Annotated in this window: 52 protein-coding genes and 1 tRNA gene (2 of these 53 cut by a window edge); 24 read left to right on the plus strand and 29 right to left on the minus strand. The window is 66.4% G+C overall.

Annotation, left to right across the window (positions count from 1 at the left end):
* Positions 1-425: the 3' portion of a YqgE/AlgH family protein gene (locus tag E0E05_RS04890; protein ID WP_244597938.1), read on the plus strand. 184 nt of this gene lie to the left of the window's left edge; 425 of the gene's 609 nt are visible here — the last part of the coding sequence; the start codon falls outside the window, past its left edge; it ends in the stop codon at positions 423-425.
* Positions 426-443: 18 nt separating this feature from the next.
* Here E0E05_RS04890 and E0E05_RS04895 read toward each other — a convergent pair whose 3' ends face one another.
* From E0E05_RS04895 to thrC, 4 genes are all read right to left on the minus strand, one after another.
* Positions 444-3,326 carry a putative bifunctional diguanylate cyclase/phosphodiesterase gene (locus E0E05_RS04895; protein WP_131615702.1) on the minus strand — a complete coding sequence of 961 codons (2,883 nt, stop codon included), beginning with the start codon at positions 3,324-3,326 and terminating at the stop codon, positions 444-446.
* 67 nt (positions 3,327-3,393) lie between these two features.
* Complete coding sequence (locus E0E05_RS04900) at positions 3,394-3,999, minus strand: GNAT family N-acetyltransferase (RefSeq protein WP_131615703.1); 606 nt, start codon at positions 3,997-3,999, stop codon at positions 3,394-3,396.
* A 31-nt stretch (positions 4,000-4,030) separates the two neighbouring features.
* Complete coding sequence (locus tag E0E05_RS04905) at positions 4,031-5,344, minus strand: M16 family metallopeptidase (protein ID WP_131615704.1); 1,314 nt, start codon at positions 5,342-5,344, stop codon at positions 4,031-4,033.
* Positions 5,345-5,374: 30 nt separating this feature from the next.
* Positions 5,375-6,790, minus strand: coding sequence for a threonine synthase (gene thrC / locus E0E05_RS04910; RefSeq protein ID WP_131615705.1), 1,416 nt, complete (start codon positions 6,788-6,790; stop codon positions 5,375-5,377).
* A 222-nt stretch (positions 6,791-7,012) separates the two neighbouring features.
* On the opposite strand from thrC, the gene E0E05_RS04915 reads away from it, so the two are divergent.
* Both E0E05_RS04915 and E0E05_RS04920 read left to right on the plus strand, forming a co-directional pair.
* Positions 7,013-7,600 (plus strand): hypothetical protein, encoded by a 588-nt coding sequence (locus tag E0E05_RS04915; protein WP_192900441.1) that lies wholly within the window; start codon positions 7,013-7,015, stop codon positions 7,598-7,600.
* Between the two features lie 108 nt (positions 7,601-7,708).
* Positions 7,709-8,851 carry a site-specific DNA-methyltransferase gene (locus tag E0E05_RS04920; RefSeq protein WP_131615706.1) on the plus strand — a complete coding sequence of 381 codons (1,143 nt, stop codon included), beginning with the start codon at positions 7,709-7,711 and terminating at the stop codon, positions 8,849-8,851.
* 27 nt (positions 8,852-8,878) lie between these two features.
* On the opposite strand, the gene E0E05_RS04925 is transcribed toward E0E05_RS04920, so the two are convergent.
* Both E0E05_RS04925 and mutY read right to left on the minus strand, forming a co-directional pair.
* Positions 8,879-9,490 (minus strand): HAD family hydrolase, encoded by a 612-nt coding sequence (locus E0E05_RS04925; protein WP_131615707.1) that lies wholly within the window; start codon positions 9,488-9,490, stop codon positions 8,879-8,881.
* 12 nt (positions 9,491-9,502) lie between these two features.
* Positions 9,503-10,588 (minus strand): A/G-specific adenine glycosylase, encoded by a 1,086-nt coding sequence (mutY, locus tag E0E05_RS04930; protein WP_131615708.1) that lies wholly within the window; start codon positions 10,586-10,588, stop codon positions 9,503-9,505.
* A 45-nt stretch (positions 10,589-10,633) separates the two neighbouring features.
* Here mutY and E0E05_RS04935 point away from each other — a divergent pair, with 45 nt between their 5' ends.
* The 6 genes from E0E05_RS04935 (at position 10,634) to E0E05_RS04960 (ending at position 13,801) form a co-directional block, all read left to right on the plus strand.
* Complete coding sequence (locus E0E05_RS04935; RefSeq protein WP_244597940.1) at positions 10,634-11,152, plus strand: DUF721 domain-containing protein; 519 nt, start codon at positions 10,634-10,636, stop codon at positions 11,150-11,152.
* Complete coding sequence (locus tag E0E05_RS04940; RefSeq protein ID WP_131615709.1) at positions 11,085-11,636, plus strand: thiol-disulfide oxidoreductase DCC family protein; 552 nt, start codon at positions 11,085-11,087, stop codon at positions 11,634-11,636. Before E0E05_RS04935 ends, E0E05_RS04940 begins: the two co-directional genes overlap by 68 nt.
* A gap of 7 nt (positions 11,637-11,643) precedes the next feature.
* The gene (locus E0E05_RS04945; protein ID WP_131615710.1) at positions 11,644-12,108 is read left to right on the plus strand and encodes a YcgN family cysteine cluster protein; all 465 of its coding nucleotides are present in this window, start codon (positions 11,644-11,646) and stop codon (positions 12,106-12,108) included.
* A gap of 66 nt (positions 12,109-12,174) precedes the next feature.
* Entirely contained in the window at positions 12,175-12,582 is a 408-nt protein-coding gene (locus E0E05_RS04950) for a ketosteroid isomerase-related protein (protein WP_131615711.1), read from the plus strand.
* A 5-nt stretch (positions 12,583-12,587) separates the two neighbouring features.
* Positions 12,588-13,193, plus strand: a complete 606-nt coding sequence (locus E0E05_RS04955; RefSeq protein ID WP_131615712.1) for a GNAT family N-acetyltransferase — start codon at positions 12,588-12,590, stop codon at positions 13,191-13,193.
* A gap of 101 nt (positions 13,194-13,294) precedes the next feature.
* Positions 13,295-13,801, plus strand: a complete 507-nt coding sequence (locus tag E0E05_RS04960; RefSeq protein WP_131615713.1) for a YHS domain-containing (seleno)protein — start codon at positions 13,295-13,297, stop codon at positions 13,799-13,801.
* Positions 13,802-13,816: 15 nt separating this feature from the next.
* On the opposite strand, the gene E0E05_RS04965 is transcribed toward E0E05_RS04960, so the two are convergent.
* Positions 13,817-14,506 (minus strand): SIMPL domain-containing protein, encoded by a 690-nt coding sequence (locus tag E0E05_RS04965; protein WP_131617898.1) that lies wholly within the window; start codon positions 14,504-14,506, stop codon positions 13,817-13,819.
* A 179-nt stretch (positions 14,507-14,685) separates the two neighbouring features.
* Between E0E05_RS04965 and E0E05_RS04970 the strand changes: the two genes are divergently transcribed.
* A tRNA-Ile gene (locus E0E05_RS04970) sits at positions 14,686-14,762 on the plus strand.
* Between the two features lie 86 nt (positions 14,763-14,848).
* Here E0E05_RS04970 and E0E05_RS04975 read toward each other — a convergent pair.
* From E0E05_RS04975 to cysG, 7 genes are all read right to left on the minus strand, one after another.
* Entirely contained in the window at positions 14,849-16,069 is a 1,221-nt protein-coding gene (locus E0E05_RS04975) for an NAD(P)/FAD-dependent oxidoreductase (RefSeq protein ID WP_210215758.1), read from the minus strand.
* Positions 16,070-16,415: 346 nt separating this feature from the next.
* The gene (locus E0E05_RS04980) at positions 16,416-17,243 is read right to left on the minus strand and encodes a ferredoxin--NADP reductase (RefSeq protein ID WP_210215759.1); all 828 of its coding nucleotides are present in this window, start codon (positions 17,241-17,243) and stop codon (positions 16,416-16,418) included.
* A 16-nt stretch (positions 17,244-17,259) separates the two neighbouring features.
* Complete coding sequence (locus E0E05_RS04985) at positions 17,260-17,742, minus strand: DUF934 domain-containing protein (protein WP_210215760.1); 483 nt, start codon at positions 17,740-17,742, stop codon at positions 17,260-17,262.
* Positions 17,735-18,451 (minus strand): phosphoadenylyl-sulfate reductase, encoded by a 717-nt coding sequence (locus E0E05_RS04990; protein ID WP_131615716.1) that lies wholly within the window; start codon positions 18,449-18,451, stop codon positions 17,735-17,737. The genes E0E05_RS04985 and E0E05_RS04990 overlap by 8 nt, the downstream gene beginning before the upstream one ends.
* The gene (locus E0E05_RS04995) at positions 18,420-20,093 is read right to left on the minus strand and encodes a nitrite/sulfite reductase (RefSeq protein ID WP_131615717.1); all 1,674 of its coding nucleotides are present in this window, start codon (positions 20,091-20,093) and stop codon (positions 18,420-18,422) included. The genes E0E05_RS04990 and E0E05_RS04995 overlap by 32 nt, the downstream gene beginning before the upstream one ends.
* A gap of 3 nt (positions 20,094-20,096) precedes the next feature.
* A complete protein-coding gene (locus tag E0E05_RS05000; protein ID WP_131615718.1) occupies positions 20,097-20,399 on the minus strand; it encodes a DUF2849 domain-containing protein in 303 nt (100 codons plus the stop codon).
* Positions 20,399-21,799: a siroheme synthase CysG gene (gene cysG / locus E0E05_RS05005; protein WP_131615719.1), complete on the minus strand. Its 1,401-nt coding sequence runs from the start codon at positions 21,797-21,799 to the stop codon at positions 20,399-20,401. The genes E0E05_RS05000 and cysG overlap by 1 nt, the downstream gene beginning before the upstream one ends.
* 309 nt (positions 21,800-22,108) lie before the next feature.
* Here cysG and hemA point away from each other — a divergent pair, with 309 nt between their 5' ends.
* Positions 22,109-23,326 (plus strand): 5-aminolevulinate synthase, encoded by a 1,218-nt coding sequence (gene hemA / locus E0E05_RS05010; RefSeq protein WP_131617900.1) that lies wholly within the window; start codon positions 22,109-22,111, stop codon positions 23,324-23,326.
* A 190-nt stretch (positions 23,327-23,516) separates the two neighbouring features.
* Here the strand turns inward: hemA and E0E05_RS05015 are convergent, their stop codons facing one another.
* The 3 genes from E0E05_RS05015 to E0E05_RS05025 are packed head-to-tail and all read right to left on the minus strand — an operon-like array spanning position 23,517 to position 26,845.
* Positions 23,517-24,710, minus strand: a complete 1,194-nt coding sequence (locus E0E05_RS05015; protein ID WP_131615720.1) for a CaiB/BaiF CoA transferase family protein — start codon at positions 24,708-24,710, stop codon at positions 23,517-23,519.
* Positions 24,700-25,914 carry an MFS transporter gene (locus E0E05_RS05020; RefSeq protein ID WP_131615721.1) on the minus strand — a complete coding sequence of 405 codons (1,215 nt, stop codon included), beginning with the start codon at positions 25,912-25,914 and terminating at the stop codon, positions 24,700-24,702. The genes E0E05_RS05015 and E0E05_RS05020 overlap by 11 nt, the downstream gene beginning before the upstream one ends.
* The gene (locus E0E05_RS05025; RefSeq protein WP_131615722.1) at positions 25,901-26,845 is read right to left on the minus strand and encodes an alpha/beta fold hydrolase; all 945 of its coding nucleotides are present in this window, start codon (positions 26,843-26,845) and stop codon (positions 25,901-25,903) included. Before E0E05_RS05025 ends, E0E05_RS05020 begins: the two co-directional genes overlap by 14 nt.
* 121 nt (positions 26,846-26,966) lie before the next feature.
* Between E0E05_RS05025 and ettA the strand changes: the two genes are divergently transcribed.
* Positions 26,967-28,616, plus strand: coding sequence for an energy-dependent translational throttle protein EttA (gene ettA / locus E0E05_RS05030; RefSeq protein ID WP_131615723.1), 1,650 nt, complete (start codon positions 26,967-26,969; stop codon positions 28,614-28,616).
* Positions 28,617-28,625: 9 nt separating this feature from the next.
* Positions 28,626-29,465 carry a BglII/BstYI family type II restriction endonuclease gene (locus E0E05_RS05035; RefSeq protein ID WP_210215761.1) on the plus strand — a complete coding sequence of 280 codons (840 nt, stop codon included), beginning with the start codon at positions 28,626-28,628 and terminating at the stop codon, positions 29,463-29,465.
* Here the strand turns inward: E0E05_RS05035 and E0E05_RS05040 are convergent.
* The 4 genes from E0E05_RS05040 to greA all read right to left on the minus strand — a co-directional run bounded on the left by E0E05_RS05040 (position 29,435) and on the right by greA (position 33,180).
* Positions 29,435-30,079, minus strand: a complete 645-nt coding sequence (locus tag E0E05_RS05040; RefSeq protein WP_131615724.1) for an MT-A70 family methyltransferase — start codon at positions 30,077-30,079, stop codon at positions 29,435-29,437. The two genes, E0E05_RS05035 and E0E05_RS05040, sit on opposite strands and share 31 nt — an antisense overlap.
* A 518-nt stretch (positions 30,080-30,597) precedes the next feature.
* The gene (locus tag E0E05_RS05045; RefSeq protein WP_131615725.1) at positions 30,598-31,494 is read right to left on the minus strand and encodes a LysR family transcriptional regulator; all 897 of its coding nucleotides are present in this window, start codon (positions 31,492-31,494) and stop codon (positions 30,598-30,600) included.
* Between the two features lie 58 nt (positions 31,495-31,552).
* Positions 31,553-32,530, minus strand: a complete 978-nt coding sequence (gene trxB, locus E0E05_RS05050; protein ID WP_131615726.1) for a thioredoxin-disulfide reductase — start codon at positions 32,528-32,530, stop codon at positions 31,553-31,555.
* A gap of 176 nt (positions 32,531-32,706) precedes the next feature.
* Positions 32,707-33,180 (minus strand): transcription elongation factor GreA, encoded by a 474-nt coding sequence (gene greA / locus E0E05_RS05055; RefSeq protein ID WP_131615727.1) that lies wholly within the window; start codon positions 33,178-33,180, stop codon positions 32,707-32,709.
* A gap of 194 nt (positions 33,181-33,374) precedes the next feature.
* On the opposite strand from greA, the gene E0E05_RS05060 reads away from it, so the two are divergent.
* Complete coding sequence (locus E0E05_RS05060; RefSeq protein WP_158629275.1) at positions 33,375-34,445, plus strand: endonuclease/exonuclease/phosphatase family protein; 1,071 nt, start codon at positions 33,375-33,377, stop codon at positions 34,443-34,445.
* Here the strand turns inward: E0E05_RS05060 and carB are convergent.
* The 3 genes from carB to E0E05_RS05075 form a co-directional block, all read right to left on the minus strand.
* Positions 34,425-37,928, minus strand: a complete 3,504-nt coding sequence (gene carB, locus E0E05_RS05065) for a carbamoyl-phosphate synthase large subunit (protein ID WP_131615729.1) — start codon at positions 37,926-37,928, stop codon at positions 34,425-34,427. The two genes, E0E05_RS05060 and carB, sit on opposite strands and share 21 nt — an antisense overlap.
* Before the next feature lie 177 nt (positions 37,929-38,105).
* Complete coding sequence (locus E0E05_RS05070; RefSeq protein ID WP_131615730.1) at positions 38,106-38,576, minus strand: PilZ domain-containing protein; 471 nt, start codon at positions 38,574-38,576, stop codon at positions 38,106-38,108.
* A 107-nt stretch (positions 38,577-38,683) separates the two neighbouring features.
* Positions 38,684-39,478 carry a helix-turn-helix domain-containing protein gene (locus tag E0E05_RS05075; RefSeq protein ID WP_210215762.1) on the minus strand — a complete coding sequence of 265 codons (795 nt, stop codon included), beginning with the start codon at positions 39,476-39,478 and terminating at the stop codon, positions 38,684-38,686.
* 130 nt (positions 39,479-39,608) lie between these two features.
* Between E0E05_RS05075 and E0E05_RS05080 the strand changes: the two genes are divergently transcribed.
* Positions 39,609-40,031: a hypothetical protein gene (locus tag E0E05_RS05080; RefSeq protein ID WP_131615732.1), complete on the plus strand. Its 423-nt coding sequence runs from the start codon at positions 39,609-39,611 to the stop codon at positions 40,029-40,031.
* A gap of 49 nt (positions 40,032-40,080) precedes the next feature.
* On the opposite strand, the gene carA is transcribed toward E0E05_RS05080, so the two are convergent.
* Entirely contained in the window at positions 40,081-41,301 is a 1,221-nt protein-coding gene (gene carA / locus E0E05_RS05085; protein WP_244597946.1) for a glutamine-hydrolyzing carbamoyl-phosphate synthase small subunit, read from the minus strand.
* Between the two features lie 290 nt (positions 41,302-41,591).
* Between carA and E0E05_RS05090 the strand changes: the two genes are divergently transcribed.
* The 4 genes from E0E05_RS05090 (at position 41,592) to E0E05_RS05105 (ending at position 47,054) form a co-directional block, all read left to right on the plus strand.
* Positions 41,592-42,041: a GatB/YqeY domain-containing protein gene (locus E0E05_RS05090; protein WP_131615733.1), complete on the plus strand. Its 450-nt coding sequence runs from the start codon at positions 41,592-41,594 to the stop codon at positions 42,039-42,041.
* Positions 42,042-42,167: 126 nt separating this feature from the next.
* Positions 42,168-44,087 carry a DNA primase gene (dnaG, locus tag E0E05_RS05095; RefSeq protein WP_131615734.1) on the plus strand — a complete coding sequence of 640 codons (1,920 nt, stop codon included), beginning with the start codon at positions 42,168-42,170 and terminating at the stop codon, positions 44,085-44,087.
* A 306-nt stretch (positions 44,088-44,393) separates the two neighbouring features.
* Positions 44,394-46,415, plus strand: a complete 2,022-nt coding sequence (gene rpoD / locus E0E05_RS05100) for an RNA polymerase sigma factor RpoD (protein ID WP_131615735.1) — start codon at positions 44,394-44,396, stop codon at positions 46,413-46,415.
* 63 nt (positions 46,416-46,478) lie between these two features.
* Positions 46,479-47,054: a Uma2 family endonuclease gene (locus E0E05_RS05105; RefSeq protein WP_131615736.1), complete on the plus strand. Its 576-nt coding sequence runs from the start codon at positions 46,479-46,481 to the stop codon at positions 47,052-47,054.
* On the opposite strand, the gene E0E05_RS05110 is transcribed toward E0E05_RS05105, so the two are convergent.
* The 3 genes from E0E05_RS05110 to ung are packed head-to-tail and all read right to left on the minus strand — an operon-like array spanning position 47,051 to position 48,351.
* Positions 47,051-47,416 carry a type II toxin-antitoxin system PemK/MazF family toxin gene (locus E0E05_RS05110; RefSeq protein WP_131615737.1) on the minus strand — a complete coding sequence of 122 codons (366 nt, stop codon included), beginning with the start codon at positions 47,414-47,416 and terminating at the stop codon, positions 47,051-47,053. The genes E0E05_RS05105 and E0E05_RS05110 overlap by 4 nt on opposite strands.
* Positions 47,403-47,621 carry an AbrB/MazE/SpoVT family DNA-binding domain-containing protein gene (locus tag E0E05_RS05115; RefSeq protein WP_131615738.1) on the minus strand — a complete coding sequence of 73 codons (219 nt, stop codon included), beginning with the start codon at positions 47,619-47,621 and terminating at the stop codon, positions 47,403-47,405. Before E0E05_RS05115 ends, E0E05_RS05110 begins: the two co-directional genes overlap by 14 nt.
* A gap of 31 nt (positions 47,622-47,652) precedes the next feature.
* Positions 47,653-48,351 carry a uracil-DNA glycosylase gene (gene ung, locus E0E05_RS05120; RefSeq protein WP_131615739.1) on the minus strand — a complete coding sequence of 233 codons (699 nt, stop codon included), beginning with the start codon at positions 48,349-48,351 and terminating at the stop codon, positions 47,653-47,655.
* 94 nt (positions 48,352-48,445) lie between these two features.
* On the opposite strand from ung, the gene E0E05_RS05125 reads away from it, so the two are divergent.
* Both E0E05_RS05125 and E0E05_RS05130 read left to right on the plus strand, forming a co-directional pair.
* Positions 48,446-48,877, plus strand: coding sequence for a secondary thiamine-phosphate synthase enzyme YjbQ (locus E0E05_RS05125; protein ID WP_131615740.1), 432 nt, complete (start codon positions 48,446-48,448; stop codon positions 48,875-48,877).
* A 34-nt stretch (positions 48,878-48,911) separates the two neighbouring features.
* Complete coding sequence (locus E0E05_RS05130; protein WP_210215763.1) at positions 48,912-49,469, plus strand: Uma2 family endonuclease; 558 nt, start codon at positions 48,912-48,914, stop codon at positions 49,467-49,469.
* Here E0E05_RS05130 and E0E05_RS05135 read toward each other — a convergent pair whose 3' ends face one another.
* Positions 49,470-50,402 (minus strand): DUF5996 family protein, encoded by a 933-nt coding sequence (locus E0E05_RS05135; RefSeq protein ID WP_131615742.1) that lies wholly within the window; start codon positions 50,400-50,402, stop codon positions 49,470-49,472. It lies immediately after the preceding gene.
* A gap of 173 nt (positions 50,403-50,575) precedes the next feature.
* Between E0E05_RS05135 and E0E05_RS05140 the strand changes: the two genes are divergently transcribed.
* From E0E05_RS05140 to ppdK, 3 genes are all read left to right on the plus strand, one after another.
* Positions 50,576-51,241, plus strand: a complete 666-nt coding sequence (locus E0E05_RS05140) for a DsbA family protein (protein ID WP_131617903.1) — start codon at positions 50,576-50,578, stop codon at positions 51,239-51,241.
* Between the two features lie 44 nt (positions 51,242-51,285).
* Positions 51,286-54,747: a chromosome segregation protein SMC gene (gene smc, locus E0E05_RS05145; protein ID WP_131615743.1), complete on the plus strand. Its 3,462-nt coding sequence runs from the start codon at positions 51,286-51,288 to the stop codon at positions 54,745-54,747.
* A 119-nt stretch (positions 54,748-54,866) separates the two neighbouring features.
* Positions 54,867-56,790 carry the 5' portion of a pyruvate, phosphate dikinase gene (ppdK, locus tag E0E05_RS05150; protein WP_131617904.1) on the plus strand. Its footprint extends 710 nt past the window's final position, so the window shows 1,924 of its 2,634 coding nt (coding positions 1-1,924); it begins with the start codon at positions 54,867-54,869; its stop codon lies off the right edge, out of view.

Raw genomic sequence — 56,790 nt, forward strand, 5'->3', positions numbered from 1 at the left:
AGCTGATCGGCCACACCGAGTTCGGCAAGGCGATGGCGCTCGACACGGCAACCGTCGACCGGGCGGCGGGGCCGGTGCGCATCGGCGGACCGGTCGACGAGCATCGCGGGTTCGTGCTGCATTCGGGCGACTATTCGATCGACACCACGATCCCGGTCTCCGACACGATCTTCCTGACGTCCACCGTCGAGATCCTCAAGTCGATCGTCGCCGGACACGGGCCGCATCAGGCGGCCGTGGCGCTGGGTTATGCCGGCTGGGGCGCCGGGCAGCTCGAACGCGAGATTCGCGACAATGCCTGGCTGACGATGGATGCCGACCCGGAGATCGTCTTCGCCCACAATCATGACGACAAATATCCGGCCCTGATCGATCGTCTGGGGATCGGCGCGGCCAACTTCATCGCAGAGGGCGGCCGGGCCTGAAAAGGGCGGTGACGGGGGCTACTCGGCCGCCTGATCGTTGCCGCTGACGGCCGGTACCTGCCGGGCGACGAGCGCGGCGGCGGCCTCCGGATCGAGCGGCTGGCCGGTGATGAAGCCCTGCAGATAGTCCGCGCCCATCTCGGCGAGCAGGGCCCTGTCGTCCTCGTCTTCGACGCCCTCGGCGACGACGGTCAGGGAAAGGGCATGGGCCATGTCGACGATCGACTTGAGCAGAGCGTCCCGTCCGGTCGAGACCGGCTGCATGAAGGACCGGTCGATCTTCAGCACGTCGAACGGAAACCGCGACAGGTAGGACAGCGACGAATAGCCGGTGCCGAAATCGTCGAGCGCCAGATCGACGCCAAGCGCCTTGACCCGCTCGAGAACGCGCACGTTCTGTTCGGGGTTCTGCATCAGCGAGGTCTCGGTGATCTCGATGCGCAGCGTGTGCGTGCGCTGCGGATGCCGCGCCAGGATGCCGGCGACCTGATTGGTGAAGTCGCGCCGCACGAGCTGGTGGCTTGAGACGTTGACCGACACGAAGACCGGCGCGTCGGGCAGCGCCGTCTCCCATTCCATCAGTTGCATCGCCGCCATCTCCAGCGCATGCGCGCCCAGATCGCCGATCAGGTCCGACCGTTCGGCGATCGTGATGAATTCCGAGGGCGGCACGTCGCCGCGCCGTGGGTGGTTCCAGCGCATCAGCGCCTCGAACCCGGCGACATCGCCGGTGTCGGCACGGATGATCGGCTGGTAGACGAGCGAAATCTGCCCCCGCTCGATCGCCCGGTGCAGGTCCGCCTCCATCTGCACGACATTGGCGCTGCCGTCGCGGAAGGCGGGACGGAACGGCTCGACGCGGTCGCCGCCGAAGCGCTTGGCCTGGTGAAGGGCCAGTTCGGTGTCCTTGAACAGTTCCTCGCCGCGCCGGCACTCGGGCGACCATGTCGCAAGCCCGACCGAGGGCGTGAGCACGATCTCGCGCTCGGCGAAGCTGATCGGCGTCTTCACCGTCTTCTTGACCGCTTCGGCGAACGAGGCGATCTCCGACGGTTCGGTTTCCGAGACGAGCACGATGCCGAACTGGTCGCCGCCGATCCGCGCCAGCGTGTCCTCGTTGCGCAACTGGCGCTTCAGGCGCCGTGCGACGGTGATCAGCAGCGTGTCACCGGCATTCATGCCGACGCTCTCGTTGACCTCCTTGAACCGGTCGATATCGACGATGAACACGGTCGGGCGCACGCCGCTGCCGGCGGCCGCCAGCGACACGGCCGTGCGGATGCGGTCGAAGAACAGCTCCCGGTTCGGCAGGCCCGTCAGATTGTCGTGCACCGCATCGTGCAGCAGTCTCTCCTCGGCCCGCTTCTGCGCGCTGACGTCGGTCGCCGTGCCGATGCAGCGGATCACCGAACCGTCCGCACCGATCACCGGGCGCGCCGAAATGCGGTACCAGGCATGCTGGGTTTCGCCGGTGCGCATGCGCAGGACCAGATCGATCTTGCCGCGCCGTTTTTCGACCACCGCATCGAGCGCGGCGCGGAAGTTCTCGCGATCGTCGGCGTGCACGTGTCGCAGCCAGTTCTTGGCCGGCCCCTGAAGCGCTGTAGGGCCCAGGCCGAGCTGGACGCCCAGATTGGGCGTTGTCGTCAGCCGGTCGCGGCCCACGTCCCAGTCCCAGACGATGCCGCCCGAGCCGGTCACGGCCAGCGCCTGCAACTCGACGTTCGAGAACAGGTTCTCGTGGAAGGCGCCGCCCGAAAAGGCGCTCTGCAGGATCGTGAAGCCGATCAGCAGCATGACGAGGACGAGCCCGCCGGCGAGCGCGGGCTGGATGATGTCATTGTCGACCTGTCCGGTGATCGTCATCCAGCCGGCGGCGACCCAGGCCAGCAGCAGCGACCATGCCGGTATCAGCATGATCGCCTTGTCGAAGCCGCGAAGGCTCAGAACGATGATCAGCGCAAGACCGAACGCCGCCGTCGCGGCAAGCGCCAGCCGGGCGATGCCCGCGGCGACGGCAGGGTCGTAGCCGACGAGCGCAGCGAGGGCGCCGATGCCAAGCAGCCAGATCAGCGCGCCCCAGCGCATCCGGTCGCTCCACCGGTCGAGGCTCAGGTGCGTGAACAGGAACAGGCCGAGCGTGGCGACCACGGCGACCTCGGCCATGGCGCGCCAGGTCCGGATCGCGTCGGTGGCGAGCACACCGAACTGGCTGACGAAGCCGAAATCGATCGACACATAGGCGAGGATCGCCCAGGCCAGCGCGGCCGCCGCCGGGAAGGTGGCGGTGCCGCGTACGACGAACAGGATCGTCAGGAACAGCGCCAAAAGGCCGGCGATCCCCAGCACGATGCCGTGGTAGAGCGAATAGGAATTGACGATGTCGCGATAGGCATCCTCTTCCCACAGATAGAGCTGCGGCAGGCTGGGCGAGGCCAGTTCGGCGACCAGCGTGATCACCGCGCCCGGGTCGAGCGTGATCGCGAAGATGTCGGCGTGCGGGTCCTCGATACGGTCGAGCGAGAAGCCGGCACTGGGGGTGAACGAGACGATTCGCTGGGCGCCAAGATCGGGCCAGAACAGGCCCGAATCGACGAGCCTGAAGCGGGGCGCGACCAGCAGCCGGTCGATCTGGACGTCCGAGGTGTTGGTCAGGACGAGCACCGCCCAGTCGCCGGCGGTTTCCTCGTTGACGGCCTGCACCTCGATCGTGCGGACGATGCCTTCGGCGTCGGGCGCGGTCGAAACGCGGAACGCGCCGCCCCGGTCGCGGTAGATCGTCACCGCCTCGGTCAGGTCGAGCGCCGTGTCGTCGCGGTCGATCGAGATCGGTTCGTTTGCCTGGGCAAGGGCGGGCGTACCTGCCAGCACGAGAAGCGCGGCGGCGCAGAATGCCAGCATGGACGCGGTCAGAAGACGCGTCCATGAACGGACATCGAAATGGAAGCGGTCGCGCCGGGGCAATGCGTCAATCCGTGTGGGCTCGGCGGGCGTTGTCTTCGTGCATCGGGTTGATGCGCGCGTAAAGGACATGGTCGCGCCACTGGCCGTTGATCTTCAGATAGGCGCGCAGCACGCCTTCGCGTTCAAATCCGTTCTTCTCCAGGAGCCGGATCGACCTGCCATTGTCCGGAATGCAGGCAGCTTCAAGGCGGTGCAGACCCGATCGCGCGAAGGCGAACTCGCACACCAGCCCGACCGCTTCGCTCATGTAGCCGTTGCCGGAGAACCGTTCGCCGATCCAGTAGCCGATCTGTCCGTTCTGGGCGACCCCGCGCCTGATGTTGCCCAGCGTGATCCCGCCCAGCAGCGCCTCGTCGGAATTGCGCACGATGAAGAAGGGATAGCCCGTGCCGGCTCGGATTTCGGCGCCATAGCGCCGCAGGCGCGCTCGAAAGGCCGGCCGCGTCAGGTCGTCGCGGGGCCAGACCGGCTCCCACGGACGCAGGAACTGAGCGCTCGCCGCGCGCAGACGCGACCATTGCTCGTGGTCCGACAGTTCGGGGTGGCGCAGGTGAACGGCCCCGCCCTCGATGACCGCGCCGGCATTTCCGCGACTGGAAAATGCGAACATCGCCGTCCTCCGCCCTTCCGCCGGCCGCGCCTCAGCCAACGGCGGCACGGCGATGATGCATCGGTCCCTGATTGGGCGCATGGGCGACCAGCCGCGCCCGGATGTCGTCGATTTCCATGAGGCTGTCGACCGGGCCGACCGCCGAGACGGTCGGCGGCGACTCCACGAAGATGCGCCCGGCGAGGTCGCGCAATCGCCCGACGGTCAGATTGTCGAGCCGCAGCAGCAGCTCCTCGTTCGGGATCGGCCGGCCGAACAGCAGGATCTGCCGCGCGATCTGGCCGGCGCGGCTGGGCGCGCTCTCCCCGGACATCAGAAGGCTGGCGCGGAACTGGGCCCGGGCGCGGTCGAGTTCGCTCTGCTCGATGTCGTAGGCGGCCCGCGACAGTTCGCCCAGCACCAAGTCCATCAGCTGCGGCAGATCGCCCGGCTCGGTGGCCGCGTGCACGCCGAAGATGCCGGTGTCAGAAAAGCCCCAGTGAAAGGCATAGATCGAATAGCACAGCCCGTGCTTTTCGCGCACTTCCTGGAACAGGCGCGAGGACATGGCGCCGCCAAGCAGCATCGCCAGCACCTGGCTGCAATAATAGTCGCGCACGTGATAGGCGCGGCCCTCGAAGCCGAGAACGACCTGCGTGTCCTGCAGCGGGCGATGCTCGCGATAATCACCGCCGACATAGTGGGCAAGCCGCAGATCGCCGCCCTTCGCCGAGGTCTTCATCGTCGAAAAGCGCGCTTCGACCAGCTTGACGATCTCGTCATGGTCGACCGCGCCGGTCGCCGCGAACACCATCCGCTCGCCGCAATATTCGCGCTCGACATAGGCGCGGATCATGTCCGAGGTGAACTCGCAGATCGTCTGACGCGTGCCCAGGATCGACCGGCCGACCGGCTGGTGCCGGAACGCGGTCTCGGCGAAATGGTCGAACACCACGTCGTCGGGCGTATCGACGACCGCGCCCAGTTCCTGGAGCACGACGTGCTTCTCGCGCTCCAACTCGTCGGCATCGAAACGCGAATTCTGAAGGATGTCCGCCAGGACGTCGACGGCCAGCGCGATGTCCTGCTTGAGCACGCGGACGAAGAAGGAGGTGGTCTCGACGCTCGTCGCCGCATTGATGTCGCCGCCGACATTCTCCACCGCCTCGGCCAGTTCGCGCGCATTGCGATTGGCGGTGCCCTTGAAGGCCATGTGCTCGAGCATGTGGGCGATGCCGTGCTCGTGATCGAGTTCGTTGCGCGTTCCGGCCTTGAACCAGGCTCCCAGCGAGACGCTCTCGACATTGTCGAAGCGTTGGGTCGCTACGGTTATTCCGTTCTTCAAGACGGTGGTCTGAACTGCCATCGTTACGCGAACTCCCCGGGGCGGTGGTGGTCAACCGGCCCTTTCGTTTCCTCCTGCGGCCCGTGTCCGGGCCGATATATGAGTTTCCACCATTTTCAGGTCAGATGGAAGGGTCGCGAAGTGCTCCTCGCGCTCCATCAGGTCGCCGAGCCATTCGGGCAGGGCGGGCCGCTCGCCCGTGGCCTGCTCGACCGCGTCGGGGAACTTGGCCGGATGCGCCGTCGCCAGAACCACCATCGGAACGGCGGTCTCGGCCCGCTGGCGCGCGACATGGATCGCGACCGCCGTGTGCGGGTCGGCGCGATAGCCCGACGCCGATACAAGATGTGCCATCATCCGCGCCGCTTCCTCGGTATCGGCGCGCCCGGCCTCGAAATCCGCCGCGATCGCCCGGTGCACGGCCGTGCCGAGATCGAAGCGGTGCGACTGCTTGAGATTGTCCATCGCGCCGCGCACATAGGCCGCCTCGCGCCCCGACGCTTCGAACAGGAGCCGTTCGAAGTTCGACGAGATCTGGATGTCCATCGACGGGGAGGTGGTCGGCACGACCTCGCGCATCTCGTAGGCGCCGCCCGCAAGCGTCCGCGCCAGGATGTCGTTGTCGTTGGTGGCGATGACCAGCCGGTCGATCGGCAGCCCCATACGCTTGGCCGCATAGCCGGCGAAGATGTCGCCGAAATTGCCGGTCGGAACGGTGAACGACACCGGCCGGTCCGGCGCGCCGAGCGCAATCGCCGAGGTGAAGTAGTAGACGATCTGGGCCATGATGCGGGCCCAGTTGATCGAGTTGACGCCCGAAAGGCGTACCCTGTCGCGAAACGCGCCATGGCCGAACATGGATTTGACCAGCGCCTGGCAGTCGTCGAAATTGCCTTCGATCGCCAGCGCATGAACGTTCGATGCGGCCGAGCCGGTCATCTGCCTTTGCTGCACGGGCGACACGCGCCCCAGCGGAAACAGGATGAAGATGTCGGTGCGCTCGCGACCGGCAAAGGCATCGATCGCCGCCCCGCCCGTGTCGCCCGATGTCGCGCCGACGATGGTCGCGCGCTCGTCGCGTTCGGCGAGCACATGGTCCATCAGGCGGCTGACGAGCTGCATCGCCACGTCCTTGAAGGCCAGCGTCGGCCCGTGAAACAGCTCCAGCACGAACTCGTTCGGTCCGGTCTGCACCAGCGGGCAGACGGCCTTGTGCCGGAACGTGCCATACGCTTCGGCGACGATCGCCTCGAAGACCGCCCGGTCGATTTCGCCTTCGACGAACGGCCACATCACCGCCACGGCGACCTCGGCGAAGGAGGCGCCGCGCAGTGCGGCGATCTGCTCGTGCGACAGGTGCGGCCATTGTTCAGGAAGATAGAGCCCGCCATCATTGGCGAGGCCGGCGAGGATCACGTCGCGGAACCCCAGTTCCGGCGCCAGACCGCGTGTGGAAACGAACTTCAACGTGCTCTCGTCCTCGCCAGTCGACGGTGCGCCTGCGGCATGTGGAAACGGGTCAGGTTGCGGCCGATCTCGACCATTGCACAAAATGCGCCGGACCCTTATCGGAATTCGGGCCGGTTCGAAAGCCCTTGGGCCGGGTCCATCCGCCGCATGGTTGACACGATGGCACACTAGCCGAATGGTGCGCGCCGCCGGCCGGGCGGGAACTTACGGGGAGCGAAGATGATGGCGACGGAAACCAACTCGGGCGAACGCAGTGCCGGTCGCGGGCGGACCCGCCGGACGGCGCGCGCGCTTGCGGCGTTCGTCGGCCTCGCCACGCTTGCCGCCTGCCAGGCAGCCGGAACCGGTGACGTGCTCGACCTGTCGACCGGCGAGGAGTCCTTCACCGAAGCGGACCTTCGCGCCTATTGCCCGCGCGTCTCCCTGCTCGAGGGCACGGCCTATCTGCGCACCTATACGAACGGCAATGACGGCAATCCCGACGAGGTCATCCATCAGGCCGTGATCACTGATGTCACGCGGACATGCCGCTACCGGAACGGCCAGCTCTTCATGACGGTCGCCGCCGCCGGCCGGGTCGTCAATGGACCCAAGGGCTCGCCCGGCTCGCTCGACCTGCCGATCCGCGTGGCGATCCGGCAGGGCGAGAACCTGCCCTATTCGCAGCTCGGCCGGCTCGATGTCGCGATGGGCGGAAGCGCCACGCAGTTCATCTACCGCGACGACCAGATCGTCCTGCCCGAACCGCAGGTACGCAATCTCCAGGTGCTGGTCGGTTTCGACGAAGGCCCCTACAACACCCCCTGAGCCGGCCGCGCACGCCGGTTAAGTCCCCGTTTACCATGATGCTGAACGCCATGTTTACCAGCGCCGGTAACCATGGGCCCGATCGCAATTCTCCAGATCGGGTGCTTCATGTCTCGCGTACACCTGACCCAATCGGCCGCGCCGGCGGCCGGCCGGTCCAGCCCGCCCGCCCTTGCCCTCGACACGATCGTCAGGGGCGACTGCGTCGCCGCCATGGACCGGCTTCCCGAGAAGTCGGTGGACATGATCTTCGCCGACCCGCCCTACAATCTTCAACTCGACGGCACGCTTCACCGGCCCGACCAGTCCAGGGTCGATGCCTGCGACGACCATTGGGACCAGTTCGCCTCGTTCGAGGCCTATGACGCCTTCACACGCGCCTGGCTGCTGGCCGCGCGACGCGTGCTCAAGCCGACCGGCACGATCTGGGTCATCGGCTCCTATCACAACATCTTCCGCGTCGGCGCCTCGCTGCAGGATCTGGGCTACTGGATCCTCAACGACGTCATCTGGCGCAAGACCAACCCGATGCCGAACTTTCGCGGTCGCCGGTTCCAGAACGCGCACGAAACGCTGATCTGGGCGTCCCGCGACCAGAAGGCGAAGAGCTACACGTTCAACTACGAATCGCTGAAGGCGGCCAACGACGATGTCCAGATGCGCTCGGACTGGCTGTTTCCGATCTGCAACGGCGGCGAGCGTCTGAAGGACGGCGCGGGCGAGAAGGTCCATCCCACGCAGAAGCCCGAAGCGCTGCTCGCACGCGTGCTGATGGCCGCCTCCAGGCCCGGCGATGTCGTGCTCGATCCGTTCTTCGGCACCGGCACCACCGGCGCTGTCGCCAAGCGTCTCGGCAGGCACTTCATCGGCATCGAGCGCGAGCAGGCCTATATCGACGCCGCCGAGGCGCGGATCGCGGCGGTCGAACCGCTCGACGGCGCCAGCCTGACGCTGGTCACCGGCAAGCGCGCCCTGCCGCGCGTCGCTTTCGTTTCGCTGATCGAGGCCGGCTTGCTCGCGCCGGGTATGACGCTGACCGACTCAAGGCGTCGCTGGACGGCGACCGTGCAGGCCGACGGGTCGCTCATGACCGACGGCGAGCAGGGCTCGATCCACAAGATGGGCGCGCGCGTGCAGGGGCTCGACGCCTGCAACGGCTGGACCTTCTGGCATTTCGAGGAGGCCGGAACGCTCAAGCCCATCGATGCGTTACGACAAAAGGTCCGCGACGGCATGGCCGCCGCGGGCTGAACGAGCAATCGACGCCTGACCTCCAGTTCAATCCAGGCGAAGATCGAAGCGCTGCAGGTCCGCCTGCAGCGCTTCGGCGTTTTCGAACCGCACGGCGTTCCATCCGAATGCCCGGGCCGCATCGACATTGTCGGCATTGTCGTCGATGAACAGCGTTGCCTCGGGGTCGAGATCGAATGTCCGCGTGTGAAGATCGTATATGGCCGGATCCGGCTTGATGACGCGAACCCGGCCCGAAACCGTCACGCCGCGTCCGGCCTTCAGGAACGGATAGAGTTCCTGCGCCTCGACGAACGTGTCGGCGGCGAAATTGGTCAGGAAGGTGATGTCGCGCCCCTCCTCGATGAGGCCGAGCAGGATGGAGACCGTGCCGTCATAGGCGTGCGGCACCATTTCGTGCCAGTGCGCGCGGAAGGCACGGATTTCCGTCTCCCAGTCCGGATGGGCCGCGATCAGTTCGGCTTCCGCATCGTCCCACGGCCGCCCGCGATCCTGTTCGAGGTTCCAGTCGGATGTGCACACATTGGCCAGAAACCAGGTCCGCCTTTCCGCGTCTGGGATGATCCTCCGGTAGGGAAGTTCGGGATCGTAATGGATCAGCACCTTGCCGATGTCGAAGACGATATGGCGGATGGTCATGGTCTGTCCCCCTCAGAACGTGCCCGGTAGAGCACAGCCGATTGCCTTCTTCATGACGGTCGGCAGCGCTTCGCCGCCCAGTTCCTCCGCTGGCGACCACCACTGGCCGGCACGCGGGGCGAGATCGCCGGTGGCGCGCCAGACCGTCAGGTCGAGCGAAAAATGCGTGAACACATGGGCGACGGCGCCGCATCGGACCCAATCGAGCGATTGAAACGGCGCGGCCTCGCGACCGGTCTCGCCGTCGGCGCGCGCCGTCCAGCCCGTGGTCGGCACCTGCGTCATCCCGGCCAGAAGCCCCGTGCCTCCGCGCTTTTCGAGCAGCACCGCGCCGTCGGGCCGTGTGAGCACGAACGCGGCGCCGACGCGCCTTGGCTTGTCTTTCCTCGGCGCCTTGACCGGAAAGCGTTCCGGATCGCCCGTCGCCAGCGCCCGGCAGTCCCCCCGCAATGGACAGTGCAGGCACGCCGGCCGTTTCGGCGTGCAGATGGTCGCGCCCAGATCCATCATCGCCTGGGCGAAGTCGCCGGGCCGGCCGGCATCGAGCATCTCGCCGACGATGGTCCGCACCTCCGGCTTGGCCCTCGGCAGGGCCGTTTCGATCGCATGAAGCCGCGTGACCACCCGCTCGACATTGCCGTCGACCACCGGGGCGGGCACATCGAAGGCGATCGCCGCGATGGCACTGGAGGTGTATTCGCCGATGCCCGGCAGCGCGCGCAGCCCTTCGACGGTCTGCGGAAAGGTGCCGCCATGGTCGGCGACGATCGCCTCGGCGCACTTTTTCAGGTTGCGCGCCCGTGAGTAATAGCCGAGCCCGGCCCATGCCTTCAGGATATCGTCCTCGGGCGCGGCGGCGAGCGCGGCGACGCTCGGCCAGCGCGTGGTGAACGTGTGAAAATAGGCGCGCACGGCGGCCACCGTTGTCTGCTGGAGCATGATTTCCGACAGCCAGACGCGGTAAGGATCGGGCCGTTCCCCGCGCGCCCTCTCCGCCGGCCCGACACGCCAGGGCAGATCGCGGGCGTGGTTGTCGTACCAGGCGAGCAGTTTGCGGGCAGCGGGGGAGGCGAGGTCGGAATCGGGCAGGGCGGACATGGCCGCCACTATCCACCGGTTGCCCCCAAGTGCAATGGTGCAGGTATGGCCGCTTCATCGCCGCCCGGCGAACTGCTATGGTCGGTCATGGCCAAACCCGCTGCCCGCCTCGTCAACGCCGTGCTCGACCCGGTTCTCGCCAAGCGCGCAGGACTGTCGATGGCGCTTGTCGACGCCTGGCCGGAAATCGCCGGTGCCCGCATCGCCGATTGCTCGTGCCCGCTGAAGATCAACTGGCCGCGCCGCACCCACGAGGACGATCCGTTCGAACCCGGTGTGCTCGTCGTCGCCGCCGATGCGATGGCGGCTTTGCACATCCAGCATCAGGCGGGCGAAATCGTCTCACGCATCAACGCCTTCATGGGATTTCAGGCGATCGCCCGCGTCAAGCTGGTGCAGAAGACGGTTACACCCGCGCCACCGCCCGAAAGGCGGGCGAGACCGTTGACCGACGCCGAAAAGGGCCGGATCGACGCTCTGGCGAACGATTTCGACGATGAAGACCTGCGCGAGGCCGTGCGCCGGCTCGGCCGCAGCGTCATCGCCGAGCGGCCGCGCCATTGATCCCGCGACAAAGCGCCCGGCTGCGCGTTTGCCCTCGCGCGCTAATTCCGCCAGCATGGAAATTGACGAGACCACGGAGCGATCCTCCGGCCCGCGCACGGGCGACCCTGTCATCGAGGTCTTCCACGATGGCGACTGCCCGGTGTGCCGCCTCGAGGTGGGCTACTACGGTCGGCTCGACCGGGCCGGGCGGATCGACTGGGTCGACATCACCGCGTTGACCGACGCCCAACTGCCTGCCGGCAAGAGCCGCGCGGATCTGCTCGGCCGGTTTCACGTGCGCGAGATCGGCGGCGATAGATGGCATGTCGGCGTCGACGCGTTCGCCCGCATCTGGCGCGAACTGCCCTATTGGCGGCATTTCGCTTTCCTGTTTTTCGTGCCGGGGCTTCGCGGGCTGGCCGAATTGGGTTATCGGGGGTTCCTGCGCTGGCAGCGATGGCATCGCGCCCGCCGCCAGCAGCGCCGCCGCCAGACCGCCTGAGGAGCCCATGTCCGCCGATCCGGCACAATCCCGTCCGTTCTGGGAGACCAAGACGCTTGCCGAGATGACGGCTGGCGAATGGGAAAGCCTTTGCGACGGCTGCGGCAAGTGCTGCATGTCCAAGCTGATCGACGAGGACACCGAGGAAATCCACTACACGACAGTCGCCTGCCGCCTGTTCGACGCGGCAAGCTGCCGCTGTTCGGACTATGAGAACCGGCAGGCGAGGGTGCCCGACTGCGTGCGCCTGACACCCGACAATGTCGGCAGGCTGGTCTGGCTGCCCTCCACCTGCGCCTACCGGCTGATCGACGAGGGCAAGCCGCTGTTTGACTGGCATCCGCTCGTCTCCGGCGATCCGATGAGCGTTCACGAGGCCGGTGTTTCCGTGTTCGGCCGGATCACGGCGCGCGAACAGGACATGGCCCATGACGGTGAATATCTCGATCATCTGGTCGACGGGGAACTGTGAAATCGCCGATTGCGTTTGCGTCTGGTGCCGGTAACGTCCGGCCGGACCGATGAGGGAGCGTATGCCGTGAGCCAAGCCGACACCCGCGCGCTGATCGAGCGCTATTTCGCCGCGTTCAACGCCAGCGATTTCGACGCGATGGACGAACTGCTGCACGAGGACGTCGCCCACGACATCAACCAGGGCGGGCGCGAGATCGGCCGCGACGCCTTCCGGCGGTTCAATGCCATGATGTCACGGCACTATCGCGAGACGCTCAGGGATATCGAGATCATGGTCTCCGAGAGCGGCGTCCGCGCGGCGGCCGAGTTCACCGTCGACGGCCAGTACATCGCCACCGCCGAGGGCCTGCCGCCGGCGGACGGCCAACACTATTCGCTGCCCGCCGGCATCTTCTTCGAGATCGACGATGGCCGCATCAGCCGGGTGACGACCTACTACAATCTCAAGCAGTGGATCGCCCAGGTCTCGTGACGGAAATGCGTCTCGTGACGGACACGCTGAATGTACGGCCACTCTCGGCCGCGGAAGCCGCCGCGCGCTTCGACGATCTCGCAGGGCTGCGCATCACCGTCTTCCGCGCCTTTCCCTATCTCTATGACGGCGACATGGCCTATGAGCGCGACTATCTGGCGACCTACATGGAGGCGTCGGGCGCGTTCATCGCGGGCGCTTTCGACGGCGATGCGCTCGTTGGTGCCTCGACAGCCGCACCGCTCGGCGAGCACAAGGCGGCCTTCGCCGAACCGTTGGCCGCGCGCGGGCTCGACCCGGACGATTTCTTCTATTTCGGTGAATCGGTGCTGCTGCCCGCCTATCGCGGCCGTGGCGCCGGCGTTGCCTTCTTCGACCTGCGCGAGGCCGAGGCGCGCCGGCAGGGCTTTGCCCATTGCCTGTTCTCGGCCGTGATCCGGCCCGAGGACCATCCGATGCGGCCGGCCGATTACGTGCCGCTCGACGATTTCTGGCGCAAGCGCGGCTACCGCCGGCTCGAAGGGTTTCGCACCGGCTTTGCCTGGAAGGATATCGGCGAGACGGCCGAGACCGAAAAGCCGATGGAATACTGGGTGAAATCTCTCGGCTGACTCACGCAGATGTGTCGGCCGCGTCAGCAGTTGCGATTTGAACGCGGCGCCGCGCTTTGCCACCTTCGGTTTCGTCACGACGCGAAGCGATGGAGATTGTCATGTCCGGTCATGTTGTCCGTGGAAAGGTCAAGGCCGCAACCGCAAGGCTCGACCGCCGCGCCTTTCTGGCGCTCGGCGGCGGCGCGCTGGCCACTGCCCTGATGGCCGCGGGCGCGCGCAAGGCGCGTGCCGAAAAGCTCAACCTGGACGGCGGTGTCGCGATAAAGGGGCACGATCCGGTCGCCTATTTCGTATCGGGCGAAGCGGTGCCGGGCGATCCGGCGATCACGGCCGACCATGATGGCGCCACCTACCGGTTCGCTTCGGCCGAAAACCGACAGACCTTCCTCGCCGAGCCCGGACGCTACGCCCCGCAATATGGCGGCTTCTGCGCCTATGCGGTCGCCAACGGCTACACCGCGCCGATCGACCCGGAGGCCTTCACGGTCCACGACGGAAAGCTCTATCTGAACTTCTCCAAGGGCGTGCGCAGCCGCTGGGAGCGCGACATCCCCGGCAACATCACGCGGGGCGACGCCAACTGGCCGTCTCTGTCGGCCGGCTGACGCGCCCGCCGGCGACTACTGGTCGAGTTCGAAGGTGACGTTGACGGTCACCTGATAGCTGTTCTCGCCCGCCGCCACCGGCACCGGAGCCGCATTGCCCGTGTCCGACTGCATGACGGCGGCCCGCTCGATCGCCATCGGGCGGGGCCCGTTCGAATTCTCCGAGATCGACAGGATGCGTCCCAGACCGATGCCGGCCGCTTCGGTCAGCGTCTCGGCCTTGGCGATGGCGTTGCGCATCGCCTCGGTGCGAGCCTGCGCGATCGCCTCGGCCGGATCGTCATTGGTGAAGCGGATGCCGCCGCCCCGATTGACGCCGAGCGTGACCGAAGTGTCGAGAATCGCGCCGACGCGCTCGAGGTCGCGGATGCGCACGGTCAACGAATTGGAGACCTCGTAGCCGACGATGCGCGGCGCCGGCCGCTCGCCGTCGACGGGTTCGGGATAGACGTAGCGCGGCTGGATGTTGAAGTTGGACGTCTGAAGGTCGCGCTCGGCGATCCCCTCGGCCTGCATCGCCGCGAGCACCTCGCTCATCGCCGCCGTGTTCGCATCAAGCGCCTCGCGCGCGGTTTCGGCTTCGCGCACCACCGTCAGGTTGATCACCGCCATGTCGGGCGCGACCTCGGCGCTGCCGGTCGCCGAGACCGATATCTGGGGCGTCAAATCGTTTTCGGCGGCGGTTGCCGGGCCGACGCCGGTCATGACGAGGGCGCCGATGGCGATGGCGGGGAGAAGGCTTTTGTGGGTCAAGGCACGATCCTTTCGGTGGGGTCCCTTCGGCGGAGGGCTTGGCCGATGATTGGGGCAAATTGTGGTCCCGCGCGCGGGCGCGCCTGTCCGCTTGCCGATCGGAATCGTTTCGGATACGCACGATGCGCGTGGGGCCCGTAGCTCAATTGGTTAGAGCCGGCGGCTCATAACCGCTTGGTTGGGGGTTCGAGTCCCTCCGGGCCCACCACATTTCTGGACGCGCGGCGCCGTCGGCCAACCCGGGCGCGCAGGTGACGGTTCGAGGTTTCCCCTCTCACCTCCACCAGAATTTCGCTATCTGGCAAAGCCGCGCAGGTCGAACGCTTCGTCGGCCACCATGTCCGGCGTCAGCGGTTTGCCCTCGGCGAGGATCTTCCGGCTCATCGCATAGGTCGCCGCATCGTTCAGGCAGTCGACGGCGAGGAATGTCTCGCCCATGAAATAGAAGTGCGAGATGCTGCCCTCGCGCTTGCCGGGCCGGGCGACGACGCGGTCATAGCCGCGATTGAAGCCGGCGATCTGCAGCTTCATGTCGTACTGGTCAGACCAAAACCACGGATGCGGATCGTATTCGGTGTCCTGGCCCATGATGTTGGCGGCGACGATGCCGGCCTGATCGTGCGCATTCTGCACCGATTCAAGCCGCGTCGGCGTGTGGTGGAACGGAAAGACGGTGCAGTCGCCACAGGCATAGATCGCCGGATCGGAGGTCCGGCCGTGGGCGTCGACCGAAATGCCGACCGCCACTTCGAGCCCGGCCGCCTCGGCCAGTTCGGCGTTCGGCACGATGCCGATACCGACGACGACGAGATCGCAGGGCAGGGAGGTTCCGTCTTCCAGTTCGACGGCGGCCGCCGTGCCGGTTCCGTCGTCCGCGATCCGGGCGATCTGCGTGTTCTCGAGAATGGTCACGCCATGGCTTTCGTGCAGCGCGCGGAACGCATCGGCCGTCTCGCGACATGCCACCCGCTGCAGAATGCGCGGCGCGGCCTCGACGACGGTCACCTGCATGCCCTTCTTGGCCGCTTCCGCCGCCGCCTCCAGCCCGATATAACCCCCGCCGATGACGACGAGCCTGCGGCCTGGCACCATCTTCGCCATCAGCGCGTCGGCATCGCCCAGATCGCGCATGGTGTGGACGTTCGAGAGCGCGCCGCCGAAATCGCCGGGCAGGGTGCGCGCGTGGGCCCCGGTCGCCAGCACCAGCGCGTCATAGCCGATGCGCGCCCCCTCTTCGGTCACCACCTCCCGCGCCTGCCGGTCGACGGCGATCACGCGGCTCGACAGATGGGCCTGCACGTTCTGCTCGTCGTACCAGTGCTCGGGCCGCAGCTTGAGGCGCTCCAGGCTCATCTCGCCGGACATGTACGCCTTCGAGAGCGGCGGGCGCTGGTAGGGCAGGACCGCTTCCTCGCTGATCAGCGTCACCGATCCCTCAAAGCCATGCTTGCGCAAATCGTCGGCGACCGAAACGGCGGCATGGCTGCCCCCGACTATGACGACACGTTCGACCAATTCACTCCCCCGGAACGAAAAGCGGCACCAATGGTGCCGCCTGTCTAACCGCATTGAAGGTCGAATGGCGATGGGTTTTTTAGCCATTGTACCGGAAGGCGATGAAGACTGGTTTCATGCACCTGCCAAGGTTCCCTCTCCCTGCTTGCGGGGAGAGGGATGTGAGGCTTGTGAGCGCAGGCGAACTAGCCGCAACTGGGTGAGGGGCTTTGCCAGCTCTGCCCCTCATCCAACTGCGACATCAACTCCGCTTCGCTTCGTTGTGTCTCGTATCCTTCTCCCCGCGAGCGGGGAGAAGGAGAGAGGCGCCGAGACTCAATGAAAAACGCCCTGGAACCGAGCCGGGTCAGCCCGCCTCGGCTTCGCCCACGAACGCCTTTTCGAGCACATAGTGGCCGGGCTTGTTGTTGGCGCCTTCTTCCATGCCGGCCGCCTCGCACAGCTCTTTGATCTCGAGGTTCAGGCCCATCGAGCCGCAGATCATCACGCGATCGTCCTCGGTGTTCCATGCCGGAACCCCCAAATCGGCGAACAGTTCGCCCGAGCGGATCTTGTCGGTGACACGGCCGGTCTTGTCGCTGTCCTCGCGGGTCGTCGTCGGATAGTAGACGAGCTTGCCTTCGACCATCTCGCCGATCAGCGGATCGTTGACCAGGTTCTCGATCAATTCGGCGCCATAGACCAGTTCGGCCTTGGTGCGGCAGGTGTGCGTCACGATCACCTGCTCGAACTTCTCGTAGACCTCCGGGTCGCGCACCAGCGAGGCGAATGGGGCGATGCCCGTGCCGGTGGCGAGCATGTAGAGCCGCTTGCCGGGCAGCAGCGCATCGATGACGAGCGTGCCCACCGGCTTGGTCTTGAGAATGATCTGGTCCCCGACCTGGATCTTCTGCAGACGCGATGTGAGCGGGCCGTCCGGCACCTTGATCGAATAGAATTCCAGTTCCTCGTCCCAGGACGGCGAGGCGATCGAATAGGCGCGCAGGATCGGCTTGCCGTTCTCGTCGGGCAGGCCGATCATCACGAACTCGCCCGAACGGAAGCGCAGCGTCTGCGGACGGCTGACGCGGAAGGCGAACAGCCGGTCGGTATAGTGCCGCACCCACGTCACCGTCTGTCCGTCCTTCAGCGAGACGGGCTTGAGCGGTTCGGCGAGCGGGGTGATCTCGTTCATGGCCATGGGGCTCCTGTTAGGCGATCTGCGCGGCCTGATGCAAACGGTTCTGGTAGGTCACATTGATGCGCGGGACCTGGGACGTCCATTGGCCTTCCGGCTGACGGGCCGCAAGGCGCGCGTCGATGGCGACCGCATCGAAGCCGCAACGGCGGGCATGGGCATACTGGTCGGCGATGACGTGCCCCTGCGCGATCAGCCGGCCGGCAAAGCCCAGCCGGCGCAGCTGCGTGGCGAGCGAAAAGCCGCGCCCGTCCGCGAAACTGGGAAAGGATATGGTGATCGCTTCAAGCGTGTCGAAGAACGGCGCGACGGCGCGCGCGTCGGCGTCGTTGGCAAGGTTCAGGGCCAGCGCCGCGGGGCAGTCGTCGGGCAGGCCGGCTTCGAGATCGGCCAGCGAAACCTCGCCATAGGTGCCGGCGACAAGCCGCTCGGCCCGGTCATCCTCGGCAAAGCCGTCATCGGTGACGATGATCATCTGCGTCCTCTCCTCAGCCATGGGCGGGCGCGCCCCGCACGATCGCGCCATCGACGATGTGGATGCCGCACTCGGTCTTCGCCCGACCCCGCCAGCGGCCGGCGCGCGCATCCTCGCCGTCGTTGACGGGCGAGGTGCACACCGCGCAGCCGATCGAAGGATAGCCGTGGGCGACGAGCGGGTGTTGAGGCAGGTCAAACGCGTCTGCGTATTCGGCCAGATCCTCCGGCGACCAGAAGGCGAGCGGGTTGAGCTTGGTCTTGCCGTTGGCGGCCTGCTCGATCAGGTCGAGGTCGGCGCGCGTTGCCGCCTGATGGCGCTTGCGGCCGGTGATCCAGCCGTCAAAGCCTTCAAGCGCGGCATCGAGGGTCTGTGTCTTGCGCAGGTCGCAGCACCCGTCCGGATCGGACATGTGCAGCCGGCCCCACGGATCGGTACGGCGCACCGCCGCGCGCGCCGGCCGGATCGTGCGCACATCCTCAAGGCCGAGGCGTGCGGCAAGATCGTCGCGATAGGCAAGCGTTTCGGCGAACAGCATGCCGGTGTCGATGAACAGCACCGGTGCGGTCCGGTCGACGCGCGCGATCAGGTGCAGCAGAACCGCCGACTCGGCGCCGAACGAGGAAACGGCCGCGATGCGGCCGAATTTCTTCTCGACGAACGCCTGACGCAGCAGATCGAGCGTTTCGGCCTGCCAGTCAGGCGGCGCGGGCATTGTCGCGGTGCTCATGATAGATCGCGTCCTTGAAGGGACGGGCGCCGAGCCGTCGATAGGCGTCGAGGAAGGTCTCGTCGGCGGTATGGCGCAAATCCAGATAGGTCTCGACGATCGCCTCGATCGCCGGGATCAGGTCTTCGGCGGCAAAGCCGGGGCCGGTGCGCTCGCCGATCGTGGCGGTTTCGGTGCTGTCGCCGCCGAGCGTGATCTGGTAGTTTTCGACGCCCGCCTTGTCGAGGCCCAGAATGCCGATATGGCCGACATGATGGTGCCCGCAGGCATTGATGCAGCCCGAGATCTTGATCTTCATCGGCCCGATGTCGCGCTCCAGCTTCAGAGCGTCGAAATGGGTCGCGATCTCCTGGGCGATCGGGATCGAGCGGGCCGTCGCCAGCGCGCAGTAATCCATCCCCGGGCAGGCGATGATGTCCGAGATCAGGCCGATATTGGCGGTCGCCAGCCCGGCCTTCTTCAGTTCGGCATGGACCGCCGGGATGTCGGCCTTCCTGACGTGCGGCAGGATGATGTTCTGCTCGTGCGAAACACGCAGTTCGTCATGACCGTAGCGCTCGGCGAGATCGGCGAGCACGCGCATCTGATCGGCCGTCGCATCGCCCGGCGTGCCGCCGACCGGTTTGAGCGACACCGACACGATCCCGTAGGCGGGGTTCCTGTGCTCTGTGACGTTGGTTTCGACGAACGAGCGGAACACCGGATCGTCGGCCTGGGCGCGGTCGAAGGCAAGCGACTGGGTGTTGTCGAAATCGGGCGGCGCGAACGCCGCTTCGATGCGGGCGACGAGGTCAGCGGGCGGCGCCTGGAAAAGCGCCTTCTGTTCGGCGAAGGCCTCCTCGATCATCGCCCTGATCTCCTCCGTGCCGGTTTCGTGCACGAGGATCTTGATGCGCGCCTTGTACTTGTTGTCGCGCCGGCCGGCGAGATTATAGACCCGCAGGATCGCTTCCAGATAGGGCAGAAGGTCGGCTTTCGGCAGGAAGTCGCGGACGGTCTTGCCGATCATCGGCGTGCGCCCGAGCCCGCCGCCGACGATCACCTCATAGCCTGGCTCGCCTGCTTCGTTGCGGACCATGCGCAGGCCGATATCGTGCGCTTTCGTCACCGCCCGGTCGTTGGGTGAACCGGTGATCGCGATCTTGAACTTGCGGGGCAGGTACTGGAATTCGGGATGGTCGGTCGACCATTGCCGCAGCAGTTCGGCGGTCGGGCGCGGATCCTCGATCTCGTCGGCGGCGGCACCGGCGAAATGGTCGGCCGTGACGTTGCGGATGCAGTTTCCCGAAGTCTGGATGGCGTGCATCTCGACATCGGCGAGCGCGTCGAGAATGTCCGGCACGTCCTTCAGCTTCGGCCAGTTGAACTGCACGTTCTGGCGCGTGGTGAAATGGCCGTAGCCCTTGTCCCAGCGCTCGGCGATCATCGCCAGTTGCCGCATCTGGCGCGAATTGAGCGTGCCGTAGGGGATTGCCACCCGCAGCATGTAGGCGTGCAGTTGCAGATAGAGCCCGTTCTTCAGGCGCAGCGGCTTGAACTCGTCCTCGGTCAGCGAGCCGTCAATGCGGCGGTTCACCTGCTCGCGGAACTCGGCGACGCGGGCGCGCACGAAATCGGCGTCGAAATCGTCATAAGCATACATGGATCAGGCCTCCGCCTGCTTGCCGTGGAAATAGTTGGAGGGCCCGCGCGTGCGGAACGCCTCGCGGAAATGCACCGGCTGTGGCCGTCCGTCAGGGCCGATCGTGACATCGGCCAGATAGGCGCCGACGATACGACCCGGCTGCGCGTTGGCGATGCCCAGCAGGCGCTCGGCCTCTTCGCCATCGTGCGCGACGGCGGCATCGCCGTGGTCCCGTGACCAGTCGCCCGATGCGGTCAGATAGATCACGTCGCCCTCGAACAGATCGTTGGCGGTGACGATTTGCGGATGGGTCTGGCGCGCCATCAGACAGCCTCCGCCCGGGCAGGCAACGCGTCCATGGCGACCTGCGCCCCGCGCGGGGCGATGCCGTAGAGCAGAACGGCCGGACCGGTGATGCCCGCATCTGCCAGCGCCTCGGGCAGGCCGCCAAGCGTTGCGGCGACGATCCGCTGGTCGGCGCGCGCGGCGTTCTCGACCACGGTGACGGGGGTCTCCGCATCGGCGCCGTGCATCAGGAGGCGCCCGCGCAGGAAGGCCGAAGCCTTGAGCCCCATATAGATCGCGGCCGCTTCGCCCGGCCGGGCCAGCGCGCGCCAGTCATGGTCGGCAAAACCCTCGGCGTCGTGCCCGGTGATGATTCGCAGCGAGGCGTTGCGTCCGCGACGGGTCAGCGACCGGCCGATGGAGGCCACCGCCGCCGAGGCGGACGTGATGCCCGGCACGATCTCGAATTCGATGCCGGCCTCATCGAGCGCGTCCAGTTCCTCCTCGAGCCGACCGAACACGGCCGGATCGCCGGATTTCAGCCGGATGACGCGCGCGCCGGCGCTGGCATGCTCGATCATCAATGCGTTGATCGCGTCCTGCGTCCAGGCCGGACCGAAGCCCTTCTTGCCGGTCTCGACGATGATCGCCTCGCGCCGGGCGAGTTCAAGGATCGGCTGAGGCACCAGCCGGTCATGCAGGACGACATCGGCCTCGTGCAGCGCGTTGCGGGCTTTCAGGGTGAGCAGTTCCGGATCGCCCGGTCCCGCGCCCACGAACACCACCGAGCCCGGCCCGTCGCGGCGTTCGATTTCGTCGGTCAGCAGCGTTTCGAGCGTCTCGCGCACGGCCTCTTCACCGCCCGCCTTCAGCGCGCGATCACCGGCGCCGAAATAGAACTTCGTCCAGAAGGCGCGGCGCTTTTTGGAATCGCCGAGCATCTCGGCGCGGGCGCGGAACGCCTGGCCGATCCGCGTCAACACGCCGAGCGAAGCGGGCAGGCGCTCCTCGAGGTCCGCCTTGATCTTTCGCGCCAGCACCGGCGCAGCGCCCTCGGTGCCGATCGCGACCGTCACCGGATCGCGGTCGACGATCGCTGGCGTGATGAACTGGGAGTCCTCGAGATTGTCGACGATGTTGACGAGCGCACCGGCCTCGCGACCGATCCGCGCGGCACGGGCGTCCTCGGCCGGATCGTCGTTCGCCGCATAGAGCAGGGCGGCGCACAGCGCATCGCCCGCCGCGATCGGCCGCTCGGTCAAGACGATTCTGCCTTCGGCGGCCCACTGCCGGACCTGCGGGACGACGTCCTCGCCGAACACGGCAATCCGCGCCTCGGTCTTCAGCAGCAGCCGCAGCTTTGCCACGGCGGTTTCGCCGGCGCCCGACACGATGACGCGGCGGCCGCCCAGGTTCACGAAGACGGGGAAATGGCGCATGAGCCCACCTCTTGGAAGTTTCTTCGACAATAGGGCTCGCAGCCAGGGCTCAGAAGAATTGTGTTCCCAAGAATTGCGGCGGGCGCGAAAAATCCGTTCCGTGAAAGGCGCCTTCGCGCCGGCCCGATTTGATCGGTGTCAAGGAACCGGCCTGTTCCGGTTGCGACAATCGCGCCACTTTCGAAGCGTTCCAATCTTGCGGGAGCGCGTCTATATAGGCGGCGAAATCGGCCCGGGCGGGTCGCTCGCACGGGCACAATGAGGATAGTGATGACGGTGAAGGCGTTCGACGCGTTGCAGAGCAAGCCCATGGATTTCGACGAGTTCTTCGCCGACAGCCTCGCCGGTCTTCACGAGGCGGGCAATTACCGTGTGTTTGCCGAGCTTGAGCGCAAGCGGGGTTCGTTCCCGCGGGCGACGCGCTATCGCGAGGACGGCTCGACGCACGATGTGACCGTGTGGTGCTCGAACGACTATTTGGGCATGGGCCAGCATCCGGAGGTGGTCGCGGCGATGCACGATGCGATCGAGCGCTGCGGCACCGGCGCGGGCGGCACGCGCAACATCTCGGGCACCAATCATGGCCATGTGCGGCTCGAGCGCGAACTGGCGGACCTGCACGGCAAGGACGCCGCGCTGATCTTCACCTCGGGCTATGTCTCGAACTGGGCCGCGCTCGGCACGCTGCTCGCCAAGATCCCCGGGATCATCTGCTACACCGACGCGCTCAACCACGCCTCGATGATCGAGGGCATCCGCCATTCCAGATGCGAAAAGCGCATCTTCAAGCACAATGACTGGCGCGATCTGGACCGGCTGATGGCCGCCGACGATCCGGCCGCGCCCAAGCTGGTCGCCTTCGAGAGCGTCTATTCGATGGATGGCGACATCGCGCCGATCGCCGAGATCTGCGACGTCGCCGACAAGCATGGCGCGCTGAAATATATCGACGAGGTGCATGCGGTGGGCATGTACGGTCCGCGCGGCGGCGGGGTCGCCGAGCGCGAGGGCCTGATGGACCGGATCGATGTGATCGAGGGCACGCTGGGCAAGGCGTTCGGCGTGATGGGCGGCTACATCACCGGTTCGAGGAACCTGGTCGACTTCGTGCGCTCGTTCGCCTCGGGCTTCATCTTCACCACCGCGCTTCCTCCCGCACTGGCCGCCGGCGCGGTCGCCTCGATCCGGCATCTGAAGGCCCATGACGAAAAGCGGCAGGCCCACCAGGAGGCGGTGCGCAAGGTGCGCGCGGCGCTCGACCGGCAGGGCATTCCGCACATGCAAAACCCCTCGCACATCGTGCCGGTGATGGTGGGGGACGCGGCCAAGTGCAAATGGATCTCCGACATCCTGCTGGAGGATTACGGGATCTATGTGCAGCCGATCAACTATCCGACGGTTCCCGTGGGTACCGAACGGCTGAGGATCACGCCGACCCCGTTCCACACCGACGCCGACATCGCCCATCTTTCGGGCGCCCTGTGCGACCTGTGGAGCCAGTGCGCCCTCGCAAGGGCCGTGGCGTAGGGCAGGGGGCTAAGCGCCGGCGCCAGCCACTCACACTTGTCCTTTCCCTGTTTGCGGGGAAGGCAGGGCGTCGGCATCGCGGCAGCATCACCCGAATAGACGCCAGGCCCATAGGATCGTGGCGCAACACGCCGAGTCGAGGTCCCCTTCGCCCCGCTTGCGGGGAGAGGGCAAGGGTGAGGGGCGGTGCTTATGCGGTTTCAATCGCCTCCAGCTCCGCCAGAACCTCGTCCGTATGCTCACCGAGGCGCGGCGAGGGGCGGTCGGCACACAGCGGCAACCCGTCCATCATCACCGGCATGCGCACCGACGCGATCGGGTTGCCGGCCGCATCAGGCAGGTCGACGCGCATGCCGCGCGCGATGATCTGCGGATCGGCGAACGCGTCGGCGATCGTGTTGATCGGTCCGGTCGGCACGTTTGCCTTCTCGCAGGCGGCGACCAGATCGTCGCGGCGCCACCGGCGCGTCTTTCCCGCCAGCAGCCCGGTCAGCGCCGCCCGGTTTTCGACGCGCGTCCGGTTGGTCGCAAAGCGCGGAACGGCCGGCAGATCGTCAAGGCCAAGCATTCCGCACAGCCGCGCGAACTGTCCGTCATTGCCGACCGCGATGATCACGAACCCGTCGGCGGTCTCGATCACCTGATAGGGCGCGATGTTCGGGTGGGCGTTGCCGAGCCTGTTCGGCGGCGTGCCGGTCGCCAGGAAGTTCATGTTCTGGTTGGCCATCGCGGCGAGCATGACGTCCATCAGCGCGATGTCGATGTGCCGGCCCCTGCCGGTCTTCAGCGCGCCGATCAGCGCCGCTTCGATCGCCGCGACCGCGTAGACGCCCGAAAAGATGTCGGCGATCGCCACGCCCGCCTTCATCGGCTGGCGGTCCGGCTCGCCGGTGACCGACATGAAGCCGGCCATGCCCTGGATGATGAAATCGTAGCCCGGCCGGTCCCTGTAGGGGCCGGTCTGGCCGAAGCCGGTGATCGAACAGGTGACGAGGCGCCGGTTCAGCGCCGAAAGGCTGGCATGGTCGAGCCCGTGCTTGGCGAGCCCGCCGACCTTGAAGTTCTCGATGACGACATCGGCCGTCGCGGCGAGCCTGCGCACCGTCGCCTGGCCTTCGGGCGTCTTGAAGTCGACTGCGACCGAGCGCTTGCCCCGATTGGCCGCGTGGAAATAGGCGGCCGACAGCGGATTTCCGTCGGCGCCGGTGATGAAAGGCGGGCCCCAGCCGCGCGTTTCGTCGCCGCCATCGGGGTGCTCGACCTTGATCACGTCGGCCCCGAGATCGGCAAGCATCTGGCCGGCCCAGGGCCCGGCGAGCACGCGCGCCAGTTCGATCACCCGGATGCCGGCGAGCGGCCGGTCGGCGGACGGTTCAGCGTTCATGGTGGACCCCGGCGAGACGATGGTGCGCGATCACGTAGAACAGGGCGGTCGCCAGCGCCAGCGTCGCCGCGGTCATGTAGGCCGCCGTCGCGCCACCGAGCGGATCGACCAGCAGCACCATCGGCGCCGACAGGAACTGGGCGAGGAACACCGCCATGGTCATCATGCCCGATACCTGCCCCCGACGCTCCGGCGCCATGCGCGTGAACAGCCAGGTCGAGGCGTTGGGAAGGATGACGCCGGAAGCGAGCCCGACCAGAACCATCAGCGCGAAGATGACCGGCACGGGCGGCCGCAGCGACAACAGGGCGAAGGCGGCCGCGCACACAAGGAACGCCAGCGAGGCCATCAGCGGCGGCGGCGCCATGGTGCGGATGCGCCCGAAGACGAGCGCGACCGCACCGCTGGCGAACGTCATCACCGCGATGGCGCTGCCGGCGAGCGCGGCGCTGTCAATGCCCATGTCAGACAGCATGAAGGGCAGTTTGAGCGGGATGGTGAAGTAGATCAGGAAGTTGGCGAACGGCGCCATGCACACCAGCAACGCGAACCCCCAGGGGAAGGCCGCCATTGGCACGCTTTGCGCAGTGCGGGCCGGCGCCGGTTCCCCGACAGGAACCCTTGCCAGGATGAAGGGCACCAGAACGAACGGCGCCAGATAGATCGCGAACGGCGCGCGCCAGTGCAGATCGGCAAGGACGCCGCCCGACAGGATGAACACCATGCCGCCGAAGCTCATCGCCGCCGCCTGAAAGCCGAGAATGCGGCCGCGCTCGGCATCCGAGTAGAGCTCGGCGATCAGTGCCGTCGCCGCCGTCATGATCGCGCCGACGGCGACGCCGAGCACCAGCCGGGCGGCGATGATCGCGCCGACCGTGTTCAGGTAGAGCCCGGACGAGCCGGCGACGATATAGACGGCGATGCCGGCCAGCAGGATGCGCCGCTTGAACGTGCGGTCGGCGATCAGCCCGGCCAGCGGCGCAGCGATGGCGATGGCAAGCCCCGGCATGGTCAGGATCAGCGGCACGAACCGGTCGCCGCCCGGCTCGCCGGCGAAATGGGCGGCAAGGCCCGGCAGCGCCGGAGCGATCGTCGCGCCGGCCATCACGGTCAACGTCGCGCAGAACAGCAGCACCACCAGCGCCGGCAGCCTTGGGTCGCGCACGAGCGCCATCGACGGCGACGGGCTTTCAGGCGCGCTCAAGGCGGGCCTCCAGCCATGCGATCAGCCGGCCGGTGGCCGCCTCGGCGACGGTGCTGTTGAGCGTTTCGTGGCGCGTGTTCTCGAAGACATGCAGCGTGACGTCCTCGTAGCCGGCGCGTTCGAGGCGGGCGGCCTGCTCACGAACGGCCTTGCCCCCGTCGGTCGCCGGATCGCTGTCGCCACCGGCCAGAAAGAAGGGCAGCGTCCGCGCGGCCCGCGGGGCCTCGTCGACGCGTGCGCCTGCGAAGATCAAGGCGAACACGGCCTGCCACATGCCCACCGACGCGTCCCAGCCGCAATCGGGATCGGCGATATAGGCATCGACTTCGGCGTCGATGTCGCTGAGCCAGTCGAAATTCGTGCGCCGGTCCGGAATCGCCTTGGCCCATTGGCCGAAAGTCAGCGCCGGCAGCGCAAGCGAGGGCACGTCGCCGCCAAGCCGGAAACGCTCCCATTTCAGGATCGCCTGGGCTGCCCGCCCGGCAAGGCCGCCCGAGAAGTTGGCGTTCCACACCGCGGCGCCCGCCAGATCGCCCGCATGGCGCAGCGCGAAGTTCATCGCGATCAGCCCGCCCATCGAATGGCCGAAGATGAAGACCGGCAGGTTCGGGTGCTGGCGGTGAATGTGATCGTGGACCGCGGCGACATCGGCCAGAACCGTGTCGGCGCCGTCGCGATCGGCCGAGAAACTGCCCTGCGGCGCGTCCGGCGCTTCGGTGCCGCCATGGCCGCGATGGTCGTGCGCATAGACCGCGAACCCGGCCTGTGCGAGCGCCAGGGCGAACCGCTCGTAGCGGGCGGCATGCTCGGCCAGCCCGTGATTGATCTGGACGACGGCCTTCGGGCCACCTTCGGCCGGCTGGTGACGCACAGCGAGGGTCGCGCCGGTCGGCGAGGAAAGGGGTCGGGCCTGGGCAAAGGACGATGACATGGGACGCACTTGCCCGCTTTGCGCCGCGCCGGTCAAGCGAGGCGACCAGCCGATTGCCCTTGCCGGCGGTTTCGCCTAAGGAGCCGCAATTCCACCCCATCGGCAAAGCGGGAGCGCGCGCGTGGCACGCCAGTTCATCTATCACATGTCCGGCCTGTCGAAGGCCTATGGCGCCAAGAAGGTGCTCGAGAACATCCACCTGTCCTTCTACCCCGACGCCAAGATCGGCATCCTCGGGCCGAACGGGGCGGGCAAGTCGACCGTCCTGCGCATCATGGCCGGGCTCGACAACGAGTTCACGGGCGAAGCCTGGATCGCCGATGGCGCGACGCGCGGCTACCTGCCCCAGGAGCCGCAGCTCGACGAGTCCAGGACCGTGATGGAGAACGTCATGGAGGGCGTCGCCGACAAGAAGGCGATTCTCGACCGCTACAACGAACTGATGATGAACTATTCCGACGAGACCGCCGAGGAAGGCGCCAGGCTCCAGGACATCATCGACAGCCAGAACCTGTGGGATCTCGACAGCCAGGTCGAAATGGCGATGGACGCGCTGCGCTGCCCGCCCAGCGACTCGGGCGTCAGCCACCTGTCGGGCGGCGAAAAGCGCCGCGTGGCGTTGTGCCAGCTTCTGCTGCGCCAGCCCGACCTGTTGCTGCTCGACGAGCCGACCAACCATCTGGACGCCGAGACCATCGCCTGGCTCGAAAAGCACCTGCGCGAATATCCCGGCTCGGTGCTGATGATCACCCATGACCGCTACTTCCTCGACAATGTCACCGGCTGGATCCTCGAGCTCGATCGCGGCCGCGGCATCCCTTATGAGGGCAACTACACCGCCTATCTGGAAGCCAAGGCCAAGCGCATGGCGCAGGAGGGCCGCGAGGAGGCCGCTCGCCAGAAGGCGCTGTCGCGCGAGGCCGAATGGCTGAACGCTGCGCCGCGCGCCCGCCAGGCCAAGTCCAAGGCGCGCATCAAGGCCTATGACGAACTGGTCAAGGCGGCCAGCGACCGCCGGCCGGGCGACGCGCAGATCATCATCCCCGCCGGCCAGCGCCTCGGCAACGAGGTGATCGAGGCGGACAATCTGACCAAGGGCTATGGCGACCGGCTGCTGATCGACGGGCTCGACTTCAAGCTGCCGCCGGGCGGCATCGTCGGCGTGATCGGCCCGAACGGTGCGGGCAAGACGACGCTGTTCCGCATGATCACCGGTCAGGAACAGCCCGATGGCGGCGCAATCCGCGTCGGCGAGACCGTCGACCTGTCCTATGTCGACCAGAGTCGCGATGCGCTCGATCCGGACAAGACCGTCTGGGAGGAGATTTCCGGCGGCAACGACATCATCAAGCTCGGCCCGCACGAGGTGAACAGCCGCGCCTATTGCTCCTCGTTCAACTTCAAGGGCGGCGACCAGCAGCAGAAGGTCGGCACCCTGTCGGGCGGCCAGCGCAACCGTGTGCACCTGGCCAAGCTGCTCAAGGAGGGCGGCAACGTGCTGCTGCTCGACGAGCCGACCAACGATCTGGACACCGAAACGCTCGCCGCGCTGGAAGAGGCGCTCGAGAACTTCGCCGGCTGCGCGGTCGTGATCAGCCACGACCGCATGTTCCTCGACCGCCTCGCGACGCACATCCTGTCGTTCGAGGGCGACAGCCACGTCGAATGGTTCGAGGGCAATTTCGAGGACTATGAGGCCGACAAGATCAGGCGGCTGGGTCCGGAAAGCGTCAACCCGAAGCGCGTGACGTACAAGCGCCTGACGCGGTAGGAGGCGGGTATGACCCAGAATAGCGAGCCAGTAGAGGGAAGCATTGAAGAGGCGACCGAAGTTCCATCGGTGTCAGCGGATCCGGATGAGTTAATAGAAGATGCTATACCGCAGATAATCAGAGAGAAGTTTAGAGTCGCGAGCTATAGAAAGGCAGCCTCCGTACTTAGATATGGCTTGAATGAGGAGTTCGTGGAGATATTGGAGGCTCTTGAAGCGTTTGAAATAACGACAGAAATGATCCGCAGGCCAGGCGGTAATGAGTCTGAGGTTCCAAAGGTAATCTCGGCACTGCTGCGGCCTAAAGGTTGGAACGAGACAACGATCTCAGGCGACTTGCACATTACGCGAAGTTGGCGAGAGGCGGTTGTCAATAAAAACGGTAAAGTCGTGAGGGTTCCAAAGAGTGAAGTCTTCGTCAGAAAAAAATACCTAGATGGCCACAAGATCGACTATGTGAAGAATCGTGTGGCGTTTGACTTCGAGTGGAATTCAAAAGATCAGACTTTTGATCGCGACCTCTATGCATTTGCAGCCTTTGCTGAAGCTGGAGCGATTGATGCAGCTATCATAGTAACTCGCGACACATCACTAAATCATATATTTAGTGAAATCGGTCAAGCGCTTGACAAAGATGGAAATCCTGCGTTCGACGCAGCAGGTCAGCCGGTGCGGCTTTTGCCCAAATACGGTGCGAGCACAACTTGGTGGGGTAAACTAATCTATCGCTTGAACGCCGGTCGGAATGGCGGATGTCCTGTCTTGGCGTTGGGAATTAAGCCAGAGTGCATCTCCGATCTCAATGACTGGCGTGAGACTCACTCGGCCGCTTCCACCGACGAATTGTAGGGATATGTCTTCCAGGTCGGGCGATAGTCGTCGACGGCCTGGTCGCCCCAATAGGTCCATCCCGGTCGTGTTCCGCGGGCAAACAATTCGAGGTAGGGCCCCGGGGAGCAATCCTCAATCAACTCATACTGCTCATCGGGTTTGCGTGAGTGCTCCCGCTTGCGTGACTGGATCATGTTCACCTGTCTCCGCGCGGGCGGCAGCGTCCGGGCGTTCTTTCCTCGGACACCAAACAGGATGATCTCGGTCACGTTCCGGAAGTAAAACCCTACACCGCGCCCATCTGAGCCGCCGTCCTTGCGAACCTTGTGCCAGATTATGTTGGACTTGTATTGGAAGCCCCACGACTCCATCACGCGTAAGCCTTCCGGCAACAGAGCGTTTGGGACCCAGAGGTAAAGATGAGCCGTGTGTTCGGCAACGAGCGAAACTGGCAGGTCGCAGATATCATCCAGTGTCATCGTATCATATCGCGAAAGACGACGGTGCTCGGGTGCGATCTTTCCGGTCCGGTTCTGAAACCGCCAGGGGGGATCCGCCAGAATGGTGCTGAACGTATCGCCGCCCGTCCGCATGAGCAGGTCCTGTCCGGCGTTGCGGCTTTCAGCATTCATCTGTCAACTCCCACCGAAGAACAAAAGCAGAACTGCTTTGTCGAGTCAAGTTAGGCCGATTCGGTTGCCCGAGTCTGTAGACGGCGACTTCGCTACGGGGCTGTGATTCGGCAACGAGGCGGTTGGATCAGCAAAAAAGAAAAGCCGGACCGCTGGGAGGAGGTAGCGGTCCGGCTCAACACGAGTTGCAAGGGCGGGAGGAGGTGCCCTTGCAAAACACCTTCAGTAGGCGGCTGGGAGGAGGTAGCCGCGTTCCTGACAGACCGAATATGCGCCTGACCCGGCGCGTTTTCAAATGCGTTTTGTGCATTGCACATATGCATGGATGCATGGCTTTTGCGACGAAAGGTAGCGTCAGGACGCGAATTCGGGCGTCCATCCGCCACTTTGACGCGAATTCTGCCCATTTTGCAGGCATTGGGCATGCTTGAGCGGCAATCGCGTCGGCGCGCTGCTGTGCGTTGCAAAAGAAAATGAGGCACGTGCCTTGGCGCGATCCGTGCGCGTCGGATCCGTCGTCAGAATTCCCAGCTTCGCGCCTTTGCGAACAGGAAGTCGCGGAAGGCCTGCAGCCGGGCCGATGTGCGCATCGTTTCGGCATAGGCGAAATAGGTGTCGAATGAGGGCAGGGCCACGTCCTCGATCACGCGCACGAGCCCGGCGTCGCGCTCGACTGCATAGTCGGGCAGCATGGCGATGCCGACGCCCCGCTGCACCGCCCGCTTTATCGGCATGATCGAGTTGATCTCCAGCACCGCCTCGCGCTGGCGGCCCGGCTCGCAGCCCAGCGTCAGCAGCGAATTGAGTTCGAGCAGATAGTCCGGCGTCGGCTCGCCGAAGGTGACGATGCGGTGCTTGTCGAGATCGTCGATCGAGGTCGGCGCGCCGAAACGGGCAATGTAGCCCGGCGAGGCGTAGACATGGAAATGGACGGTGAACAGCCGGCGCTGGATCAGGTCGGGCTGCTGCGGCTGGCGCAGCCGGATGGCGCAGTCGGCCTGCCGCATGTTCAGGTCCAGCTCCTCGTTGGACAGGAGCAACTGGACGCGAATGTCCGGATAGAGCTCGAGGAACTCCTGCACCCGGTAGGTCAGCCAGCCCGAGCCGAGGCCGACGGTCGTCGTGATCCGCAGCGTGCCCGACGGCCGGTCGGTGGCGTCGACCAGCCGCGCCTTGACGTTTTCGAGCTGCAGATAGACGTCATGGGCGGTGCGGAACAGCATCTCGCCCTGTTCGGTGAGCACCAGCCCGCGCGCATGCCGGTTGAACAGCGGCGCGCCGATGTCCGCTTCCAGCGCCGAGACCTGGCGGCTCACCGCCGACTGGGAGATGTGCAGCTTCTCGCCGGCCTGGGTGAACGAACCGGCCTGCGCGGCGGCGTGAAACACACGCAGTTTGTCCCAATCGAGCGGCATTGCCGGACCTTCTTGCGAATTTGCCGGCGCACCGGCCCGGCCATCCTACCATATCGGCCTATTCGGCCGCTTCCATCTGCGTTTCCTGCATGGCGAGGAACTTCTCCGCCTCCAGCGCGGCCATGCAGCCGAGCCCCGCGGCGGTGACCGCCTGGCGGTAGATGTCGTCGGTGACGTCGCCAGCGGCATAGACACCCGGCACCGAGGTCGCCGTCGAATCGGGCGCTGTCCACAGATAGCCGTTCGGTTTCTGCTTGAGCTTGCCCTCGAACAGTTCCACCGCCGGCGCGTGGCCGATGGCGACGAAGACGCCATGGGTTTCCATCTCGGTGATCTCGCCGGTATGGACGTTCTTCAGCTTCACACCGGTCACCGCGGCCGGCAGCGCCGGGTTGGTCTTGGCGCCGACGATCTCGTCGAGCACGCTGTCCCAGACGAGCTCCACATTGTCCTTCTGGAACAGCCGGTCCTGCATGATGCGCTCGGCGCGCAGTTCGTCGCGGCGGTGCACCAGCGTCACCTTGCGCGCCAGATTGGACAGATAGAGCGCCTCTTCGACGGCGGTGTTGCCGCCGCCGACCACCACCACGTCCTTGTCGCGATAGAAGAAGCCGTCGCAGGTGGCGCAGGCCGAAACGCCGTAGCCCATGTATGTCTGCTCGCTTTCAAGGCCGAGCCACTTGGCCTGCGCGCCGGTGGCGATGATCAGCGTATCGCCCGTATAGACCGTGCCGCTGTCGCCGACCGCCCGGAACGGGCGTACACCCAGATCGACCTCGGTGATCACGTCGTGGCGGATGTCGGCGCCCACATGCTCGGCCTGAAGGCGCATCTGCTCCATCATCCACGGACCCTGCACCGGATCGGCATAGCCCGGATAGTTCTCGACCTCGGTGGTGATCATCAACTGGCCGCCCTGCTGCAGGCCGGCGACCATGACCGGCTTGAGCATGGCGCGCGCGGCATAGATGGCGGCGGTGTAGCCGGCCGGCCCCGAGCCGATGATGAGGACGGGTGAATGGACGGGCTGGGTCATGGCGGACATTCCGGATGGGAGAGTATCGGATTGCAGATAAGAAGCTCGTGGCCCCGATTGCAAGGGCGGGACGGGCTTCATCACAGGCTGGATGCGATGGCGGCGGGCGGAGCGGGCGACACGCGCGCCCGCGCTCCGGGGCGAAGGGACGGCCCGCCGCCGGCAGGCCCGCTGACCTAGACGAACTTGACGTCGTCGATCTCGTAACCGCGTGCGCCGCCGGGAGCCTGCACCTCGACCGAATCGCCGATGGTCTTGCCGATCAGCGCCCGGGCGATCGGCGAGGAGATCGAAATCTTGCCGGCCTTCACGTCGGCCTCCTGATCGCCGACGATCTGATAGACCTTCTCCTGCTCGGTGTCCTCGTCGATCAGCGTGACGGTGGCGCCGAACTTGACGATGTCGCCGCTCATCGCGCTGACATTGATCACGTCGGCGCGCGACAGAAGACCTTCCAGCTCGGAGATGCGGCCCTCATTGTGGCCCTGGGCCTCCTTGGCGGCATGATATTCGGCGTTCTCGGACAGGTCGCCATGGGCGCGCGCCTCGGCGATCGCCTCGATGATGCGCGGCCGTTCCTCCTGGGTGCGCCACCGCAGCTCTTCCTGCAGCTGGGCATGTCCCTGATGTGTCATCGGCACCTTGTTCATCACCATTCCCCAGTTCCGCGCCAGACCTCGAAAAGGCGCACGTTACCAAACAAAAGCGGCCCGCCAAGCAAAGAGCTTGCGAACCGCCGGTGTTCCCAGATCGCCCTTCATAGGCGATTTTCGGGGCGATTGTAAGTGGCAAACAGGGGCCGGCCTGGTGCAGGCTGGACGCAGCGGGAACCGGTATGCACGCAATGTCCGAAGTCCGAATGGCCAGCTTCAATCTGTGCAACTTCGCGCTGCCACGCGTCCACTGGCACCGGCGCGGGGCCGGCCGGACCTACACGGACGCCCAGTGGATGCAAAAGCGCCAATGGATCGCCGAAACACTCGCGGCGATCGACGCCGACATCGTCGCCTTCCAGGAGGTGGTTTCGGTCGATGCGCTGCGCGCACTTGCCGCCGAGGCCGGCTACGCGCATTTCGCCTGCGCGACCGAGCCGCGCTTTTCCAGGGACGACCCTGACATCTACGTCAATTCGACCGTCGCCATCGCGTCGCGCTTTCCGATCACGGCGAGCGCCGAGATCAAGACATTCGAGACGATCATCGACCAGACGCTGCTCGACCGCGCGGCGACCTATTCGCGCCGTCCCCTGCGCTGCGCCATCGACGTGCCAGGGCTCGGCGAGACGATCGTCTATGCGGCCCACTTCAAGTCGCAAGGGGCGCTGGTCCGCGACGCGACGATCGACGCGATCGCCGACTGGGACGAAAAGCTCGACCGGTTCTATGTCGAGCGCATGTATGCCGGCATCGACCAGGTGTCCAAGCGGGCGGCCGAGGCGGGCGCGATCTATCTGCAGGTGCGCGAGGATTTGCAGGCCGACATCGACAGGCCCGTGATCGTGCTCGCGGACCTCAACGACGGGCCCGGCTCGCACACGCTTGCGATCCTGACGCAGGCCCAGCCGATCGAGGACGGCATCGGCAGCGTGGACCTGGCCGACGTGCCGCCGGCCCACCGGTTCCGCCGCTACATCCACCGGCTCTATGACGCCTACGCCTTGCCGGCCCATGCCGACTTCGAGCGGCCGGTGACGTTTCACGCCGACCGGCGCTCGTCGGTGCTCGACTATGCGATCGTGTCGAACGGCCTGCACCCGCAAAACCCGAACGGGCGCGGCGCGGTGGTCGGCCATTCCGTGTTCGACGCCCATTTCGCCGCCGGCGCGCCGGCGGCGACCACCTCCGACCACGCGCCGGTGGTCGTGACGATCAGGGCGCGCCGGACGGAAGCGGGTTCACCCGTGATAGGCCTGTAGCGGCTTGACGCCCAGCTCCCCGCGGGCGAGCGCGGCGATCGCCTCGCCGGCCGCGACGGCGCCGGCAATGGTGGTGAAATAGGGCAGCTTGTGTTCGAGCGCAGCGCGCCGGAGCGATTTGGAATCCGACAGCGCCTTCTTGCCCTCGGTCGTGTTGATGACGAGCTGCACCTGCCGGTTGCGGATCGCGTCCTCGATGTGCGGACGCCCCTCGAGCACCTTGTTGATCTTCTTGGCGCCTACGCCGTTTTCGGCAAGAAAGCGCTGCGTGCCGCCGGTCGCCAGAACCGAGAAGCCGCGCGCCTCGAACAGCTTCGCGGTGGCGAGAATGCGCGGCTTGTCGTCGTCCCTGACCGAAATGAACACCGCGCCGGTCTTGGGCAGATCGGCGCCCGCCCCAAGCTGCGCCTTGGCGAACGCGATGGCGAAATCGTCATCGAGGCCCATCACCTCGCCGGTCGAGCGCATTTCCGGGCCCAGCAGCGTGTCGACGCCGGGGAATTTCGAGAAGGGGAACACCGCCTCCTTGACCGCGATGTGGGGCAGGGCGCCCGCGTCTGTCAGCCCGCCATAGGCACCGGCGGCATCGGACAGCTTTTCGCCGGCCATGATGCGCGCGGCGATCTTGGCGATCGGCCGGCCCACCGCCTTGGCGACGAACGGCACGGTGCGCGAGGCGCGCGGATTGACCTCGAGCACATAGACGATGCCGTCGCGGATGGCGAACTGCACGTTCATCAGGCCGCCGACGTTTAGCGCGCGCGCCAGCACGTTCGACTGCCGCTCGAGTTCGGCCACCATGTCGGCCGATAGCGAGTGCACCGGCAGCGAACAGGCGCTGTCGCCCGAATGGATGCCCGCTTCCTCGATATGCTCCATCACGCCGGCGACATGCACCTTCTCGCCGTCGCTCAGACAGTCGACATCGACCTCGATGGCGCCGGCCAGGTAGGTGTCGAACAGGAGCGGATTTGTGCCCAGCAGCGTGTTGATCTGGCCGGTCTTGTCGTTGGGATAGCGTGCCTTGATGTCCTCGGGGATCAGTTCGGGCACGGTGCCGAGCAGGTAGGAGTCGAGCGCTCCTTCGTCGCGGACGATCTGCATGGCCCGCCCGCCGAGCACGTAGGAGGGCCGCACCACCAGCGGAAAGCCGAGCTTGGCCGCGACCAGCCGCGCCTGCTCGACCGAATAGGCGATGCCATTGTCGGGCTGGGTCAGGTCGTGCTTGATCAGCAGCTTCTGGAACCGGTCGCGGTCCTCGGCCAGATCGATCGCGTCGGGCGCGGTGCCCAGGATCGGAATGCCGGCCTCTTCGAGCGCATTGGCGAGCTTGAGCGGGGTCTGCCCGCCGAACTGCACGATCACGCCGTGCAGCGTGCCCTTCGACTGCTCTACGGCAAGAATCTCCAGAACGTCCTCGACGGTCAGCGGCTCGAAGTAGAGCCGGTCGGACGTGTCATAATCGGTCGAGACCGTCTCGGGGTTGCAGTTGACCATGATCGCCTCGAAGCCCGCATCGGCGAGCGCGAAGGCGGCATGACAGCAGCAATAGTCGAACTCGATACCCTGGCCGATCCGGTTCGGCCCGCCGCCCAGGATCACCACCTTCCTGCGGTCGGAGACCTCCGCTTCCGAGCGCGGCTGGCCGGCGAACGGCATCTCGTAGGTCGAATACATGTACGCGGTGGGCGAGGCGAACTCGGCCGCGCACGTGTCGATGCGCTTGTAGACCGGATGGACATCGAGGCTCTGCCGGTGCGCCCGCACGTCGGCCTCATGCGCGCCGGTCAGCCCGGCGAGCCGCTGGTCGGAAAAGCCCATCGCCTTGAGCATACGCATGTTCGCCCCATCGCCGGGCAGCCCGTGCGCACGCACCCGCGCTTCTGTTGCAACGATCGCCTGCAACTGCTCTAGGAACCACATGTCGATGGCGCAGGCAGCATGGATCTCGTCGAGCGAAAAACCGAGCCGCATCGCCTGGGCGACCATGCGCAGCCGGTCCGGCGTCGGCGTGCCGAGCGCGGCGCGGATGGCGTTCTTGTCGTCGCCCTCGCCAAGGCCGGGGATTTCGATCTCGTCGAGCCCGGTCAGCCCGGTCTCAAGGCCGCGCAGCGCCTTCTGCAGCGATTCGGCGAAGGTCCGGCCGATCGCCATCACCTCGCCAACCGACTTCATCGCGGTGGTCAGGATCGGCTCGGCGCCGGGAAACTTCTCGAAGGCAAAGCGCGGGATCTTGGTGACGACGTAATCGATCGACGGTTCGAACGAGGCCGGCGTCGCCCCGCCGGTGATGTCGTTCTCGAGTTCGTCGAGCGTGTAGCCGACGGCCAGCTTGGCGGCGACCTTGGCGATCGGAAAGCCGGTCGCCTTGGAGGCCAGCGCCGACGAACGCGAAACGCGCGGGTTCATCTCGATGACCACGAGCCGCCCGGTGTCCGGGTTGACGGCGAACTGCACGTTCGACCCGCCCGTCTCCACGCCGATCTCGCGCAGCACCGCGATCGAGGCGTTGCGCATGATCTGGTATTCCTTGTCGGTCAGCGTCAGCGCCGGCGCGACGGTGATCGAATCGCCCGTATGCACGCCCATCGGATCGACATTCTCGATCGAGCAGATGATGATGCAATTGTCGTCGCGATCGCGGACGACCTCCATCTCGTACTCTTTCCAGCCCAGCACGCTCTCGTCGATCAGCACCTCGGTCGTCGGCGACGCATCGAGGCCGCGCTCGACAATCTCGAAGAATTCCGAGCGGTTGTAGGCGATCCCGCCGCCGGTGCCGCCGAGCGTGAAGGACGGACGGATGATCGCCGGCAGGCCGACCTCATCGAGCGCCTGGGCGGCAAGGCCCATCGCGTAGGTCATGTAGCGCTGCTTGCGGTCGGACGTGCCGTCCCGCCATTCGAGTTCGAGCGCGTCCAGCGCCGCGTCGAGCGCCTCGCCCGACAATTTATCGCGCAGCACCTTGCGCCGCGCCTCGTGCGCGCTGCGGTCCTTCTCCTTGATGTCGGAGGCGTTGACCAGCACCGAGCGCGGGCTTTCGAGCCCGATCCGGTCCATGGCCTCCCGGAACAGCTTGCGGTCCTCGGCCTTGTCGATGGCCTCGGGCGTGGCGCCGATCATCTCGACGCCCCAGCGTTCGAGTACGCCCATGGCTTTCAGCGAAAGCGCCGTGTTGAGCGCCGTCTGCCCGCCCATCGTCGGCAGCAGTACCATCGTCTCGTCGGGGCGTTCCCTGCGCTCGCGCTCGATGATCTTGGCGACCACTTCGGGCGTGATCGGCTCGATATAGGTCGCATCGGCCAGTTCCGGATCGGTCATGATCGTGGCCGGGTTCGAGTTGACCAGAACGATCCGGTAGCCTTCCTCCTTCAGCGCCTTGCAGGCCTGGGTTCCCGAATAGTCGAACTCGCAGGCCTGGCCGATGATGATCGGCCCCGCGCCGATGATGAGGACGGAGTCGATGTCGGTGCGCTTCGGCATGGGTTTCGGGCTCTCACTTGCACACAAACGCCGGTCGGTACGGCCGGCCGGCGCAGGTGTCGAACGGAACTGTCAGGCTGGCCGTGGCCTATAGGACATGGCGCGCCCGATGTAACCCCCGGTCGGTGCGAAATGCGTGCATGATGTCGAGCCGCTTCGTTGCCATGCCGGTCACGATCAGCGGCGACCAAAACCGGGGCGGCGTGGTCCGTGATGGTGCGGGCGTTGCGGGGTCGGCTCGCGCGGCGCATCGGTGCTGCTGCCCGGCGCCGCCCGGTCGCCGGCGGCCCGCTCCCCGCCATCGGCGGCCGGCCCGATCGGAGTGACGACCTGATGCTTTGCGAGCGCGGTCGGAGAGGGTTCGGACGTGAAGGCGACGCCGCATTCCTGTCCGCGGATCCACCGCCGCGCGCAGTCGATCTGGATGCCGTCGACGGGAATGTGCAGGATGAAGCGTTCGGGAATGATCGCCATCGCCTCGAACTTCAGCCGGGCGCCGGTATCGGAAAGGTCACGGATCACGCATGCGATCGCGCTCGTCTGCGGGTTTTCCTGAGCGAAACCTTGTTTGAGCACGCGCTGGCGCCTCGTCGCGCGCTTGTGCTCATTGTCCGTATCACCGAAATCGTCGCTCGGAGGGTCGGCCAAGTCCTCTGCCTCGGGTCGGAAATGTGATCGATTCGGGACCATGATTAGCGCCTGCCTTACGCTACGGCAAGACGATCGCCGCGCGTCCGCGGGTACGACGGGTCTTGTCAGCCCGCCGCCCCGGCAAGGAACGCGGCCGTCTGGTCGTCTGCCGGAAAGAACAGTTCGAGCTTGACGTCGGCAAGCGCCATGTCCTCGGCCGAGCCGAAATGGCTGATCGTCGAAAAAAGCGACAGCACCCGTCCACCAAGCCGCAGCCGCATCGCGATGAAAGGCGGCATCGTCGCGCCCGCGGGCACATCGCGCTTGGGCAGCACCGCTTCGAGCCGTGCGGCGGCCGCATCGAGATCCGCATCGCCACCAAGGTGGAGGGCTTCGGTGCGCAACCTCAAGACGATATGCCAGGCGACCTCGCGCCAGTTCTCGATCAACGTTTCGAGGCGGGCGGGGTCGCTGAACAGGCCGAGAAGATCGGCCGGCGTTCCGTCGATGCCGGCGCCGGCGAGCATGGCCCTGGCCGGACCGTTCGCGCACACGACCTGCCAGCGGCGGTCCAGCGCGAGGCCGGGGTAGGGCGCATGGCGTTCGAGCATCCATGCGATCGCCGCGCGCACCGGGCCCATTTCCGCATCGTCAAGCGGCCGGGCTGCATAGGCGGAGGCGAAGCCGGCAGCGTTGAGGAGCGTGTTGCGGGCCGCATGCGGCACGCCGAGAAACTCCGACAGATGGACGACCATCGTTCGGCTCGGCCGCGCCCGCCCGGTTTCCAGAAACGAGATGTGGCGGGCCGACACGTTGGCCATCAGGGCAAGGTCGAGCTGGCTTACCCGCCGCCTTTGCCGCCAGCTTCGCAGCATCGGTCCGAAACCGGTCTCGGCGGCGACGGGCGTGATCGTCTCCAAACGGCATCTCCCGGGCGAGGCGTTGCGCGACATTAGCGCGCCAGGCCGCACCGGTCACTTACCTGCCGGGTAATTGCGGGGCGTCGCCAGACGGCGATAGGCCGGGCGCATTCAACCCAAGGAGGTGGCAATGATCGTCAATGTCAGTCTGCTCAAGTTCGGTGCCGTGCTGCTCATCGGCTTCGGCGTCCTGTTCGTCCTGTCGGTCTGGCCCCCGCTGGCCGTGCCGCTGACTCTGCTGGTCGACCTTTTCGCCTGGCCGCTCGATGGCGGGCAGACCCTTGCGGCCGAAGCGACGCGGCTCGCGCTCGCGATCGGCGGCGGCGTGCTCGCCGGGTGGGGCGCGATGATCTGGCTGATCGCCACGCACCTTGGCGAACGCGAGCCGGAACTGGCGCGCAGCCTCGTGCTCGGCCCGGTGGTGGTCTGGTTCGTGCTCGACTGTCTGGGCTCCGTCGCCGCCGGCGTGCCGCTCAACGTGCTGCTGAACATCGGCTTTCTGGCGCTGTTCTTCGCCGCGTTCCGTGGCGCGGCCAAGCCCCGGCAGGCTTAGGTTCCGGCAGTTTGGGGGCTTTGACGACGGCCTGCTCGCGGCCGTCGCCTCAGCGCTCGGCGAGGGCGGGTTCGCCCCGGCGGGCGCGGATCAGGTTGGCAAAGCGCTTGAACAGATAGTGGCTGTCCTGAGGGCCGGGCGAGGCCTCAGGATGGTGCTGGACGGAGAAGACCGGCTTGCCGTCCACCGCGATGCCGCAGTTCGATCCGTCAAACAGCGACACATGGGTCTCGGTGACGCCGCCGGGCAGGCTGTCGCCGTCGACGGCGAAGCCGTGGTTCATCGAGACGATCTCGACCTTGCCGGTGGTGTGATCCTTGACCGGATGGTTGGCGCCGTGATGGCCCTGGTGCATCTTCACGGTCTTGCCGCCTAGCGCCAGCGCCAGCATCTGGTGGCCAAGGCAGATGCCGAACAGCGGAATGCCGGTCTCGATCAGCTTGCCGATCACCGGGACGGCATATTCGCCCGTCGCGGCGGGATCGCCCGGCCCGTTGGACAGGAAGATGCCATCGGGCTCGTGCGCCAGCACCTCCTCGGCGGTCGAGGAGGCCGGCATCACGGTCACCTTCGCGCCGAGCCCAGACAGAAGCCGCAGAATGTTGCGCTTGACGCCATAGTCGATGGCGACGATGTGCATCGTCGGTTCGTCGGCCGCGCCATAGCCTTCATCCCATACCCAGGGCGTCTCGCTCCATGACGCGCTCTGACCCGAGGTCACCTCCTTGGCAAGGTCCAGGCCGACGAGCCCGCTCCAGCCGGCGGCCCGCGCCTTGAGCGCCTCGATGTCGAATTCGCCGGAGGGCTCGTGCGCGATCACCGCGTTTGGCACGCCGTTAGCCCGGATGTGCGCCGTCAGTGCGCGCGTGTCGATGCCGGAAAGCCCGATGATGCCGCGCGCCTTCAGCCAGGCGTCGAGATGGCCGGTCGACCGGTAGTTGGAGGGTTCGGTGATCGATGCCTTGAACACCGCGCCGACCGCGCCGGCACGCCGCGCCGGGGTCAGGTCCTCGATGTCCTCGTCATTGGCGCCGACATTGCCGATGTGCGGGAAGGTGAAGGTGACGATCTGGCCCGCATAGGACGGATCGGTCAGGATCTCCTGATAGCCGGTCAGCGCCGTGTTGAAGCAGACCTCGGCTTCGACGGCACCGGTGGCGCCGAAACCCTTGCCTTCGAGCACCGTGCCGTCAGCCAGCACCAGGACCGCGGTCGCAGGTTCCGTGCTCCAAGGCGCGGGCGCGCCGCTTCCATCGATCGCAGACATCATGGTCACACTCTTTGCAGGGCCGTGGCGGGGTCATTCCGGCGGTGGCTTGCCGACATCGCTCGCAAACACCATATTGAGCGCGAACGCAACCGAACCCCGTCCTCGCCAGTTGGTGACGCGGCGTCAGCGTTCAAGGCCCGCGCGGGCAGCGCGCGAAGAAGATGGCGGTCGCGCAAAATGTGGATCGTCGAGTTTTGTCAATTGAAATCAAGGCTTTGTCAGTTGGATTGGAGGCTTGCATGGCGCAGGCGCCCCGGCTATCCTTCACGAAGCTTTACCGGGAGTTCGACATGCGTGAAGCCATTCATGCTGCGTTGAAGGAAGCTCAGAGTTCACAGGACAAATGCCGGATATCGGTGCTGCGGCTGATCGCGGCAGCGGTCAAGGACCGCGATCTTGCCAATCGCAATGCGGGCAAGGATCCGGTCTCCGACAAGGAAATCCTGAACATCCTCGCCAAGATGATCGAACAGCGCAAGGCGTCGGCCGGCGACTACGAACAGTCCGGCCGGCTCGAACTGGCCGATCAGGAACGCTACGAATCGAAGGTGATCGCCGAATTCCTGCCCGCCCAGTTGGGCGAGGACGAGGTCAAGCAGGCCTGTGCCGCGGTCGTCGAGGACACCGGCGCCGAGGGCCTGCGCGACATGGGCAAGTGCATGAACAAGCTCAAGAAGCAGTTCCCCGGCCAGATGGACTTCACCAAGGCTTCAGGCATCGTGCGCGGCATGCTGCGCTGAGGCCGGCCGCGGCTGTGGACAAGTAGAACCCGTTTGCATGCCGGCGCCCGCGCCCCTTAAGTAAACCCTGATTGAAGCCCGGCCCGCTTGGTGGCACGGGCAGAACCCTTGCCGGGGCGGATAGCCGTGCGCTTCTCACAGTCCTTTCTTGATGAAGTCCGCGACCGCGTTCCGATCTCGGACGTGATCGGCCAGCGCGTCACCTGGGACAAGCGCAAGACCAACACGTCTCGTGGCGACTACTGGGCCTGCTGCCCGTTCCACGGCGAGAAGACGCCGAGCTTTCACTGCGAGGACAGGAAAGGCCGCTACCACTGCTTCGGCTGCGGCGTTTCCGGAGACCATTTCCGCTTTCTGACCGAACTCGACGGCATGGCCTTTCCGGAGGCCGTCGAGCGGGTCGCGGCGATGGGTGGTGTCGCCCTGCCGGCGCCCGATCCGGAGGCCGAGAAGCGCGAGCGCCAGCGCGCCACCCTTTATGACGTCATGGAGGAGGCTGCGAAGTTCTTCGAGACCCAGCTTCAGATGCAGGCCGGCGCCGCCGCCCGCGCCTATCTGCGCGACCGCGGACTGACCCCGCCGACGATCGGCAAGTTCCGCCTTGGTTATGCGCCGGGCAGTCGCAACGCGCTCAAGAGCCATCTGGCCGAAAAGGGCGCGACGAAAGAGCAGATCGAGCAATGCGGGCTTGTCGTGCACGGCGAGGACATCGCGGTTTCCTATGACCGGTTCCGCGACCGCATCATGTTCCCGATCGAGGACGCGCAGGGCCGCGTGATCGCCTTCGGCGGCCGTGCCATGTCTGCCGACGTGCCGGCCAAGTACATGAACTCGCCCGAGGGTCCGCTCTTCCACAAGTCGGATGTGCTCTACAATTTCCGCCGCGCGCGCCAGGCGGCCGCCCGTGGCGGCACGATCGTCGCGGTCGAGGGCTATATGGACGTGATCGCCCTTGATCAGGCCGGTTTCGGCAATGCGGTTGCCCCGCTCGGCACGGCGCTGACCGAGAGCCAGCTCGCCAGGATCTGGCGCGTGACCGGAGAGCCGGTGCTGTGCTTTGACGGCGACCAGGCGGGCCTCCGCGCCGCCTACCGAACGCTTGAACTGGCCTTGCCGGAACTCAAGCCCGGCCGGACCGTCCGCTTTGCGCTTCTGCCAGACGGCAAGGACCCCGACGATCTCGTCGGCGAGGGCGGCGGCGAAGCGTTCGAGGCGGTGATGAGCCAGGCGCGCACCGCCGCGGACATGCTCTGGCTGCGCGAGACTGGCGGGCGCAGTTTCGACACGCCCGAACGGCGCGCCCAGCTCGAAGCATCGCTGCGCGAGGCGACCGGCCGTATCGGCGACGAAAGCGTCCGCCGTCACTATGCGCAGGACATGCGCGAGCGCACCGACGCCTTCTTCGGCGTCCCGGACAGGTCTGGCCGTTCCGACCGGTCCGGCGCAGGGAGGGGCCAGCCCGGCCGGCCGGCGCGCGGCCGCCTTGCCGTCTCCGAACGGCTTACCCGCTCCCGGTTGCTGGCGCCCAAAGCATCCAACGATGCCATTCCGCTGCGCGAGGCCGCGCTCCTCAGCGCGGTGATGTGCCACCCCGACCTGATGGCCGACCATTTCGATGCGTTCACCGGCCTCGTGTTCGACAGTGCGAACCTTGGTGCCCTGCGCGGCGCCTTGCTGGAGGCGCAGGCCGAAACGGGCGCACGCCAGCGCGCCGAGCTTCTGGCGCATTCCGCATGCAGGGCACACGCGTCCACGATCGAGGCCGTCGATGCCGCCGTCCGTCGTGCCCGTCTCTGGGTGTTCACGCAGGAGGCGGCCTACGAGGACGCCCGCCATGCGTTCGCGCAGGCCATGCAACTGCACGCACGTTCGCGCGGCCTGTCGCGCGAACTGCGGGCGGCCGAGGCGGCGCTTGCCGACGATCCCACCGAAGTCAATTACAACCGGCTCGTTTCGGTGCAGCAGAAGCTGCGCCAGGAGCAGGGTCTCGACGCGCTGATCGAAGGTTTCGGCATGCCCTCGGGGCGGCCGGTCAAGAGTTTCTGACCTTCGCCGGACCGCGTTTTTTTCCGCCCGACTCGCTTGACGGGCGCAAAAAACGCGGGAATCAGCTCAATTGGGGAAGTTTGCGCGCACGGCCGGGATTGGAATCTGGCCCGCGATGACTATCTCACCGGCTAGTCATGGAATTCAGCGGGCTCGGGGACAGCTGAAGCATTACGGTTAATCGGCGATTAAGCACGGCCCGCTAGGTGATGGAATCGGGTCTTCCCGGGCCGCGTTCGAACCGACGGCGCCAAGGGCGCGCAGGATGGCGCAGCACATGCGTCCATCATGGAGTAAAGGCAATCAATGGCGACCAAAGAAAAAGAGAACAGCGAAGCTGAAGCGCCGGCAGAGGCGGGACCCGATGGTCCGCTTCTGGACCTGAGCGCGGACAGCGTCAAGAAGCTCATCCGGACCGCCAAGAAGCGCGGCTATGTCACCATGGACGAGCTCAATGCCGTGTTGCCCTCGCAGGAGGTGACCTCCGAGCAGATCGAGGACACCATGGCGACGCTCTCGGACATGGGCATCAACGTCATCGAGGATGACGAGGTCGAACAGAACGACGACGACGAGGGCAGCACCTCCACCGAGGTCACCACCTCGACCGGCTCCGCCGTCGCCACGACCGCCAAGAAGAAGGAACCGACCGACCGGACCGACGATCCGGTGCGGATGTATCTGCGCGAGATGGGCGCGGTGGAACTGCTGTCGCGCGAGGGCGAGATCGCCATCGCCAAGCGCATCGAGGCCGGCCGCGAGACGATGATCGCCGGGCTCTGCGAAAGCCCGCTGACCTTCCAGGCGATCATCATCTGGCGTGACGAGTTGCTCGAGGGCAACATCCTCCTGCGCGACATCATCGATCTGGAGGCCACCTATGCCGGCCCCGAGGCCAAGCAGGCGCCGAAGGTGCCCACGCCCGAGGAGATCGAGCAGGCCCGCAAGGAGCGCGAGGAGAAGGAACGCGCCCTGCGCCAGCCGCGCCGCCACGACGACATCACCGATGTCGGCGGCGAGGGGCAGGAAGAGGACGACGACGAGGAAGACGAGGTCAACCTGTCGCTGGCGGCCATGGAGGCCGAGCTGCGCGACGACGTCATGGCCTCGTTCGACAAGATCGCCAGCATCTATGCCAAGCTGCGCAAGCTGCAGGACCAGCAGGTCGAGAACGCGCTCGCCGACGGCGAGATGCTGACCTCCTCGCAGAAGCGCCGCTACAAGCAGCTCCAGGACGAACTGATCGAGCAGGTCAAGCTGCTGTCGCTCAACAACCAGCGCATCGACGCGCTGGTCGAGCAGCTCTACGCGATCAACAAGCGCCTGATGCAGAACGAGGGCAAGCTGCTTCGCCTCGCCGAAAGCTACGGCGTCGGCCGCGAGGAGTTCCTCAAGCAGTACCAGGGCACCGAACTGGACCCGAACTGGCTCGAGGGCGTCGGCAAGCTCGGCTCGCCCGCCTGGTCGGAGTTCTCCGCCAAGGAGCGCGCCCGCGTCGCCGAAATCCGCGCCGAAATCCAGGAACTGGCCACCGAGACCGGCATCTCGATCCCCGAGTTCCGGCGGATCGTCAACCGCGTCCAGAAGGGCGAGCGCGAAGCTTCGATCGCCAAGAAGGAAATGGTCGAGGCGAACCTGCGGCTCGTCATCTCGATCGCCAAGAAATACACCAACCGCGGCCTGCAGTTCCTCGACCTGATCCAGGAAGGCAACATCGGCCTGATGAAGGCGGTCGACAAGTTCGAGTATCGCCGCGGCTACAAGTTCTCGACCTATGCGACCTGGTGGATCAGGCAGGCGATCACCCGCTCGATCGCCGACCAGGCCCGCACGATCCGCATTCCGGTGCACATGATCGAGACGATCAACAAGATCGTGCGCACGTCCCGGCAGATGCTGCACGAGATCGGCCGCGAACCGACGCCCGAGGAACTGAGCGAAAAGCTCGCCATGCCGCTCGAAAAGGTGCGCAAGGTCCTCAAGATCGCCAAGGAACCGATCAGCCTCGAAACGCCGGTCGGCGACGAGGAAGACAGCCATCTGGGCGACTTCATCGAGGACAAGGGCGCGGTTCTGCCCATCGACGCGGCGATCCAGGCGAACCTGCGCGAGACGACGACGCGTGTGCTCGCCTCGCTCACCCCGCGCGAGGAGCGCGTTCTGCGCATGCGCTTCGGCATCGGCATGAACACCGACCATACGCTGGAAGAAGTCGGCCAGCAGTTCTCGGTGACCCGCGAGCGCATCCGCCAGATCGAGGCCAAGGCGCTGAGAAAACTCAAGCACCCGAGCCGCTCCCGGAAACTGCGCAGCTTCCTCGATCAGTGATCGTTCGACGAACCCGGCCATCGGCCGGGTTCTTCATTTTGCGGGATGTGGTAGGATCGCCCCATGAACATCCGCGTCACAGATGCCGCCGAGGGGCTCAAGCGCCGTGCCTTCACGGTCGATGACATCTGGCGCATGGTCGAGACTGGCATCATCGCTCCCGGCGAACGCTTCGAACTGATCGGCGGGGAGATCGTGCCCATGTCGCCCAAGGGGATCCGCCATGAGCGGTTCAAGGCCTGGTTGAACAGGCAATTGGTCAAAGGCCTGCCCGATCACCTGATGACGATCCCCGAGACGACCTTCTACCTGTCCGACGACACGTTCATCGAACCGGACTTCGTCGTCTATCCGGCCGACAGCGGGCTGGAGAGGCTGTCGCCCGAAACCTGCCTGCTTGCCGTCGAGATCGCCGACTCGTGGCTTGCCTACGATCTCGGCCGCAAAGCGCGCCTTTATGCCGAGTTCGGCATCGGTGAGTTGTGGGTCTTCGATGTCAACGACATGGCCATCACCATCCATCGCGACCCCGCAAACGAAGCCTTTGCCTCGATCGAACGGACGGGCTTCGACACCCGCTTGACGCCGGCCCGGCTCGACGGATTCGCGCTCGATCTTTCGGATTATCGCGGCGGCTAATCGGTCGGCTCGTCCGCTGCGAGGATCGTGGCCAGGCTTTCCCGGACGCCAACGATTTCATCCCGCCCGAGACGCCCTGCCACGCGGATGATCCGGGAGGCCTCGATCACTGCGATCTTCGCCGCCCTGATGCGCGAGGGAACGGGCAGGCCGCAGGCGGCATGGTCGGTGATCTCGGTATCACCGGGCCATTGCTGGCTGGTCGAGGTGATCATGACGACCCACGTAAGCCCCGTTGCGCGATGAAACGCATCGTTCGACACGACAAGCGCCGGACGGCGTTTCTCGGCGAGGCGATCGGCATAGGGAAACGGCAGGACGACGACATCCCATTGCGCCGCGATAACGTCATAGGCCTTCATAGGCCTTGTCGTCTTCGGCGCTGGACCACTCGGTGAAGACGGCGAACGGATCGTCCTCGGCACTGCCGGCCTTCTCAATGACGATGCCGGCTAGCGTCTTTCGGTAGCGAAGGCGGTCGCCGGGCTTGAGCCCGAGCAGGTCACGCACCTGGCGCGGGATGACCGTCTGGCTCTTCGACGTGATTTTCGAGAAGACTGAAGTCATGACGGTAAGATAGCTTACCGTCTTACTCAGTTCAATCGCCCGACACCTGCACGGGTGGTAACCGCCAATCGATCGGCGTTAGGCCCTGTTGCTCGAGAAACCGGTTCGCCTGCGAGAACGGCCTGGAGCCGAAAAAGCCGTTGTGCGCAGAAAGCGGCGAGGGATGCGGCGCTTTCAGGACGAGATGCCTGGACCGGTCGACGAACGCCGCTTTCTTCTGCGCGTACGAGCCCCACAGGATGAAGACGGCGGGCGTCTCGCGTGCGTCGACAAGCCGGATCACCGCATCCGTGAAGCGCTCCCAACCGCGTCCGCGATGGCTGGCTGCCTGATGCGCCTCGACCGTCAGCACTGCATTGAGCAGCAGAACGCCCTGTCCGGCCCAGTGCTCGAGATTGCCATGGTCCGGCGGCGCGATGCCGAGATCGTCCTGCAATTCCTTGTAGATGTTGACGAGCGAGGGCGGGATGCGCACGCCCGGCCGCACCGAAAAGCACAGGCCATGCGCCTGTCCCGGCCCGTGATAGGGGTCCTGGCCCAGGATCACGACGCGCACCTTGTCGAGCGGTGTTGCGTCGAGCGCGTGGAACCATTCACCGCCGGGCGGAAAGATGCGTTTGCCCGCAGCCTTCTCGGCAACGAGAAACCGTTTGAGATCGGCCATGTAGCCGCTTTCGAACTCGTCCCTGAGCGGCTCGCGCCAGCTTTCGTCCAGCTTGATGTCGGCCATTGTGCGCATCCTGGTCCCCGGGTCATAGTGCGACCGAACGTCGATCCAAGCCAACCGGCCCCGCAGCCTGTCGGCCGAATTCCACAGCCAAACCATGCCGCTCGATCAGCTGACCATCCAGACAACCGGCCCGGGCCTTTACGAATTCACCGACCGGGTGGAGGATTTCGTGCGCGGCCAGGCCGCAAGCGACGGGCTGCTGACGGTCTTCGTGCGGCATACTTCGTGCTCGTTGCTGATCCAGGAGAATGCCGACCCGGACGTCCAGCGCGACCTGCAGGCGTTCTTTTGCCGGCTCGCGCCCCCGACCAGCGATCCGGCGATGGACTTCATCGTCCACCGGGCCGAGGGGCCTGACGACATGCCCGCCCATATCCGCGCCGCGCTGACCCAGACCTCGCTCGGCATTCCGGTCGCCGACGGCCGGATGTTGCTTGGGACCTGGCAGGGCCTCTATCTGTTCGAGCATCGCGACCGTCCGCACCGTCGCCAGATCGTGCTGCATCTGGCCGCTGACGCACCGTGAAACCGATGCTATATTCACCTCCATGACCGTGCATGTGACCCAAGCCGCCGAAGGCCTGCCGCGCCGCCCCTTCACCATCGCCGATGTCGAGCGGATGGTGGAGATCGGCGTGATCGGCCGCGACGAGCGGTTCGAACTGATCGGCGGGGAGATCGTGCCGATGTCGCCCAAGGGTATCCGCCACGAGCGGTTGAAGCAGTGGCTCGCCACGTGGCTCTACACGAACCTGACGCCCGACTATCAAGTCATCCCGGAGACCACCTTCCGCCTGTCGGACGACACCTATCTGCAGCCCGATTTCATCGTCTACGGCAAGGACACCGATCTGGCCGATCTGCGCGGCGACACCTGCCTTCTGGCCATCGAGATCGCCGATTCCAGCCTTGCCTACGATCTCGGCCACAAGCCGGCGATCTATGCCGGCTTCGGCGTGCGCGAGATGTGGGTGATCGACGTCAGGAGCCTTCAGACCCACGTCCACCGCGACCCGACGCCGACCGGCTATCGCACCGTCTTTCAAAGGTCGCCCGAGGATCGCCTGACCGCCCTGGCAATCCCGGGCCATGTATTGATGCTCGCCGGCTACGCCTGATCAGGCCGGACGCGGCACCTTCGGCACCCCGTACTGGCATTCGAGCGCCTCGCGGTCCCAGTTGCCGTGGTCGGCAGCGGCGACATAGGTGCTGTCAAGGAAATCAAGTAGTACGGCGTCGGGATCGGGCGCGGCGCGCACCGCCGCATAGGGCAGCACGAACTCCTGCAACTGGTCGTGCCAGTATCCCTGCTCGGGCGCGATTTCCGCCCCGGCCATCCCATCGGGTGTCGGGTAGGCGTAGGAGAAGAACATCGCTTCCTCGACGCCGTTGCCGCCCGGCCAGAAGCCGGCGGACGAGACCTCGTGCGAATAGGCTTCGCGGGTCACGGCGTCCGGCAAGGCGGGAAATCCGCCCGGATGCGGTGGAGCATCGCGGCCCGAAAAACGCGTCACCGCAAGATCGAAGCTGCCCCAGAAGAAATGCACCGGCGAGACCTTGCCCAGGAAGCCCGACCGGAAGCGGGTGAACACACGCACGATGTCGACCATCGACCGCCAGAAGTCGGCGGCCTGGTCGGGGTCGTAGGCACCCGGTTCGGTCTGATCGGAGAACGGCACCGGGTCCGGCACCTCGTTCGGGCTTCCGTGAAAGTCCGACGGCGCGCCGGCCTGCTTAAGCGCCGCAATGAAGGCGGCATGGAACTGCGCGACCGGCATGGGCTCGAGCGGCACGGTCGCCACCGCGCCTTCGGTGCTCGTCACCGTCAGCCGATGGTCGAGGAAATCGAACCGAACCTCGAACCCGGCCGCCGGTGTCGTCACCAGCGAAGTCGTCAGCCCTCGGGCGTCGACATAGAGCGGCACCTGCCAGGAATGGTTCACCCACGGCGTGTTGGCGAGGCGGAACTTGCCGACCATCTGGGTCCACATGTGAAGGCTTTGCCCGGTCGGGGCAAAGGCTGGATAGTCGAGGTCGGGCCAGGCTGACATGGTCATCTCCAGTGGAACGAGGTTACGCTACGACCGGCGCTGCGCCACGGCAAACTGCCGCGATAACGCAGTTGTTATCGGCCGCCGTGCGGGATGCGGCGATCTCCGCCATGTTGGCAACAGATTCAGCGCGTTATACGGTCCCGATTGTTCAATCTCAGGAGACTTCGCCGATGGCCGCTGCGCACGTTCTTTCCCGCCGTTCGACCCTCGCCGCCCTTGCCGGTGCGCCGCTCGCCCTTTCGGTGTTCGGCCTTCCGGCATTCGCCCAGTCGGCTCCTCAGCCGGAAGGCGAGGTCGACATGGAAAAACTGCTCGAGCCCGGCCCGCTTCCCGAGATGGTCAAGGGCGATGCCGATGCGCCCGTGACGATCGTCGAATATGCCTCGATGACCTGCGGTCACTGCGCCAACTTCCACAACAATGCCTGGCCAGAACTGAAGGAAAAGTACGTCGACACCGGCAAGGCGCGCCTCGTGCTGCGCGAATTCCCGTTCGACCCGCGCGCCGCAGCTGCCTTCATGCTCGCTCGCTGCGCCCCCAACGACGGCTATTTCCCGATGATCGACGTGCTGTTCAAGCAGCAGGCACAGTGGGCGCGTGCCGAAAATGCCCGCCAACCGCTCGAAAACATCGCCAAGCTGGCCGGTTTTACACAAGAGAGCTTCGAGGCATGCTTGACCGACCAGCAGCTTCTGAATGATGTCAATGCCATTCGCCAGCGCGGTGCCGAGGAATTCGGCGTCAATGCGACGCCCACATTCTTCATCAACGGCAGCAAGTACACCGGAGCGCTCTCGGTTGAAGAGATGTCGGCCATCATCGATCCGCTCCTCTGAGGGCCTCTGGGCGCCCCCCGGCCTGCATGGCGGGGGCGCTTGAAATGCGTTTTGAGAAGCTGCGCCTGACGGGCTTCAAGAGCTTCGTCGAACCGACCGAATTCATCATCGAAGGTGGGCTGACCGGCGTTGTCGGCCCGAACGGCTGCGGCAAGTCGAACCTTGTCGAGGCGCTGCGCTGGGTGATGGGCGAAAGCTCATACAAGAACATGCGTGCCTCGGGGATGGACGACGTCATCTTCTCGGGCTCGGCCACGCGCCCTTCGCGCAACATGGCCGAGGTCTCGCTGTTCCTCGACAATGCCAGTCGCACCGCGCCCGCCGCCTTCAACGAAGACGACAAGCTGCAGGTCACCCGCCGCATCGAGCGCGAGGCGGGGTCGGCCTACAAGATCAACGGCCGCGACGCGCGCGCCCGCGACGTCCAGCTTCTGTTCGCCGACCAGTCGACCGGCGCCCGCTCGCCCTCCATGGTCGGGCAGGGGCGCATCGGCGAACTGATCCAGGCCAAGCCACAGGCCCGCCGGGCGCTGCTCGAGGAAGCCGCCGGCATCTCCGGGCTGCATTCGCGTCGGCACGAGGCCGAACTGCGCCTGCGTGCCGCCGAGACCAATCTCGAACGGCTCGACGATGTGGTCGCCGAACTCGAAAGCCAGATTGAAAGCCTCAAGCGTCAGGCCCGCCAGGCCAACCGGTTCCGCACGCTGTCGCGCGACATCCGCGCCGCCGAGGCAACGTTGCTGCACCTGAAGTGGGCGCAGGCGAAGACCGTCGAGGCCGATGCCCAGTCGGCCCTGTCGGCCGCCACCGCTCAGGTTGCAGAGCGTGCGCAGCAGCAGATGGAGGCTGCCCGACTTCAGGCCATCGCCCAGAAGGCCCTGCCACCTCTTCGCGAAGCCGAGGCCGAGACGGCCGCCGCCCTTCAGCGCTTGACCATCGCGCGCGACCAGATCGACGCCGAGGTCGAGCGGCTGGCCGCCCGCAGGCGCGAATATGAGCAGCGCCTCGAACAGCTCGGCGCGGACATGGCGCGCGAACGCCGGCTGACCGAGGAAAATGCCGGCATGGTCGCCGCGCTCGACGCGGAGAACGCCGAACTTGTCACGGCCGAAGAGGGCGAGGAGGCGCGTGAAGCCGAACTGGCCGGCAAGGTCGAGCAGGCGCGGCAGGCGCTCGAGAAGAGCGAGGCCGAACTGGCGCGGGCGACCGAGGCGCGTGCCGAGACGGCGGCCCTGCGTACCCAGCTCGAGCGCCGCATCCGCGAGACGACCGAACGCCGCGATCGGCTGACACGCGATCGCGAGCGCGCCAAGGCCGAATTGGAAGCGATCGGAGCGCGTATCGCCACGCTGGCCGACCCCGCCGAGAAGCAGGCCGCGGTGGAGACGGCGGATGCGGGCGTCGCGACCGCCGAGCGCGGCGTGAGCGAGGCCGAGCAGGCCGTCCAGACGGCCCGTGCCGCCCAGAGCGCGCTGCAGCCCGACCTTGCGGCCGCACGCGACGCGCTGTCGGCGCTCGAGGCCGAAGCGCGGACCATCGCCAGGCTGCTCAATGCCGGTGATGCGGGCCTGTTTCCCGGCGTCATCGAATCGCTTGCGGTCTCCAAGGGCTATGAGACCGCGCTTGGCGCGGCGCTTGGTGACGATCTCGAAGCGTCGCTGGATGCTTCAGCCAGCGTTCACTGGGCCGGCGCCGAGATCGCCGAGGGCGACCCGCGCCTGCCGGACGGATGCACGCCGCTTGCCGACCATGTGCGCGGCGCGCCCGCTCTTGCGCGCCGGCTGGCGCAGATCGGAATCGTCGCCGACGACGAGGAGGGGGCCGCGCTTGCCGAAGCCCTGCGGCCGGGGCAGCGGCTCGTCACGCGCGAGGGCGCGCTGTGGCGCTGGGACGGCTATCGCGCGGCCACCGATGCGCCGACCGCTGCCGCGCAGCGGCTCGCCCACAAGAACAGGCTCGCCGAACTTGAAGGCGAAATCGAAAACGCCCGCCAAAGGCTCGATGCCCTGAAGGCCGGCGCATCCACCGCCGAAGCGGAAACCGCCGCCGCCGTTGCGGCCGAAAAGGCGGCCCGTGAAGCCGTCCGCAAGGCGCAGGGCGACGCCCGTGCCGCCCGCGAGGCGCTCGCCGAAGCCGAGCGCGCGTCCGGCGAGCTGGCCCGGCGTCGCGCCGTCCTCGACGAGAACCGGCAGCGGCTGGACGCCGACCATGCCGAGGCCGTGGCGGTGCTCGCCGAAGCCGAATCCGCGCTCGCCGCCGAGCCGGATGTTTCCGGGCTCGACGCGGAGATCGGGCGGATCCAGTCGGTCGTCGCCACGGACCGGGCCGCGCTGGCCGAGGCCCGCGCCGACCATGGCGGCGTGGCGCGGGAGCGGCAGGCCCGCCGGCAGCGCCTTGCGGCGATCGAACGCGAGCGCGCCAACTGGGTCGCCCGCGCCGCCGGCGCCGAGCAACAGATCGAGGCGCTGGCAACGCGCGAGACAGAGACGCGCGAGGCGCTCGCCGCGATCGCCGATGCGCCCGACGAGCAGGCCGCAAGGCGTCGCGAACTGGTCCGGCAAATCGAAAAGGCCGAAAAGGCGCGTGCCGAAGCCGGCGACGCGCTCGCCCGCGCCGAGACCGAGGCGCGCGACGCCGACAAGGAAGCGACGGATGCGATCACGGCGATGGCCGAGGCGCGCGAGACGCGTGCGCGTGCCGAAGAGCGCCTTTCCGCCGCAAGCGAACGACGCGCCGATGCCGAAATCCGGATCGCCGAGACGCTCAACTGCGCCCCGCATGAGGCTTTCGCCGCGACGGGACTGGGGCCCGGCGAACCGCTTCCCGACATGGAACCGCTGGAGAAGAAGCTCGACCGGCTGAGGGTCGAGCGCGAGCGGCTCGGCGCGGTCAATCTGCGCGCCGAGGAGGAGCAGACGGAACTGACCGAACGCCATGCCGCGCTGACCGGCGAACGCGACGATGTCATCGCCGCCATCGCCGAACTGCGCTCGGCCATCTCGGCGCTCAACAAGGAGGGCCGCGAGCGCCTTCTGGCTGCTTTCGACGTGGTCCAGGACCACTTCACCCGCCTGTTCACGCATCTGTTCGGCGGCGGCACGGCCGAACTGCAGCTTGTCGAGAGCGACGACCCGCTCGAGGCGGGCCTCGAAATCATGGCTCGGCCGCCCGGCAAGAAGCCGCAGACGATGACGCTGCTTTCGGGCGGTGAGCAGGCGCTGACCGCGATGGCGCTGATCTTTGCGGTCTTCCTGACCAACCCGGCCCCGATCTGCGTGCTCGATGAGGTCGACGCGCCCCTCGATGATCACAATGTCGAACGCTTCTGCGACCTGATGGACCAGATGGTCGCCCAGACCGACACGCGTTTCGTGCTGATCACCCACAATCCGATCACCATGGCGCGGATGAACCGCCTGTTCGGCGTGACCATGGCCGAACAGGGCGTCAGCCAGCTCGTCTCGGTCGATCTGGGCACGGCCGAGGAGCTGCGCGAGGCCAGCTGATCGCCTTGTCGAAAAGACCGATGGCGCCCGATGGTGCAATGCGGTAACAAGGCGCCCTTGAGGAGGGCGGCGTGGACAGCAGCGTCACCAACAGGCTGGTCTATCCGTTCGCGCCGGGCATGACGCCCCAGGCGGCGTGCGACGAGACGCTGCTTGGTGGCAAGGGTGCAAGCCTTGCCGAAATGAGCCGCGTCGGCCTGCCGGTGCCGCCGGGCTTCACCATCACGACGCAAGTCTGCCGCGCCTATCTGAGCACCGGCCGCACCTATCCGGAGGGTTTGCGCGAGGAGGTCGAAACGTCCCTTGCCGCCGTTGCCGAAGCCGCCGGCAAGACCTTCGGCGCCGGCCCCGACCCGTTCCTCGTCTCGGTCCGCTCCGGTGCGCCGGTCTCGATGCCCGGCATGATGGACACCATTCTCAATCTGGGGCTGAACGACGAAACGGTCGAAGCGCTCGCCGACCGCACCGGCGACGCCCGCTTCGCCTATGACAGCTACAGGCGTTTCATCCAGATGTACGGGACCGTGGTGATCGGCGTCGAGCATGCCCTGTTCGAGGATATTCTCGACGAGGCGCGCGAGGCGGCCGGTGTCGACCGCGACGACCGGCTCGATGCCGATGCGCTGCGGGCCGTGGTCGCGCGCTACAAGCAGGCGATCGAGACGGACATGGATGACCCGTTCCCCCAGGACGTCCATGACCAGCTCTGGGGGGCGATCGGCGCGGTGCTCGAAAGCTGGAACAACCCGCGCGCCGTCACCTTCCGCGCGCTGCACGCCATTCCCGACGAATGGGGCACGGCGGTTACGGTGCAGGCGATGGTCTTCGGCAATTCGGGCGACAACTCGGCCACCGGCGTCGCCTTCACGCGCCATCCCTCGACCGGCGAGAAGCGCGTGTTCGGCGAATACCTTGTCAACGCCCAGGGCGAGGACGTGGTCGCCGGGCTCAGAACGCCGGACCCGCTCCTGCCGAACGGCCATCAGGCGGGCCGGTCGATGAGCGAACACATGCCAGAGGCTTTCACCCAGCTTGTCCAACTGGGCGACAGGCTTGAAGCGCATTTCGGCGACATGCAGGACATCGAGTTCACCGTCGACGACGGCCGCCTGTGGCTGCTGCAGACGCGCGCCGGCAAGCGCACCGTCGACGCGGCCATCAGGATCGCCGTCGATCTGGCCGGCGAGGGCACGATCGCCCGCGACGATGCGGTGCTGCATGTCGATCCATCCTCGCTCGACAAGCTGCTGCACCCGTCCATCGACCCCGACGCCAAGCGCCAGCTTTTCGCGCGCGGTCTGCCGGCGTCGCCCGGCGCTGCGGCCGGCACGGTCGTCTTCTCGTCCGCCGCTGCCGAAACCGCGATGGGCGAGGGGCGCCCGGTCATCCTGGTGCGTCCCGAAACGAGCCCCGACGACATCCACGGCATGGCCGCCGCCGAAGGCATCGTGACCACGCGCGGCGGCATGACCTCGCATGCCGCGGTCGTCGCGCGCGGCATGGGCAAGCCGGCGATCACCGCCGCCTCGGCGATCCGCATCGACCCCGACCGCCGCTCGATGCGCGCCGGAACGGTGACGGTGCGCGAGGGGGACTGGCTGACGCTCGACGGGGCCGCCGGCGAGGTGCTCCTTGGCCAGTTGCCAATGGTGCAGCGGCCGCTGTCGGGCGATTTCGCCACGCTGATGGAATGGGCCGACGGCGCCCGGCGCATGGCCGTTCGCGCCAATGCAGACGGGCTCACCGACGCCGAGGCGGCGCTCGGCTTCGGCGCCGAGGGCATCGGCCTGGTGCGCACCGAGAACATCTTCCTTGAAGGCGACGGCCTGCAGGTCATGCGCGAGATGATCATGGCCCCGGACGAGCGCGCCCGGCGCTTCGTGCTCGAGCGGCTGCTGCCCGTCCACCGCGACAATTTCGTCTCGCTGTTCGAGAAGATGGCGGGCCTTCCGGTCTGTATCCGCCTGCTCGATCCGCCCCTGCACGAGTTCCTGCCGCGCGAGGCGGCCGAACTCGATCGCGTGGCGGCCGAAATGGGTCTTC

The sequence above is a fragment of the Roseitalea porphyridii genome (genome assembly GCF_004331955.1).
GTDB classification, from domain to species: domain Bacteria; phylum Pseudomonadota; class Alphaproteobacteria; order Rhizobiales; family Rhizobiaceae; genus Roseitalea; species Roseitalea porphyridii.

Coding starts and splice junctions, on each gene's coding strand:
- rpoD (WP_131615735.1), top strand. CDS start 44,394: ATGGCGACCAAAGAAAAAGAGAACAGCGAAGCTGAAGCGCCGGCAGAG.
- ung (WP_131615739.1), bottom strand. CDS start 48,351: ATGGCCGACATCAAGCTGGACGAAAGCTGGCGCGAGCCGCTCAGGGAC.
- E0E05_RS04980 (WP_210215759.1), bottom strand. CDS start 17,243: ATGAACGAGATCACCCCGCTCGCCGAACCGCTCAAGCCCGTCTCGCTG.
- E0E05_RS05015 (WP_131615720.1), bottom strand. CDS start 24,710: ATGAACGCTGAACCGTCCGCCGACCGGCCGCTCGCCGGCATCCGGGTG.
- E0E05_RS05105 (WP_131615736.1), top strand. CDS start 46,479: ATGAACATCCGCGTCACAGATGCCGCCGAGGGGCTCAAGCGCCGTGCC.
- E0E05_RS04965 (WP_131617898.1), bottom strand. CDS start 14,506: ATGACCGGCGTCGGCCCGGCAACCGCCGCCGAAAACGATTTGACGCCC.
- E0E05_RS04940 (WP_131615709.1), top strand. CDS start 11,085: ATGAAGACCTGCGCGAGGCCGTGCGCCGGCTCGGCCGCAGCGTCATCG.
- E0E05_RS05135 (WP_131615742.1), bottom strand. CDS start 50,402: ATGTCAGCCTGGCCCGACCTCGACTATCCAGCCTTTGCCCCGACCGGG.
- carB (WP_131615729.1), bottom strand. CDS start 37,928: ATGCCGAAGCGCACCGACATCGACTCCGTCCTCATCATCGGCGCGGGG.
- E0E05_RS05115 (WP_131615738.1), bottom strand. CDS start 47,621: ATGACTTCAGTCTTCTCGAAAATCACGTCGAAGAGCCAGACGGTCATC.
- E0E05_RS04985 (WP_210215760.1), bottom strand. CDS start 17,742: ATGGCTGAGGAGAGGACGCAGATGATCATCGTCACCGATGACGGCTTT.
- E0E05_RS04960 (WP_131615713.1), top strand. CDS start 13,295: ATGTCCGGTCATGTTGTCCGTGGAAAGGTCAAGGCCGCAACCGCAAGG.
- greA (WP_131615727.1), bottom strand. CDS start 33,180: ATGAACAAGGTGCCGATGACACATCAGGGACATGCCCAGCTGCAGGAA.
- E0E05_RS04935 (WP_244597940.1), top strand. CDS start 10,634: ATGGCCGCTTCATCGCCGCCCGGCGAACTGCTATGGTCGGTCATGGCC.
- mutY (WP_131615708.1), bottom strand. CDS start 10,588: ATGTCCGCCCTGCCCGATTCCGACCTCGCCTCCCCCGCTGCCCGCAAA.
- E0E05_RS04915 (WP_192900441.1), top strand. CDS start 7,013: ATGATGGCGACGGAAACCAACTCGGGCGAACGCAGTGCCGGTCGCGGG.
- E0E05_RS05025 (WP_131615722.1), bottom strand. CDS start 26,845: ATGTCATCGTCCTTTGCCCAGGCCCGACCCCTTTCCTCGCCGACCGGC.
- E0E05_RS04905 (WP_131615704.1), bottom strand. CDS start 5,344: ATGGCAGTTCAGACCACCGTCTTGAAGAACGGAATAACCGTAGCGACC.
- E0E05_RS05080 (WP_131615732.1), top strand. CDS start 39,609: ATGATCGTCAATGTCAGTCTGCTCAAGTTCGGTGCCGTGCTGCTCATC.
- E0E05_RS04955 (WP_131615712.1), top strand. CDS start 12,588: ATGCGTCTCGTGACGGACACGCTGAATGTACGGCCACTCTCGGCCGCG.
- E0E05_RS05090 (WP_131615733.1), top strand. CDS start 41,592: ATGCGTGAAGCCATTCATGCTGCGTTGAAGGAAGCTCAGAGTTCACAG.
- E0E05_RS05000 (WP_131615718.1), bottom strand. CDS start 20,399: ATGGCGCGCCAGACCCATCCGCAAATCGTCACCGCCAACGATCTGTTC.
- E0E05_RS05035 (WP_210215761.1), top strand. CDS start 28,626: ATGACCCAGAATAGCGAGCCAGTAGAGGGAAGCATTGAAGAGGCGACC.
- E0E05_RS04920 (WP_131615706.1), top strand. CDS start 7,709: ATGTCTCGCGTACACCTGACCCAATCGGCCGCGCCGGCGGCCGGCCGG.
- E0E05_RS05125 (WP_131615740.1), top strand. CDS start 48,446: ATGCCGCTCGATCAGCTGACCATCCAGACAACCGGCCCGGGCCTTTAC.
- carA (WP_244597946.1), bottom strand. CDS start 41,301: ATGATGTCTGCGATCGATGGAAGCGGCGCGCCCGCGCCTTGGAGCACG.
- E0E05_RS05110 (WP_131615737.1), bottom strand. CDS start 47,416: ATGAAGGCCTATGACGTTATCGCGGCGCAATGGGATGTCGTCGTCCTG.
- E0E05_RS04995 (WP_131615717.1), bottom strand. CDS start 20,093: ATGTATGCTTATGACGATTTCGACGCCGATTTCGTGCGCGCCCGCGTC.
- cysG (WP_131615719.1), bottom strand. CDS start 21,799: ATGCGCCATTTCCCCGTCTTCGTGAACCTGGGCGGCCGCCGCGTCATC.
- E0E05_RS04990 (WP_131615716.1), bottom strand. CDS start 18,451: ATGAGCACCGCGACAATGCCCGCGCCGCCTGACTGGCAGGCCGAAACG.
- trxB (WP_131615726.1), bottom strand. CDS start 32,530: ATGACCCAGCCCGTCCATTCACCCGTCCTCATCATCGGCTCGGGGCCG.
- E0E05_RS05140 (WP_131617903.1), top strand. CDS start 50,576: ATGGCCGCTGCGCACGTTCTTTCCCGCCGTTCGACCCTCGCCGCCCTT.
- smc (WP_131615743.1), top strand. CDS start 51,286: ATGCGTTTTGAGAAGCTGCGCCTGACGGGCTTCAAGAGCTTCGTCGAA.
- E0E05_RS05045 (WP_131615725.1), bottom strand. CDS start 31,494: ATGCCGCTCGATTGGGACAAACTGCGTGTGTTTCACGCCGCCGCGCAG.
- hemA (WP_131617900.1), top strand. CDS start 22,109: ATGGATTTCGACGAGTTCTTCGCCGACAGCCTCGCCGGTCTTCACGAG.
- E0E05_RS04900 (WP_131615703.1), bottom strand. CDS start 3,999: ATGTTCGCATTTTCCAGTCGCGGAAATGCCGGCGCGGTCATCGAGGGC.
- E0E05_RS04925 (WP_131615707.1), bottom strand. CDS start 9,490: ATGACCATCCGCCATATCGTCTTCGACATCGGCAAGGTGCTGATCCAT.
- E0E05_RS05040 (WP_131615724.1), bottom strand. CDS start 30,079: ATGAATGCTGAAAGCCGCAACGCCGGACAGGACCTGCTCATGCGGACG.
- E0E05_RS05060 (WP_158629275.1), top strand. CDS start 33,375: ATGTCCGAAGTCCGAATGGCCAGCTTCAATCTGTGCAACTTCGCGCTG.
- E0E05_RS04945 (WP_131615710.1), top strand. CDS start 11,644: ATGTCCGCCGATCCGGCACAATCCCGTCCGTTCTGGGAGACCAAGACG.
- E0E05_RS04895 (WP_131615702.1), bottom strand. CDS start 3,326: ATGCTGGCATTCTGCGCCGCCGCGCTTCTCGTGCTGGCAGGTACGCCC.